The organism is Chryseobacterium sp. (assembly GCF_045629545.1).
Taxonomy (GTDB): domain Bacteria; phylum Bacteroidota; class Bacteroidia; order Flavobacteriales; family Weeksellaceae; genus Chryseobacterium.
On record NZ_JAZQRK010000033.1, the window covers coordinates 57,672 to 106,639 of the forward strand.

General features: G+C 33.3%; 47 protein-coding genes and 1 pseudogene (1 of these 48 only partly in view). 29 read left to right on the top strand and 19 right to left on the bottom strand.

The genetic code is table 11. The features are described 5' to 3' along the window. The 3 genes from ACKI42_RS08000 to ACKI42_RS08010 form a co-directional block, all read right to left on the bottom strand. Window positions 1-38: the 5' portion of a hypothetical protein gene (locus tag ACKI42_RS08000; protein WP_407404224.1), read on the bottom strand. Its footprint begins 544 nt before the window's first position; only the first 38 of its 582 coding nucleotides appear in the window; its start codon is at window positions 36-38; its stop codon lies beyond the left edge, outside the window. Window positions 39-196: 158 nt separating this feature from the next. Then, window positions 197-1,576, bottom strand: coding sequence for an RtcB family protein (locus tag ACKI42_RS08005; protein ID WP_407404226.1), 1,380 nt, complete (start codon window positions 1,574-1,576; stop codon window positions 197-199). Beyond that, on the bottom strand, window positions 1,573-1,779 hold the full coding sequence (locus tag ACKI42_RS08010) for a hypothetical protein (protein WP_407404228.1): 207 nt from the start codon (window positions 1,777-1,779) through the stop codon (window positions 1,573-1,575). Before ACKI42_RS08010 ends, ACKI42_RS08005 begins: the two co-directional genes overlap by 4 nt. A gap of 276 nt (window positions 1,780-2,055) precedes the next feature. Here ACKI42_RS08010 and ACKI42_RS08015 point away from each other — a divergent pair, with 276 nt between their 5' ends. The 8 genes from ACKI42_RS08015 to ACKI42_RS08050 all read left to right on the top strand — a co-directional run bounded on the left by ACKI42_RS08015 (window position 2,056) and on the right by ACKI42_RS08050 (window position 9,509). After that, window positions 2,056-2,385: a HopJ type III effector protein gene (locus ACKI42_RS08015; RefSeq protein ID WP_407404230.1), complete on the top strand. Its 330-nt coding sequence runs from the start codon at window positions 2,056-2,058 to the stop codon at window positions 2,383-2,385. 289 nt (window positions 2,386-2,674) lie between these two features. Then, on the top strand, window positions 2,675-3,709 hold the full coding sequence (locus ACKI42_RS08020) for a helix-turn-helix transcriptional regulator (protein ID WP_407404232.1): 1,035 nt from the start codon (window positions 2,675-2,677) through the stop codon (window positions 3,707-3,709). Between the two features lie 375 nt (window positions 3,710-4,084). Further along, on the top strand, window positions 4,085-4,648 hold the full coding sequence (locus ACKI42_RS08025) for a transporter (RefSeq protein ID WP_407404234.1): 564 nt from the start codon (window positions 4,085-4,087) through the stop codon (window positions 4,646-4,648). A gap of 113 nt (window positions 4,649-4,761) precedes the next feature. Then, on the top strand, window positions 4,762-5,811 hold the full coding sequence (locus ACKI42_RS08030) for a glucokinase (protein WP_407404236.1): 1,050 nt from the start codon (window positions 4,762-4,764) through the stop codon (window positions 5,809-5,811). 140 nt (window positions 5,812-5,951) lie between these two features. Next, entirely contained in the window at window positions 5,952-6,518 is a 567-nt protein-coding gene (locus tag ACKI42_RS08035; protein ID WP_407404238.1) for a YceI family protein, read from the top strand. Between the two features lie 77 nt (window positions 6,519-6,595). Beyond that, on the top strand, window positions 6,596-7,207 hold the full coding sequence (locus ACKI42_RS08040) for a YceI family protein (protein WP_407404240.1): 612 nt from the start codon (window positions 6,596-6,598) through the stop codon (window positions 7,205-7,207). A gap of 70 nt (window positions 7,208-7,277) precedes the next feature. After that, a complete protein-coding gene (locus tag ACKI42_RS08045) occupies window positions 7,278-7,919 on the top strand; it encodes an alpha/beta hydrolase (protein ID WP_407404242.1) in 642 nt (213 codons plus the stop codon). Between the two features lie 171 nt (window positions 7,920-8,090). Beyond that, window positions 8,091-9,509, top strand: a complete 1,419-nt coding sequence (locus ACKI42_RS08050; protein ID WP_407404244.1) for an L-serine ammonia-lyase — start codon at window positions 8,091-8,093, stop codon at window positions 9,507-9,509. Window positions 9,510-9,691: 182 nt separating this feature from the next. Here ACKI42_RS08050 and ACKI42_RS08055 read toward each other — a convergent pair whose 3' ends face one another. Beyond that, window positions 9,692-10,552: a prephenate dehydrogenase gene (locus ACKI42_RS08055; protein WP_407404316.1), complete on the bottom strand. Its 861-nt coding sequence runs from the start codon at window positions 10,550-10,552 to the stop codon at window positions 9,692-9,694. A gap of 327 nt (window positions 10,553-10,879) precedes the next feature. Between ACKI42_RS08055 and ACKI42_RS08060 the strand changes: the two genes are divergently transcribed. Then, window positions 10,880-12,994 (top strand): DNA topoisomerase 3, encoded by a 2,115-nt coding sequence (locus ACKI42_RS08060; RefSeq protein WP_407404246.1) that lies wholly within the window; start codon window positions 10,880-10,882, stop codon window positions 12,992-12,994. Window positions 12,995-12,996: 2 nt separating this feature from the next. On the opposite strand, the gene ACKI42_RS08065 is transcribed toward ACKI42_RS08060, so the two are convergent. Then, entirely contained in the window at window positions 12,997-14,304 is a 1,308-nt protein-coding gene (locus ACKI42_RS08065; RefSeq protein WP_407404248.1) for a helix-hairpin-helix domain-containing protein, read from the bottom strand. A gap of 95 nt (window positions 14,305-14,399) precedes the next feature. Beyond that, complete coding sequence (locus ACKI42_RS08070) at window positions 14,400-14,744, bottom strand: MerR family transcriptional regulator (RefSeq protein ID WP_407404250.1); 345 nt, start codon at window positions 14,742-14,744, stop codon at window positions 14,400-14,402. A gap of 83 nt (window positions 14,745-14,827) precedes the next feature. Between ACKI42_RS08070 and ACKI42_RS08075 the strand changes: the two genes are divergently transcribed. Continuing rightward, window positions 14,828-15,721, top strand: coding sequence for an SMP-30/gluconolactonase/LRE family protein (locus tag ACKI42_RS08075; protein ID WP_407404252.1), 894 nt, complete (start codon window positions 14,828-14,830; stop codon window positions 15,719-15,721). Between the two features lie 72 nt (window positions 15,722-15,793). Here the strand turns inward: ACKI42_RS08075 and ACKI42_RS08080 are convergent, their stop codons facing one another. Continuing rightward, window positions 15,794-17,101: a DEAD/DEAH box helicase gene (locus tag ACKI42_RS08080; protein WP_407404254.1), complete on the bottom strand. Its 1,308-nt coding sequence runs from the start codon at window positions 17,099-17,101 to the stop codon at window positions 15,794-15,796. 166 nt (window positions 17,102-17,267) lie between these two features. On the opposite strand from ACKI42_RS08080, the gene ACKI42_RS08085 reads away from it, so the two are divergent. After that, window positions 17,268-17,756: a DNA-deoxyinosine glycosylase gene (locus ACKI42_RS08085; RefSeq protein WP_407404256.1), complete on the top strand. Its 489-nt coding sequence runs from the start codon at window positions 17,268-17,270 to the stop codon at window positions 17,754-17,756. Here the strand turns inward: ACKI42_RS08085 and ACKI42_RS08090 are convergent. The 4 genes from ACKI42_RS08090 to ACKI42_RS08105 form a co-directional block, all read right to left on the bottom strand. Further along, window positions 17,753-18,781, bottom strand: a complete 1,029-nt coding sequence (locus tag ACKI42_RS08090; RefSeq protein ID WP_407404258.1) for a phosphotransferase — start codon at window positions 18,779-18,781, stop codon at window positions 17,753-17,755. The two genes, ACKI42_RS08085 and ACKI42_RS08090, sit on opposite strands and share 4 nt — an antisense overlap. Continuing rightward, entirely contained in the window at window positions 18,772-19,680 is a 909-nt protein-coding gene (locus ACKI42_RS08095; protein WP_407404260.1) for a sugar phosphate nucleotidyltransferase, read from the bottom strand. The genes ACKI42_RS08090 and ACKI42_RS08095 overlap by 10 nt, the downstream gene beginning before the upstream one ends. Next, window positions 19,670-21,061 carry a Gfo/Idh/MocA family protein gene (locus tag ACKI42_RS08100; protein WP_407404262.1) on the bottom strand — a complete coding sequence of 464 codons (1,392 nt, stop codon included), beginning with the start codon at window positions 21,059-21,061 and terminating at the stop codon, window positions 19,670-19,672. The genes ACKI42_RS08095 and ACKI42_RS08100 overlap by 11 nt, the downstream gene beginning before the upstream one ends. A 278-nt stretch (window positions 21,062-21,339) precedes the next feature. Next, entirely contained in the window at window positions 21,340-22,032 is a 693-nt protein-coding gene (locus tag ACKI42_RS08105; protein ID WP_407404264.1) for an AIM24 family protein, read from the bottom strand. 211 nt (window positions 22,033-22,243) lie between these two features. Here ACKI42_RS08105 and queA point away from each other — a divergent pair, with 211 nt between their 5' ends. Further along, window positions 22,244-23,293 (top strand): tRNA preQ1(34) S-adenosylmethionine ribosyltransferase-isomerase QueA, encoded by a 1,050-nt coding sequence (gene queA / locus ACKI42_RS08110; RefSeq protein WP_407404266.1) that lies wholly within the window; start codon window positions 22,244-22,246, stop codon window positions 23,291-23,293. Window positions 23,294-23,385: 92 nt separating this feature from the next. Here queA and ACKI42_RS08115 read toward each other — a convergent pair whose 3' ends face one another. Further along, window positions 23,386-24,921 (bottom strand): endonuclease, encoded by a 1,536-nt coding sequence (locus tag ACKI42_RS08115; RefSeq protein WP_407404268.1) that lies wholly within the window; start codon window positions 24,919-24,921, stop codon window positions 23,386-23,388. Window positions 24,922-25,439: 518 nt separating this feature from the next. On the opposite strand from ACKI42_RS08115, the gene ACKI42_RS08120 reads away from it, so the two are divergent. The 9 genes and pseudogenes from ACKI42_RS08120 to ACKI42_RS08160 all read left to right on the top strand — a co-directional run bounded on the left by ACKI42_RS08120 (window position 25,440) and on the right by ACKI42_RS08160 (window position 35,144). Continuing rightward, a complete protein-coding gene (locus tag ACKI42_RS08120; RefSeq protein ID WP_407404270.1) occupies window positions 25,440-25,601 on the top strand; it encodes a hypothetical protein in 162 nt (53 codons plus the stop codon). A 98-nt stretch (window positions 25,602-25,699) separates the two neighbouring features. Further along, complete coding sequence (locus ACKI42_RS08125) at window positions 25,700-26,416, top strand: DUF2071 domain-containing protein (protein WP_407404272.1); 717 nt, start codon at window positions 25,700-25,702, stop codon at window positions 26,414-26,416. Window positions 26,417-26,535: 119 nt separating this feature from the next. After that, window positions 26,536-26,736 (top strand): DUF4177 domain-containing protein, encoded by a 201-nt coding sequence (locus tag ACKI42_RS08130; RefSeq protein ID WP_407404274.1) that lies wholly within the window; start codon window positions 26,536-26,538, stop codon window positions 26,734-26,736. Continuing rightward, the gene (locus tag ACKI42_RS08135; RefSeq protein WP_407404276.1) at window positions 26,729-27,439 is read left to right on the top strand and encodes a DUF6090 family protein; all 711 of its coding nucleotides are present in this window, start codon (window positions 26,729-26,731) and stop codon (window positions 27,437-27,439) included. The genes ACKI42_RS08130 and ACKI42_RS08135 overlap by 8 nt, the downstream gene beginning before the upstream one ends. A 222-nt stretch (window positions 27,440-27,661) precedes the next feature. Then, on the top strand, window positions 27,662-30,157 hold the full coding sequence (locus tag ACKI42_RS08140; RefSeq protein WP_407404278.1) for an ATP-dependent Clp protease ATP-binding subunit: 2,496 nt from the start codon (window positions 27,662-27,664) through the stop codon (window positions 30,155-30,157). A gap of 57 nt (window positions 30,158-30,214) precedes the next feature. Then, window positions 30,215-31,069, top strand: a complete 855-nt coding sequence (locus tag ACKI42_RS08145; protein ID WP_407404280.1) for a lytic transglycosylase domain-containing protein — start codon at window positions 30,215-30,217, stop codon at window positions 31,067-31,069. 84 nt (window positions 31,070-31,153) lie between these two features. Beyond that, window positions 31,154-31,879, top strand: a pseudogene (gene lptB, locus ACKI42_RS08150) (LPS export ABC transporter ATP-binding protein); the annotation flags it as partial. Between the two features lie 502 nt (window positions 31,880-32,381). Next, entirely contained in the window at window positions 32,382-34,109 is a 1,728-nt protein-coding gene (locus tag ACKI42_RS08155; protein ID WP_407404282.1) for an ABC transporter ATP-binding protein, read from the top strand. Between the two features lie 78 nt (window positions 34,110-34,187). After that, complete coding sequence (locus tag ACKI42_RS08160; RefSeq protein WP_407404284.1) at window positions 34,188-35,144, top strand: helix-turn-helix transcriptional regulator; 957 nt, start codon at window positions 34,188-34,190, stop codon at window positions 35,142-35,144. 50 nt (window positions 35,145-35,194) lie between these two features. Here the strand turns inward: ACKI42_RS08160 and ACKI42_RS08165 are convergent, their stop codons facing one another. Continuing rightward, window positions 35,195-35,680 (bottom strand): DinB family protein, encoded by a 486-nt coding sequence (locus ACKI42_RS08165; protein WP_407404286.1) that lies wholly within the window; start codon window positions 35,678-35,680, stop codon window positions 35,195-35,197. Window positions 35,681-35,871: 191 nt separating this feature from the next. Between ACKI42_RS08165 and ACKI42_RS08170 the strand changes: the two genes are divergently transcribed. The 4 genes from ACKI42_RS08170 (at window position 35,872) to ACKI42_RS08185 (ending at window position 39,206) form a co-directional block, all read left to right on the top strand. Further along, a complete protein-coding gene (locus ACKI42_RS08170; RefSeq protein WP_407404288.1) occupies window positions 35,872-36,456 on the top strand; it encodes a hypothetical protein in 585 nt (194 codons plus the stop codon). Window positions 36,457-36,508: 52 nt separating this feature from the next. After that, entirely contained in the window at window positions 36,509-37,078 is a 570-nt protein-coding gene (locus ACKI42_RS08175; RefSeq protein ID WP_407404290.1) for a cob(I)yrinic acid a,c-diamide adenosyltransferase, read from the top strand. After that, on the top strand, window positions 37,068-37,697 hold the full coding sequence (locus tag ACKI42_RS08180; protein ID WP_407404292.1) for a thiamine diphosphokinase: 630 nt from the start codon (window positions 37,068-37,070) through the stop codon (window positions 37,695-37,697). Before ACKI42_RS08175 ends, ACKI42_RS08180 begins: the two co-directional genes overlap by 11 nt. A gap of 117 nt (window positions 37,698-37,814) precedes the next feature. Then, complete coding sequence (locus tag ACKI42_RS08185) at window positions 37,815-39,206, top strand: arginine decarboxylase (protein WP_407404294.1); 1,392 nt, start codon at window positions 37,815-37,817, stop codon at window positions 39,204-39,206. Window positions 39,207-39,319: 113 nt separating this feature from the next. On the opposite strand, the gene ACKI42_RS08190 is transcribed toward ACKI42_RS08185, so the two are convergent. From ACKI42_RS08190 to ACKI42_RS08200, 3 genes are read right to left on the bottom strand one after another with little or no spacing between them, the layout of a single operon-like run. Beyond that, window positions 39,320-39,982, bottom strand: coding sequence for an HAD family hydrolase (locus ACKI42_RS08190; protein WP_407404296.1), 663 nt, complete (start codon window positions 39,980-39,982; stop codon window positions 39,320-39,322). 52 nt (window positions 39,983-40,034) lie between these two features. Continuing rightward, on the bottom strand, window positions 40,035-40,616 hold the full coding sequence (locus ACKI42_RS08195; RefSeq protein WP_407404298.1) for a hypothetical protein: 582 nt from the start codon (window positions 40,614-40,616) through the stop codon (window positions 40,035-40,037). 4 nt (window positions 40,617-40,620) lie between these two features. Next, window positions 40,621-41,025: a PH domain-containing protein gene (locus tag ACKI42_RS08200; protein ID WP_407404300.1), complete on the bottom strand. Its 405-nt coding sequence runs from the start codon at window positions 41,023-41,025 to the stop codon at window positions 40,621-40,623. A 188-nt stretch (window positions 41,026-41,213) separates the two neighbouring features. Between ACKI42_RS08200 and ACKI42_RS08205 the strand changes: the two genes are divergently transcribed. Together ACKI42_RS08205 and ACKI42_RS08210 are read left to right on the top strand one after the other, a co-directional pair. Continuing rightward, window positions 41,214-42,056: a bifunctional helix-turn-helix domain-containing protein/methylated-DNA--[protein]-cysteine S-methyltransferase gene (locus ACKI42_RS08205; RefSeq protein ID WP_407404302.1), complete on the top strand. Its 843-nt coding sequence runs from the start codon at window positions 41,214-41,216 to the stop codon at window positions 42,054-42,056. A 23-nt stretch (window positions 42,057-42,079) separates the two neighbouring features. After that, on the top strand, window positions 42,080-42,706 hold the full coding sequence (locus ACKI42_RS08210; RefSeq protein WP_407404304.1) for an alpha-ketoglutarate-dependent dioxygenase AlkB family protein: 627 nt from the start codon (window positions 42,080-42,082) through the stop codon (window positions 42,704-42,706). A gap of 92 nt (window positions 42,707-42,798) precedes the next feature. On the opposite strand, the gene ACKI42_RS08215 is transcribed toward ACKI42_RS08210, so the two are convergent. Both ACKI42_RS08215 and ACKI42_RS08220 read right to left on the bottom strand, forming a co-directional pair. After that, on the bottom strand, window positions 42,799-43,218 hold the full coding sequence (locus tag ACKI42_RS08215) for an SH3 domain-containing protein (RefSeq protein ID WP_407404306.1): 420 nt from the start codon (window positions 43,216-43,218) through the stop codon (window positions 42,799-42,801). Window positions 43,219-43,229: 11 nt separating this feature from the next. After that, window positions 43,230-43,721, bottom strand: coding sequence for a BON domain-containing protein (locus ACKI42_RS08220; RefSeq protein WP_407404308.1), 492 nt, complete (start codon window positions 43,719-43,721; stop codon window positions 43,230-43,232). 211 nt (window positions 43,722-43,932) lie between these two features. Between ACKI42_RS08220 and ACKI42_RS08225 the strand changes: the two genes are divergently transcribed. Together ACKI42_RS08225 and ACKI42_RS08230 are read left to right on the top strand one after the other, a co-directional pair. After that, on the top strand, window positions 43,933-45,198 hold the full coding sequence (locus ACKI42_RS08225) for a dicarboxylate/amino acid:cation symporter (RefSeq protein ID WP_407404310.1): 1,266 nt from the start codon (window positions 43,933-43,935) through the stop codon (window positions 45,196-45,198). A 2-nt stretch (window positions 45,199-45,200) separates the two neighbouring features. Next, on the top strand, window positions 45,201-45,917 hold the full coding sequence (locus ACKI42_RS08230) for a phytanoyl-CoA dioxygenase family protein (protein ID WP_407404312.1): 717 nt from the start codon (window positions 45,201-45,203) through the stop codon (window positions 45,915-45,917). Between the two features lie 74 nt (window positions 45,918-45,991). Here the strand turns inward: ACKI42_RS08230 and ACKI42_RS08235 are convergent, their stop codons facing one another. Next, complete coding sequence (locus tag ACKI42_RS08235; protein ID WP_407404314.1) at window positions 45,992-48,790, bottom strand: GH92 family glycosyl hydrolase; 2,799 nt, start codon at window positions 48,788-48,790, stop codon at window positions 45,992-45,994. Window positions 48,791-48,968 lie beyond the last annotated feature (178 nt).

Below are 48,968 nucleotides of genomic sequence, written 5' to 3' on the forward strand. Positions count from 1 at the left end.
AAAACTAAAAAAGCTTTAAAAATGATTTTTTTTGACATCCTATGCGTTTTAAAGAAAGCAAGTTATAAAAAAGAATTCTCAGCTTGCATTAATAAAAGAAAATCTCCCTAATTTCAGGGAGATTCTTATTGCTTTTTACAGTATTGAGGTATAGCGATATCATTTTATTATCTGATAATAATATCTTGATTATCTTCTATTTTCTAAATTTTTTCTTTTTCTTCCAAGGCGCATTTTTTTGCACATCTCCTGCCATAATACAACCGTGAGGAAGCACTTCGTCTATCACTTCGCACAATCCAAATTCTTCAATTTGAGCGCGTACATTTTTTGCATTTTTATAAGCGGTAGGCAATTCAGAAATATCAATTTCATTAGAGTAAAACCTGATATCTAATCCTGCTGTTTCTTCGGCAAAAACTTCTTCTGTTGTTTTATGTGCTAAAGATCTCTTATGCTGTGATCTAGAGAAATTTCTCCCTGCACCGTGAGGAGCGAAACCTAAATTTCTTTCGTTTGTAGCACCACTTACAATCAATACAGGTTCTGCCATATTCAGAGGGATGAGTCGTGGACCTGTGATGTCCGGAAGAAATTTGTCGTCTAGAGGCGTCGCTCCTTTCGCATGGTAGAATAAATCTCCATCTCTGAATACGAAATTATGTTCGTTCCAATATCGGTCTAGTTTTTCGACATTCATTTTTTCTAAAGTCGCATTATGAATCGCTTCATGGTTTTCTTTCGTCCAAGCTCTTATCAATTGCAAAGCTTCCCAATATTGCTGTCCTTCTTCGGTTTCGAAAGGAATCCACGCGTTTTCTTTCAATGTATCTGGCGATAACTCTTGTCGGAAACGGTTGGCTACTTTCATTCCTTTATCGTATAAAGCCGCTCCAGGTGCTCTAGAACCATGGTGAGTAACCATCATTGTATTTCCTGTATTTTTAGAAATCCCAACAAATAAGAAATGATTTCCATCTCCCTGAGTTCCCATATGCGAACGAGCAATGCTTATTAATCGCTCGTCATTCAAGAAAAAATTTTCTCTAAAAGCATCCATTAATTCTTGAGACATCGGGATTTGTTCTCCTCTTTCTCTTCCACCATACCCGAAATGCGTAATCGAATGGGCAGCATCCAAAACATCTTTAGGATCCACCTTTCCGAAATCCGTCAACATCACCGAACAACAAATATCTGCAGAATGAAATCCTGGATGTATGGCATTTTTTGCTACCACCAATCCACCGACCGGAATATGACCTTCTGGGCCTGTAGGACAGGCATCGGGCATCACAGCACCAGAAACTAGAGTAGGCGTTTTCATCAACTTTTTCATAGTTTTTAATACTTTATCTACATTATCAATCTCAGCTTCGTGTTCTGCACGGAGGTTAACTACAAAATCTATCGGATTTTCATGCAAAGGAATTGGATCTGGACTTCTATATTGCTCCAAATAATTTTCCATTTCTTCTTGGGATAAGTCGTTTTCGTTGATGTACTCTAAAGCTTCGGCAAACCATTTTTTCGGGGCGTATCCTAAAGCAATCAATTCATTTCCTGTAATTTTCATATCGTTTGTTTTTTTTGCTGCTTTTTTTGGGCAGCTTTTCCGCCTTCTGCTCTCACTCTTTTTTCGGAAGCAGAGCGGAGCCGAAGCTTCGGCTCCGCTCTGCTTCCGAAAAAAGGAGTTCCGCTCCAGTCGGGCTGCAATTTTTCAGTTTCAAACTCCTTTTTGTCAGTTTGATAATGCAAAGTAATCGCCTTATTGCGCAATCTTTTTGCGTAGTAAAAAAATATTTTTTATTTTTAAGGGAAATTGGTATTTACATTTTTTAACACCAAAATAATTTAAAGATATTTCGTGGTCGCAGAGCTTTCGAAATTCTGTGGTTTCCAATAAAGAAGAATTAAAAATTTCCAATTTTTCGTAATATTAATGGTATTGCAATGGATGTAAGAACTATTCTTAATTGAACGTTGGATTTAAATAAGGACGATATTAAAAGGTAAAAACTTGGTGGTAGAACCTAATAATAAATAATAGAAACAATGATAGAACAAGTAAAAAACAACCCAGAAGAAATAGAATTTAAAAATGTAATTGCATTTATAGACGAGCATTATGACTTTACGCCTACACGATTCAAGAATGGAGACATTATAAATGAAGCTAATCAAAATAATGGTTCTTGCAAAGTTTTTAGTTTCGGGAAGCATCAAGGCATGTCTGAAGAGGAAGTGTTGCATCTTTTTGGTGAATTTTACAGAGATGACGTTTTGATAAACCCTGATGGAAATGATCATCAAAACATCAGAAACTTTATGAAAACAGGTTGGGAAGGCATTGCTTTCGAAGGCGATGCGTTGAAGAAAAAGTAAATTAGTTCTTGGGAATTGGTATTAGAAATTGGAGTACCGTAGAAGAGGGATATGGACATTTTTTTCAAGATAATATATAACTCGTCATCTATTGAGTCTTTCTAATAATTCTGCTGCGTGAGGACGGAATGCATTGTTGGAGCTCGTTTTTCTTTGTGTAGAAGCAAAGAAAAACAGCGACTGCATGGAGGCCGACCTTTATCTTTGAGCAAGGAAACAAGCGCAGGCAAAGAGAAAGGGCACGCCCCAAAAAACACACACATTATTATTTAGATCAAAAAAAACAAGTATGTCGTCCAATAAAAATGCTTTAATACGTTATAAAACACTAGATAAATGTCTGAAAAATAAGTATAAAAAATATACTTTGGAAGATCTGATGGACGAATGTTCGGAAGCGCTTTTCGAGTATGAAGGAAAAGAATCTTTTGTAAGTAAGCGTACCATACAATTGGATTTGCAAAATATGCGAAGCGAAAAATTTGGGTATGAGGCGCCTATTGAGGTTTTCGAGAGGAAATATTATCGTTATAGCGATCCCGAATATAGTATACATAACATTCAGGTAACAGAAAATGATCTGAAAGCCATGACCAATGCAGTGCAGATTCTTAAACAATTTAAAGATTTTTCAATGTTTAAAGAGCTTAATGGTGTAATTCAAAAATTGGAAGATTCTATTCATTCTACGCACCAAAAATCGATAATTCATTTGGATAAAAATGAACGTTTGAAAGGGTTGGAGTATATTGATGTGCTGTATCAAGCTATCATGAATAAAAAGGTTCTGAAGATTTTGTATAAGAGTTTTACGGCTCGTGAAGCCAATGTAATGCTAGTGCATCCGCAATTGCTGAAAGAGTATAACAACCGTTGGTTTTTGATCTGCTGGCACAAAAAGAAAATGTACAATCTTGCTTTGGATAGGATAGAGGGGATAGAAATAGATGATAATGGAGTGTATTATGATAAAGAGTTTGATGCAGATCGGTATTTTGGGGAGGTAGTCGGGGCGACCGTTTCTGAAAATCAGAGACCTCAAAATGTTGTATTTTTTGTAACTAAACGTCATGCTCCTTATGTAGCAACAAAGCCTTTTCATCATTCTCAAGTTGTTGTAAAAGAAGAGGAAGAGGGAACGACATTTAAAATATGTGTACAGTTAAATTTTGAATTGGAAAGGATGATTTTAGGGATGGGAGAATTTGTAACGGTTCTAAAACCCAATATTTTGGTGAGGAGAATTGCTCGAAGTATAAGGATAGCTCATGAAAATTATAATAATATTGGTAATGAGTACTCTTCTCATCATAGATTGGCTTAAAAATTGTAAATTCAAATAAAATTTTAAACAATGAAATCAAGATTATTAAAAACCGTATTGACACTTTTAGCTCCAGTTGTGATTGAATATATCATCAAAAAACTGACAAATAAAACGCAGGCTAATCCCACTCAGCCCACAAAGAAACTTACTAACTAAAAAATGGCAACCTTACATTATGTAAGGTTTTTTTATGCCAGACATTTATTTTAACAAATACTTAGAGTAATTAAACAATTATTTAATTTTTTTTGTTTGTAAAATACTGATTAATAGTATTTAATGATTTAATATGTCAAAAAACATATGCCAAACATAGGTCTTTGGCATGGTTTTGATGCATTATAGTCTTGAAAAATATATAAAATCAGAGTTATGAAAATGTTTAAACAAGTCCTTTTGGGAGCTGGTATTTTAGCAGCAGGTTTAGTTAGTGCGCAGAGTACTCAGATGACTAATATGCTTAAAGTAGGTGCTACAGTAGGCGTAGCAGTGCCTTCAGATAATGTATCAGCAGCAATAGGTGTAGATGTAGCGTACCAATATCTTGTGACACCGGGCTTTGGATTAGGAGTTGCAACAGGATACACACATTATTTTGAAAAGGATAATAATGGTTACGACAATAATAGTGTTGGAGTAGTACCCGTAGCTGCTGTATTAAGATTTTATCCTAAAAAAACAGGTTTCTATATTGGAACTGACTTAGGTTATGGATTTTTAGTAGGTGATAATAAAGTAGCAGCTAATGCTAATGTAGAGAGACCAGATGGAGGTTTCTACATCAAACCAGAAGTTGGATACCATAACAGAGATTGGAATTTCTTCTTACAATATCAGAAAGTATTTACAGGAAGTACTGGAGATATGGTTAACCAAGACTACAATGTGGGAAGCATCGGAGCAGGATTTTCTTACAATATCCCATTAGGTAAATAATCTTTAAAAGTATAAACAGTTATTAATTAAACCTTTTCAATTTTTTGAAAAGGTTTTTTTTTATCTTGTCTATTTTACCGAAACAATTATTATATTTGATAAAATTTGTGATTATGAATCTAAATCCTAAATTCCCACTTTATTTACCAGGGGTAAAAAATAGTAGCAATAATAATATCTCCATTATTGGAGCAGACATTAGTGAAGATACAACCTTATTGGGATACTATATTTCAAATAATGGAAGCATTGAAACTAGAATTCATAAAAGGTATAATACTTCTGATTATGCAGATTTCTCTGAAATTCTAACACAATTTATAAAAGAAGAAAATCTAGAGAATGTAAAAAGATTAGGGATTTCTGTTCCAGGTCCAGTACTTAATGGTAAAAGCAATCCTATAAGACTAAAATGGGCATTGGATGTACAGGATTTCAAGAGGGATTTTGGTTTTGAGCAAGTGGATCTTTTAAATGACCAAGAAGCCTCTGCATATGGTATTGCCTTATTGCAAGATTCTGATATCGAGGCCATTCATACAAGCGGCCATTTAGAAAAAGGGAATGTAGCTTTCATAGCTCCCGGTACGGGATTAGGTGAGGCAGGATATTTCTATGATGGAGAATATTTGAGGCCATTTGCAACAGAAGGAGGCCATTCTGAATTTTCACCAAGAACAATGGTAGAAGTAGAATTTTATCAATTCCTAAATAACATTTATGGGATAGTAAGTTGGGAAAATGTGATATCTAAAACGGGATTATTCAACATTTATCGTTTTTTGAGGGATGTAAAAAGACATCCTGAACCAGAATGGTTAGCAAATCGTTTGGCAAATGGTAATTTCACTGAGGAGATTTTCCGTGCAGCAATGGATAGAGATGTTCTTATATGTAAAATTACTTTAGATACATTTATAGAATTTTTGGCTAGAGAATCTAATAATCTTACTCTTAAACTAAAAGCTACTGGAGGACTACTAATTGGTGGAGAAATAGCAAACACCATAAGAAAATATATAGATAAAGATAAGTTTTACGAAAAGTTTAAAATTAGCGATAAAATGGAGGATATGTTAAAAAATATTCCAATCTACGTTATCAATTCAGAAACATCTAGCGTAAATGGAGTAGCACTCTACACGGCTTATTTTAAAGATTAGTGAAAAGCTCCAAAATTGATTTGGAGCTTTTTTATATTTAACACATCTAAAAAATTTTTTTTAATAGAAAATGTGATTATCCTTCAATATAAGATAATTATATTTGTATTATTAAAAATTATATATTAAAAATTTCAAACATGAAAAAGTTGGTTTTAGTAGCGTTGTTAGCAAGTGGATTGGCGTTCGGGCAGTCCAAAAAAGTACATTCATCAGATGTACATTGGTGGGGATACAAAGTGGCTAAATCTGAAGCAAGCTCTCATAATGGTACAGTAAACGTAAAGTCGGGAGATATGATAATGAAAGGGAATGAACTGGTAGGAGGATCCTTCATTTTGGATATGACATCCATCAACGCTACTGATATTTCGGGAGAAGGGCAAGGGAAACTAAATGGACATCTTAAAAATGGAGATTTTTTCGAGGTTGAAAAATTTCCTACGGCAACCTTTAAAATAACTTCGGTAAAGAAAAATAACGATAAAGTATACAGCCGTACAATTACAGGAAACCTTACAGTAAAAGGCAAAACAGATGTTGTTTCTTTCCCAGCGAAGGTGACTTACAACAATGGTGTAGTAACTATGGAATCTAATAAATTTTCATTTGATAGACAAAAATTTAATGTAGCCTACAAATCTTCAATGAAGGATGTTTTTGTGAAAGATGATATAGATATGACCGTTAAAGTATCAGCTAAATAATTTAATCAAAAAAAAGTATAAAAAGTGCAGAAATTCTGCACTTTTTTTTACTTTTGTTACATTGTAAATAAAAAAGAATGAAAAGACTATTATTATTTGTGATGATGTGTGCAAGCATATCATTTGCTTTTGCTCAAAAAAAAGGCGATAAGATTTCAAAAGTGGTTACTTCAGAGATCAAATGGTGGGGGCACAAAGTAGTAAAAACCAAAGCATCATCACACTATGGAACCTTAAAATTGAAAAGTGGTAAATTCACTTTTGATAAAACAGTTTTGGTGGATGGTGAATTTGTACTAGATATGAGAAGCCTTACAGTGGATGATCTATCAGGTGACGACCAAGTGAAACTTACAAATGAGCTAAAAGGAACCAACTTTTTTGAAGTAAAAAAATTTCCTACTGCAAAATTTCATTTAAAGAAAATTATTCCCCTTGCTAATAGCGAATACAATTCTACCATTATTGGTGATATCACAATAAAAGGTTTTAGAAAAACAATTTCTTTCCCTGCGAATGCGCACATCACGCAGTTTACCGTAGAAATAGAATCTTCTAAATTCTCTATTAATAGAAAAGATTTCAAAATCGTATACCAAAATTCTTTAAAGGATTACTTCATCAAAGACGAAATGGAAATTCAGTTTAAGCTTTCTACTCAAAAAATAGACAACGAGAGACCATTGTAGGTTTTGAAGTTTATATAAATAATAGAGGTCAACTTTTCATTAAGTTGTCCTTTTTTTATAAATTAGTCTTATGAAAATATATGTAGTAAGTGGATTGGGTGCAGATTTCAAAGTCTTAGAAAAGCTAAAATTTCCACCACAACATCAAGTTGTTTTTATCGATTGGCTGATTCCCAAAAAGGATGAAATATTTTCGGCATATATTGGCAGAATGGCTGAGAAAATAGATGATAAAGAACCTTTTTATCTGCTTGGATATTCTTTCGGTGGAATTGTTGTACAAGAGATCAATGCTATCAAACGAGCACAGAAAATAGTAATCTTGGGAAGTATAAAATCTGACGCAGAGAAGTCTCGATTGATAAAAGCGGGTAGACTCACAAGAATTCCGAAGATCTTGCCATTGGCATTTTTTAGCGATAAAACTACAGCTTACTATTCGGTGGTTAGGAAGTTTTTCGACCCTAAAAATCCTAGGATCAATTCCTTTTTTAGAGTAAGAGATCCTTATTATTTGAAATGGTCTATGGAGAGAATTACAGAATGGAAATTTCAAGAAAACCCTGATGTAATACAGATTTTGGCAGATAGAGATATTGTTTTTCCTATCAAGAATTCAAAACCCAATTACGTTATCAAAGATGGAAGCCATCTTTTCCCTGCTACCAAACACAAGGAAGTTTCAGAATTATTGCATGAGATTTTTGTTTAAAATAATTACGCTTTCTTTTATCAACATCATCTTAACCATTAGCTTAAAAAAACAAATAATAGAGAATTTATCTATAATATAATTTTAGATAATCGGGTAAACCTTTATCATCATTTGATTTTCTAATCATTTAACGTGTATATTTGCTATTCATGAAAAGGAAAATTTATTATGGAATCTATATCAGTTTTTGAGATTATAAAAATAGGCATTGGTCCTTCTAGTTCTCACACAATGGGCCCGTGGAATGCTGCAACCTCATTTATTAATTTAGTAAAAAGAGAAAAATCTATAGTCGATGTGCAGGAAGTTTTTGTAGAGTTTTTTGGTTCTCTTGCAAAGACTGGTATAGGGCACGGAACTGATATTGCAAGTATGCTCGGGCTAAATGGTGAAAATTTTAAAACTATTAATACTTCTACAATTGATGAAAAGGTACTGAAGATTAAGCAAACTGAAATCATCAATTTTGGTGGAGAAAAAGAAATTCCTTTTATATATGGGCATCACCTGATACTTAACACTTCGCGTTCTTTGGATTTCCATCCCAATGGTATGATTTTTAGAGCTGTATTTGCAGACGGAACAGAGATTTCGCAAGATTACTATTCTGTGGGGGGAGGCTTCATTGCTACACAAGAAAAAAACTCTATTGAGAAAGACTGTGTTCGTACTTTGTACCCATGTCATCATGGTTCTGATATTACCAAATACTGCGAGAAATTTGGTTTCCAAAAATTTTCAGATTTAATATTAGTTAACGAAGAAAGTTGGAGAACACAGGAAGAAACGCGAGCCGAAGCGCTTAATATTTGGCATCACATAAAGGAGTGTATCTACAAAGGCGTTAATAAGGAAGGTATTTTACCTGGTGGACTGAATGTAACGCGAAGAGCGGCTGGTATCAATAGAAAATTGCTTGGCGACAAGATTTATAAAAACAAGGAAGAATGGTTTCAGCAAGTAGCGGATGCCGAAGAAAACTTTACCAATATCAACAAATGGATTGCCTGTTTTGCACTTGCAGTGAATGAGGAAAATGCGAGTTTCGGAAGAATTATAACGGCGCCAACTAATGGTGCGAGTGGGGTAATACCTGCAGTTCTAATGTATTCTCAGGCTTTTACATCACACACTAGTGAGGATGATATTGTAAGATTCTTGTTGGTGGCTGGTGAAATTGGAACTTTGTTTAAAAAGAATGCTACTATTTCTGCCGCAATGGGTGGTTGTCAGGCTGAAATTGGCGTATCTTCTGCAATGGCGGCGGCAGGTCTTACCGAAATCTTGGGTGGAAGTATTGGTCAGGTTCTGATGGCTGCTGAAATTGCGATGGAGCATCATCTAGGACTAACCTGTGATCCGATAAAAGGTTTGGTTCAAATTCCATGTATCGAAAGAAATACAATGGGAGCGATGAAAGCCATTACCGCAGCCAATATTGCATTGGAAAGTGATCCTTCTAAAGCAAAAGTGAGTCTGGACGAAGTGATACAAACGATGTGGGAAACTGCATTATCTATGAACGATCGTTTCAAAGAAACCTCAGAAGGTGGATTGGCAATTGCCGTAAACGTCCCCGAATGTTAATTTTTTTTTAGTTTAAAATAAATAAAATGCGCAGAGCTTAAAAACTTCTGCCTTGAAGTTACTCAACGAGAAGCCTCTCGTTACCCAACAACAAGCTTCTCATCAATAGATAAGAAGGCATCCTTACAAATCTAATACTGCGTTAGGATGGTAAGGATGCTTTCTTTTTTTGTTAAAAGTGTTTATTTATCAAGGATTGCTCGGATTTTATTGGCATTGCTGATCAATTCTTCCAAGTACTGAAAATCATTTTGTTCTAAAGCCGTTTTAAATTTAGACAACTGAGAAATATGTTCGTTCAGAACATCCAAAACATTGTCTTTGTTTTGTTGAAAAATAGGAACCCACATTTCGGGATGTGATTTAGCCAATCTTACCGTACTAGAAAAACCCGTACTCGCCAATTGAAAAATGGTTTCTTCTTCTTTTTCCTTTTCCAAAACTGTATTGGCAAGTGCATACGAAGTAATATGTGAGATATGAGAAATATAGGCTGTATGCAGATCGTGGGCTTGTGCATCCATATAAATAAGGTGCATATCTAATGATTCAGCAAGGTTTTTAACTAGTTCTAATGCATCTTTTGCAGAATCCTCAGCATCGCATATTACCGCGGCTTTCCCTTTGAAACTTTCTGCTATTGCAGATTTAGGACCATTGTTTTCGGTTCCCCACATGGGATGAAAAGCCACAAAACGGTTTCTCTTAGGATGATTTTCTACAATTTCTACAATGCCAGATTTGGTAGAACCCACGTCCATTACAGTTTGAGTATTTGATATTTTATCTAAAATTTGAGGCAATATTTTCCTTGTAGCATCCACTGGTATAGCAATAATAATAAAATCTAAATTTTTAAAGCCTTTATCCAAAGTAGATTTTTCATCAATGATTTTTAAAGATAGTGCATCAGCTAGATTTTGCTCATTTAGATCTATTCCGACTACTTTATTTACAATTTGTTTTTGTTTTAATTTCAGGGCTATCGATCCACCGATAAGTCCTACCCCTATAATACCTATATTCATTTCTTTAATTTTTATTAAACAAAAAAACCTCGCCGATGGGCGAGGTTTTTTGAAGTTATTTCACAAGAATCTCTATCCCAAACTGGAAATCAAAATTCTATAATATGTTGCGTTATTTGTAATCACCAAACGAAGATAGGAATTTTATCTTTAAAATAAATTTTAAATAAATGATTTTTAATTTTATAAATTTAAGTATAATCAAATTGCAATTTTTAGGTTTAAAAAACTCCTCAGAAGGAGATCGAATTACAACATTTGCCAAATATTTTTCTGAATCTGCTCGTGTAAAGTGGAAAAAAAAACGGAAATTTGTGCCCCCTTTAATAATCCCGAATACTCATGAAACTTTGTATTGCCGAAAAACCTAGTGTTGCTAGAGATATTGCCAAAGTATTAGGCGCAACTACCCCTAAACAAGGCTATATGGAAGGCAATGGATATTGCGTGACATGGACTTTTGGACACCTTTGTACTCTAAAAGAACCACACGACTATGCTCCAGAACTCAAATCTTGGAACCTTATTTTTCTTCCCATTATACCGAAGAATTTTGGCATAAAACTGATTACTAATCCTGGAGTTGAAAATCAGTTTAGAGTAATTGAAAAGCTGGTTGCAGAATGTGATGAAGTAATCAATTGTGGGGATGCTGGACAAGAAGGAGAGTTGATACAACGTTGGGTTTTACAAAAAGCAAAATGCGATAAACCCGTGCAAAGATTATGGATTTCATCCCTTACTGAAGAAGCCATAAAGGAAGGATTTAATTCTCTAAAACCTGCTGAAGATTACAAAAATCTATATTTAGCAGGAAATGCCAGAGCGATAGGAGATTGGCTGTTGGGTATTAATGCAACTCGACTTTTTACTAAGAAGTTTGGTGGTAACAAAGCTGTGTTATCCATTGGCAGAGTGCAAACACCTACTTTAGCGATGTTGGTACAACGCCAGAAAGAGATCGATGCCTTTAGTACGGAAGATTATTGGGAACTAAAAACGAAATACCGTGATGTAATTTTCAATGCAGCAATAGATCGTTTAAAAACATTGGATAGAGCCGAAAAAGGTTTAGAATATCTGAAGGTTAATCCATTCGAGATTGTTTCATTTGAAAAAAAAGAAGGAAAAGAGAAGAATCCAAGATTATTTGATCTTACCGGTTTGCAAGTAGAAGCGAATAAGAAATTCGGTTATTCTGCAGAAAATACTTTAAAGTATATTCAGAATTTGTACGAGAAAAAGCATGTGACTTATCCTCGCGTTGATACTACCTACTTATCTGAAAGTTTATATCCAAAAATAGAAGGAATTCTTAGAAAAATGACTCCTTATCATGATCTGATAGAGCCTTTGTTAGGAGAACCAATTCCTAAATCTAAAGCTGTTTTTGATGATGCAAAAGTGACCGATCACCATGCCATAATTCCTACGGAAATTATACCTACACAAGGGTTGCCTTATGAGGAAAAAACAATTTATGACCTTATTGCAAAACGTTTTATAGCTGTTTTCTACCCAGAATGTAAAATCTCGAACACTTTGGTTGAAGCTAAGGTAGGTACAATTCCTTTTAAAACAAGTGGAAAACAAATTTTAGAAGCAGGTTGGAGAGCAGTTTATGCTAAAGATAACACAGAAGAAACTACCGAAAAAGAAAAGGAAGAAGAACAGACAATTCCGGAATTTACAGTGGGAGAGACAGGTCCGCACGATCCCATGATCCATCAAGGTAAAACTTCTCCTCCAAAACCATACACAGAGGCTACTTTGTTACGTGCAATGGAAACCGCAGGAAAGCAGGTGGATGATGAAGAACTAAGAGAAATGCTAAAAAATAACGGGATTGGAAGACCTTCTACGAGAGCTAATATTATAGAAACACTTTTCAAAAGAAAATATATAGAGAGAAAAAGAAAAAACCTTATCGCCACACAAACAGGAATTCAACTGATCGATACCATTGAAGATGAAGTGCTGAAAAGTCCCGAACTTACAGGTGAATGGGAACTGAAACTGAGGAAAATTGAAAGTGGAGAATATGAAGCCAATCTTTTTAAAGAAGAACTGATAAAAATGGTGACCGATCTTACCAAAAAAGTGATAGAAGGTAAGGCTAAAGTGTTTACCATTCAAGAAGAAGTAGAGTTGAAGGAGAAGAAAAAATCTGAACCTGCGCCGAAGAAAGAATTGGCAGCGTGGGAAGACATTAAATGCCCGAAATGCAAAAGCCAAAACCTTATTAAAGGGAAGACGGCGATTGGATGCTCGGATTATAAAAACTGTAACTTCAAAATTACGTTTGAAATTTTTGGTAAAAAGTTATCAGAAAAACAATTGATGGATTTGGTTGTGAAAAATAAAACTTCCAAACTTAAAGGCTTTACCACACATCCCGAAAATCTTACAGAAGGTGTAGTAACTCTCTCTCCAGAATTTACCATCGCATTGGCTTAATATTATTTAAGGTACAAACGCATTTTCGCTTCATAGTCTGGCTTTACTTTTAGGTTTTTCCAAATTTTTTGATCGTTGGGATAACTTACTCTTAAATAAATGATTTTATCCGCAGAATATTTAAAATAAGGATGGTTTTTTAGCCATTCTTCTGGTGCATCTACCAAGGTGTATTTTTCAACTTTGGATGCGTCTAATGGTGCGATAGCAAGCAACTTTTGCATCAATTCTTTATCGATATTATAGGTATCTAGAATTTGATTTCTTGTGGCAAATCCACCCAATTTTTTCCTAAAACCAACCATAGAACCAGCAGCTCTTTCATCAAAGCCAAATTCTATCAATTGTTTGAAGGTAATGGTATTAAGATCTGTTTTTGAAAAGTCGGTTTGTTCTTGTTTTGCAATTGTTTTATTTGGAGTATTAGTCTGAATCATGGTAGCTGGATTGAGCTGAATGTAAGGTTTTATTTCCTCAAATTTTTGCTCAGAAATCACGAAACACTTTTTTATATCATCTAACGTCTTAAAACTACCTTTAAGATTTCTATCTCTATAATTTACGATGGCTTGCGCTTGTTTTTCAGAAAATCCCAACTTCATCCAATCTTGTAATTGATAGATATTAGGATCGAAATTGCTGTGTTGAATTCCTGTTTTAACTGTTTTGTTTTGAGCTTGATAAGAATTAAAATTGCTAGGTTTTTTTTCTGGTAATTGGAGATAAGGAGCTAGTTTTCTATAGTTTTCATCATTGATAATGAAGCATTCTTTAAATTTTTCTTTGCTTACAAAACTTCCACCCAAATAGTTTCTATATTTAATAATAGCTGCGGCTTGTTTGTCGCTAAATCCCATCGCTTGCCAATCTGATTCTGATAAAACATCAGGATTAAATTTTCCGTTAATCTTCAGCTCTTTTTTAGCAAATTTGGAGAAAGAATTGGTGTTGCTTTTCGCGTCTTTATTGTCTTCTGGAAGAAGAATATAGGATTCTAATTGAGCGAATTTTTCTGGGGTGATTGCATAGCATTTTTTCAATTGTTTTTTAGAAACAAAATTGCCACCAACTACTTTTTTATAATTGAGGATTGTAGCGATTTCCTTTTCAGTAAATCCCAATTTCGACCATTGATTCTCATCAAGATCATTAGGATTAAACTCATAAAGTGGTATTAACTCTTTATTTTCAGAAACAAACTTTACGTTTGGTATTTGATCGTCAGAGGAACTGGTGTACTTCTGAAAACCATACAATACAACCAAGAGCAATCCTAAAAATGCCAATTTTTGGTAATAATTCTTTCTCATCTTAAAGTAAAATTAATAATTAAATTTAACTTTAATAATGCTTTTAATGAATATTTTAAGGTTTATGTAATTTTAAAACGAATAAAGCAATGATTTTAAGAATAATCCTTTTCTACCAAAGAATCTTTTAGTTTTAGTAATTCAGCCTTCACAAATTCCAAACGATCGATTAGCGAAATGGTTTCAGAGATTTTACTATTGGTAGTTAGCGCAATGCGTGCACCATCCAAGGTATATCCTTTTTCCTTCACGAGATGATAGATCATTTTTAGGTTTTCTATATCTTCGGGAGTGAAATATCGGTTGCCCTTCTTATTTTTTTTTGGTTTAATAATGGGGAATTCTTGCTCCCAATATCTTATTAAAGAAGCATTTACATCGAAAGCCTTTGCGACTTCTCCTATAGAATAATACAGTTTGTCGGGTAAGTTTGTCTTCATTTTAATAATAAGGGAAAATTCAAAGATAATTATTTTTTAGGCTAAATAGCAACTCGTAAATTGCAGATTATATATAATGAATAATGAATAAGAAAACAAAACTAGCTTTTTGGGCAATATTAATGCTGTTTGTAGGCTGCAAATCTGTAAAAAATGCTTCTGTTTTTTATGCCAACGAAAATCCCAAATTAGTTTCTGATGAATTTACTTTTACAGAAGGTCCGTCTGCTGATAAATCTGGGAATGTGTATTTCACAGACCAACCCAATGATAAAATTTATATTTGGAATTGGAATTCCAATAAAATAACCGAATTCCTAGGTAAAACTGGAAGAGCCAATGGAACTTTTTTTGATGCTGATGACAACCTAATTACTTGCTCTGATGAAATTGGAGAAATTTGGAAAATAGGAAAAGATAAAAAAATACAAATTTTATCTAAAGGATTCGAAGGAAAAAGATTGAACGGACCAAATGATCTTTGGATAGATGCAAAAGGCGGAATCTATTTTACAGATCCTTTATACGAAAGAGACTATTGGAAAAATTTTAAACAAGAAATACCCGAAAAGAATTTGTACTACAGAAATAATTCAGGAAGCATTACCAAATTGGAAACCTTTGTGCAGCCCAATGGGATTATTGGAAGTATAAAACTAAATAAGTTGTACGTGTCTGATATTGATGCGAAAAAAACATATGTTTATGATATTTTGGGTGAAGGAAAACTATCTGATAAGAAATTATTTTGCGAAATGGGTTCTGATGGTATGACGTTAGACGCTAGTGGTAATTTGTACCTTACTGGAGAAGGCGTTACGGTTTTTAATTCAAAAGGAGAAAAAATAAAGCACATTGCAATTCCAGAAGCTTGGACGAGCAATGTTACTTTCGGAGGGAAGAATAACGATATATTATTTATCACAGCTTCAAAATCTGTTTATACCTTGAAAACTCAAACAAAAGGGATAAAATAGTTTGTTTTAAATATAAAAAAAGGTCACAAATTCAATTTTGTGACCTTTTGTATTCATGTGTAATCTTGGAAATTAGTAAGCTACTTCCATTTTTACTTTTTTGCCTTTTAGTTTTTCAGTGCTTAATTTCTGAAGAAGTTTTTCAACCTTTTTTCTAGAAATTGCCACATACGAAGTTGTATCTTTTACTTCAATCAAACCAATATCTTCTTTTTCAAGTTCGCCTTTCTTTATCAAGTATCCTACAATATCTACTTTGTTTACTTTATCTTTTTTACCTGCACTAATGTAAACGGTCTGCCATGGAGAATTTTCTGGTACTGTAGAGAATTCTTTCACTTCCTCTGTTGGCGTTTCTTTGCTGATGAATGGGAAATCTTCTTCCTCCGTCATCACAAGATAAACAAATCCTTTAGCGTTCATTCTTGCTGTTCTTCCGTTTCTGTGGATGAATGCGTCTTCTTTGTAAGGCAATTGATAATGTACAATAGATTCTACTTCAGGCACATCTAGACCTCTAGCTGCCAAATCTGTAGTAATTAAAATTCTTGCACTATCATTTCTGAATTTTTGCAAAGCTCTTTCTCTCTCATCTTGTTCCATACCACCGTGGAAGGTTTCTCTGTCTATTCCTTTGTCTCTCAAAAGATCAGAAATACGGTCTACAGCTTCTCTGTGATTACAGAAAATAAGTGTTCTTTTGTTTCCGATTTTGCAAATAAGGTGAAATAAGGTTTCCAATTTTTCCTCAGCAATCGTCATTACTCTTCTCAGTTGGATATCTGGTTTGCTTTCTGCCAATTTCAAGAAATCGATTACTTTTTCCTTGCGCAATCCTGCAAATTCTGGGATTTCGTCCATTGCTGTTGCAGAAGTAAGAATTCTTTGGGTAAGATTATTGGTTTTTCCAATAATGAATTCCATATCCTTATGGAAACCAAATTCCAAAGCTTTATCAAATTCGTCCAATACCAAAGTTTTGATCGTGTAAGGATCTATATTTTTATTTTTCAGGTGATAAACAACTCTTCCAGGCGTTCCAATAAGAACAGCAGGCGCTTGCGTAAAGTTATTAAGTTCTACTTTTTTATCGTGTCCACCATAGCACACAGAAACTTTAAAATCGGTCCCCATTGCTTTGAAAACTTGCTCTATTTGTAATGCTAATTCTCTTGCAGGTACTAATATTAATGCTTGTATTCCTGTAGCATCTTTTTTCAGATTTCTAAGGATAGGCATCAAGAAAGCCAATGTTTTCCCAGATCCAGTAGGAGAAAGTAAAACAACATCGGTATTATTTTTGGTCGCTGTATATGTGGATTGTTGCATCTGATTCAGTTCCTGAATCTTCAGTTTTTGTAAAATTGATTCTAATTCCATTTTGCAAAGGTAAAAGAAAACTTGCTGAGTAGAAATTATTACCCAAAATTTAATATAAATTGCTTCTAAAATGGTAAATTGGATCTTTTGATGTTCATTTTAAAACAAATTGAGAATTTTTATCTTGATTTAAATTAAAAAATAGCTTCAAGAAATTGTTTAAACTATGAATGATAGAATTTCTTCCTTCAATCCAATTATTGATGAACAATCTAAAATTTTAATTCTGGGTTCTGTTCCTGGTGTGAAATCTTTGGAGCAACAAGAATATTATGCGCATCCACAAAACAAATTTTGGACAATTATTTTTGAGTTGCTTGATGCGGAATTTACTTTAAACTATGATTTAAAATTAAATATTTTAAAACAAAATAAAATTGCACTTTGGGATGTTATCGATTCTTGCGAAAGAAAGGGCAGTCTAGATTCTGAAATAAAAAATGAAGAAATAAACGATATAAAATCTCTTCTAGAAATGCATCCAAATATAAAGGCTATCTTTTGTAATGGCGGCAAATCTTACAAGGAGTTGGTGAAAATTCTCGGTAAAAACTATTTAATTCCCATTTTTCTTTTGCCTTCTACAAGTCCCTTACACACCATTTCTTATGAAAAAAAGCTGAATAGTTGGCAAATCATTTCGAAACATCTTTAATCTAAATATTGAGACATACTTTGTAATAATTGTAACTGATTTTGAGTTCGATCTAAATTATGTTCTGGATATTGAATAGAATAATAGGTGCTTCCATTCAAATAATCAGTCAAAAATCGAACGGCTTGGATGTACACCACAACTTTTGCTGCATAATCTAAATTGTCTAGCTCCAAAGTAGATAGGTTGTCTTGCAAGTAAAAGAGAAATCCTTTTTTTACGGCCTTATAAATTTCAGAATTAAAATTGTTAGAGTTCGTAGCTTCGTCTTCATTTTTTGTATTACAATAAGATCGTACCATATCTCCAAAATCGTACAAAATGGTAGAAATCATTAGAGTATCTAAATCTATCACCGCTAAAGCTTCATTGTTTTTATTAAAAAGGATGTTGCTGATTTTTGGATCGGCATGGATGACTCTTTTCGGAAGTTGGTTTTCATTTTCAAGTTTAATCCATTTTAGTGGAAGATTTTCGAATAGATTTACAATTTGAATTTCTTTTTGTGCCTTGATTTTTAATTCATCAGTCGTGTTTTCTAAAGCAATTTTGTAATCATGCATTCTTTTTTCAAAATTGATAAAATTTGGAATGATTTCTTCTAAAGAAGGCAATTCTTTACAATTAATTTGAGCTAAAAAGTGACTAAATGTTTTTGCAGCTTCGTAAGCAATTGCAACATTAGAAACCTTAGAAAATGTTACGCTATCTTCAATATAACTCAACATTCTCCAGGGATTGAAATTTTCATCATATACCAAATATTCTTTCTCAATAGATGGAATTAAGTTTACAATTTCGTACAAATATCCACTAGATTCTAGTAAACAATTGATGTGCAAATGATTTAGAATTAAAGAATTTGGGTTTTTAAGAACTTGTTTATTGATTTTTTGAAGAATATATTTTTTTTGTGTATCTAAGTTTTCTACACAAAATGTAGAATTAATTAATCCATTGGTAATCGGTGAAATTTTGTACGCATCTTCGCCAAAAAACTGCTCTACAATGCATTCTACTTCCATAAATCTTCGGGGTAATTTTTTTCTTGAATTTGTGTTTCCAAATAATTTTTCATGATGTTTTTATCATCAGCATACGTCATTCCCATCCATTGTGAAGGCGATTTTTTCAATAAAACGTTTACTTTTTTCTCATTAATCATTCTTTGTACTGCAGAAGGAATATAAAATTCTTGAGTAGAAGCAGGTTTAGATTGCAAAAATTCTTCAAAATAAAGTTCCAAATTTTCGAAAATACTTGGATGAAATACAAAATAGTTCATTGAAACCAGCGTTTCTGGATCTACTTCAATGGTTTTGTCGTTTTCTGAATAAACAATTTTCTGACCTTCGGTTCTGATGGAAGTTTGTTCTTTAATATGCAACAAATTATCGACTTCATCAAAACTGCAAATTCCACGAGCTACCGTTCCATTTTCACTTAAAGTTGTATTTAAAGGATACGCAATGAGTTCATATTGGTTTTCGGAAATTTGACCTTCATTTATTTGTTCAGAGGCCAATTTATAAATTTCTTTACCATAAAAATCATCAGCATTAATGATAACAAAAGGTTCTTGAATCGTATTTTTTGCACACAAAATAGCATGCGCAGTTCCCCATGGTTTTTGCCTTTCAGAAATATCAAAATCTTTAAGTAAAAAATCTTTAATATCTTGATAAACAAAGACCAAATCAAAATTCTTTTTTTCAGAAATTTCTTTTAATCTAGTAATATAACTTTCAGGAATAAAACGATTAATTATTACTACAATTTTTGTAAAACCAGCTTCTAAAGCATCAAAGATTGAATATTCCAAGATAGGGGAACCATTATCCATAATACCATCAACTTGTTTTAAACCTTTGTATCTACTTCCTAAACCTCCAGCTAATATCAGTAACGTTTTTTTATAATTCATCTGTCATTCCAAATACAGGTTTGCGTGTTTTCCATTTTCCTTTTGTAAAGTCAGGTATTTCTACTACTTGTCCACCATTTGCGATAGATTGCTCGCTGAGTGGCGTGATAGAATACCATGTTGCAAGATCGTAAACATCCATCGGAAATTCTATATTTTTTTTGATACATTCTATAAAAGTATTCATCACAAAGAAATCCATTCCTCCGTGTCCTGCTCCTTCTGCTTTGTTTTCAAATCTTTTCCACATAGGATGGTCGTTATCCTTCAACCACTTTTCGCTATTGTCCCATTTGTGAGTATGATTCATTATTTTTTCAAAATAAATTTGACCCTGATCTAGACCACCAGAACCGAAATCTTGCCAAATTCCTTCTGTACCTTGAACTCTAAAACCCAAATCATAAGGTCTTTGCAGACTTGTGTCGTGTGTAAGAAGTATTGTTTCGCCATTTTCGCACGCAATCTGAGTTGTCACAATATCTCCTTGATTAAATTTTACTTTTGCGTTGGGATGATTTTCTCCTCCTTTTGCGTGTTCTACAATATATTTGTGTAATCCCAAAGATTTTGACGAGAAAGACGAAAGCCTTGTCAGTCTGTTTCCTCTATTGATATCCATCGTCATGGCAACTGGTCCCAAACCATGAGTAGGGTAGAGTTCACCATTTCTTTTTACATAATGTTCGGTTCTCCATTTTGCTTCACTGAAACCTTTTTCGCCGAATTCTGCACCAGAGTTGTAAGGTGTAACACCATCGTTAAATAAAACACCTCTTAGATCATGTTGGTAACCGCCTCTTCCGTGTACAATTTCGCCAAACATACCTTTTCTTACCATATTCAGAACAGCCATGATGTCTCTTCGGTAACAAACATTTTCCATCATAAAAATTGGAACTTTTGTTTCTTCATAAACCTTTACAAATTCCCAACAATCTTCTAGTTTAATAGCTCCAGAAACTTCCATACCCACAATTTTCTTTGCACGCATTGCTTCTACGCCTTGTGTAAGATGCCATTCCCAAGGTGTTGCTATAATTACTGCATCTATATTTTTTTGTTTTAAAAGATTTCTATAATCAAATTCTCCGTTTGAGAATTCCTGAGCTGCAGGTTTGTTATTGGCTTGTAATATCTTTTGTGAAGCTGCAAGCATCGTTTTATTGGGATCAGCAAAAGCAATTACTTCTACATCATCTCGTTTAGCGAGCAATTTTATGTGTTCTTGCCCTCGTAGTCCAACTCCAATAAATCCAACTCTTATTCTTTTATCTTTTTTAAAACCTTCTGAATAGGCAAATAATGAATTTGGTAAAACTAATGCTCCAAAACCTGCTAAGGCTGCTGTTTTTATGAAACTTCTTCTGGAATTATTCATTTAAAATTAATTTTAATTAAAGATTTTAAAATTAGGGAAAATTTCCGTAGATTAAACCAATATGAAATAATTAAGATTTGTTTAATCTTCAACCTAAAATTTAGGATTAAAAATCAGCAGTGAAAAAACGATTTTGCAGCTTCAAAGTGTAATATAGATTGGCAATTCAGCTTAAATCCAAAAAGGATTAATCCAATTACAAAAGATCACAACAATTTTGAGAATTAAAATACAAAAGCAAAAAAAAATAATTCCTTGCTTTTATATTGTTAGATTATTTATTGTGCAGTTACATACACTTCCTCATAAGGTTGTATAAGAACCCAACCGTTACCAGAAAACTTCATCTGAAATTCTTCTCCACTTCCTCTACCTAGCAAGCTTTTGAATGATACATTGGTTTTCAATTCTGGGCTTAGATTACCAGACCAAGCAACTGTAGCATTGGGATCTGTGAAAACAGGAGCGTCGGGAGTCACCATTAGCGTCAAAGGATCACCATGCGTAGTGATTGCAATATGCCCTGTTCCCGAAAGTTTCACTTGAAATAAACCACCTGAGATCATTCCAGCAATACTTTTAAGCATTTTAATATCACTATTGATGGTGTATTCGTGAGCCAAAACATCATTTCCGTTTACGAAAAGTGTTTCGTTATTCAAATAAAGAATTCTTACTTTTTTACCCGAATCAGCAACATATAATTTCCCGGTACCTTCTGCTTTCATCAGTTTAGAACCTTCTCCGCTAAGCGTCTTTTTTAGTAAGTTGCCCAAACCTCCAGATAGCATACCTTGTCTTTCGAAATTGATGTTTCCTACATAGCCAACCATGCTTCCCGTTTTTGTCCAAACTTTTTGGTTGTTTAGGTTGATTTCCAAAAGTGCAGGTTTTTCAAGTTCGAAGTAATCTCTTTCTAGAGGATTTTCTTTGGTTTGCTTTACAAATTCATCTAGTGAATATTTGCTCATAATTGTGATTTTTTTGTGAACACTAAGATAGTATTTTAGTTTAAATTTAGACCAAATTAAACACTTATTTAAAAAATAACCTCCGCAAAGTGCTTCTGGCAGGCGGTTGTGAAATAAAGACTTGACAAAGGGGTATCGAATGTTGTATATTTGCAAATAGAAAATTACATTAAGTATATTTTCATATAATTTTTAAACCGTAATTTAAAAAATGAAGACATCAGATTTTAACTTTGATCTACCTGAGGAACTTTTAGCAGAACACCCATCAGAGCATAGAGACGAAGCAAGATTGATGGTTTTGGATAGAAAAACTGAAACTATTGAGCACAAATTGTTTAAAGATGTAGTAGACTATTTTGATGAAAAAGATTTGTTCATCTTCAATAATACTAAAGTTTTCCCAGCGCGTCTTTACGGAAATAAAGAAAAAACAGGCGCTAAAATTGAAGTTTTCTTGCTAAGAGAACTAGATAAAGAAACTCGAGTTTGGGATGTATTGGTAGATCCAGCAAGAAAAATAAGAATTGGTAACAAGTTATTCTTCACAGAAGATGAGTCTTTGGTAGCTGAGGTTATTGATAATACTACTTCTAGAGGTAGAACTTTGAGATTTTTATTTGATGGTTCTTACGAAGAATTTAGAACTAAACTAAAGGAATTAGGGGAAACTCCACTTCCAAAATATATCAAGAGAGAAGTAGAACCAGAAGATGCAGAAAGATACCAAACAATCTATGCTAAGGTAGAAGGAGCTGTAGCTGCGCCTACTGCAGGATTGCACTTTTCTAGACACTTGATGAAGAGACTAGAGATTAAAGGGATTGATTTTGCTGAGGTAACTCTACATGTTGGTTTAGGAACATTCAACCCAATTGAAGTAGAAGATCTTTCTAAGCACAAAATGGAATCTGAAGAAATTTTTATTGATGAAACCAATGCTGAAATCATCAACAAAGCAGTACAAGAAAATAGAAGAGTCTGTGCAGTAGGAACTACTACTATGAGAGCTATAGAAACTTCTGTTTCTTCTAACAGAAAAATTTCAGAATTCAGTGGTTGGACAAACAAATTTATTTATCCTCCTCACGATTTTGGTGTTGCTAATGCGATGATTACCAATTTCCACACTCCAAAATCTACATTATTAATGATGATTGCGGCGTTTGCTGGTAAAGATTTCATTATGCGTGCATACGAAGAAGCGATAAAAGAAAAATATAAATTCTACTCTTACGGAGATGCTATGTTGATTTTATAATCGAATTTGCTCTATAGTAATAAATAAATTTAACATAAGAAATCCCGTTCAAATTATTTTGAACGGGATTTCTTTTTGTGTTGAATCAAGATTTATTTTACAATGAATTTTAGATTTGTTTTGTCTAAAATTAATAAATAAACACCTTGAGTTAGATTTTTAGTTTTAATAGAATTCCCTTGTTTGAAAGGAGCATCAATGGTCTGCATTAATTTTCCATTAAGGTTATAGATCTCTGCTTTGTTGATTTTGCTTACATCTCCACTTACGAAGATTTCTTGTCCAGAAATTGGGTTTGGAGAGATTTTCAAAGCATTATTTGCTAATTCTGCACTTACTGTTGGCTGAATCATTCTTGCGCCAGAAGTAGAATAGCAAGTCCATTTCAAGTCATCAATAGCAACTCTATTACTAGTAGAATTATTTACTAAGCTTACTGTTACATTTCCTGCAACGTTAATATTGTCTATTGTTGTAGTAGTTGCAGTTGAGCTATACGGAATAGTTCCTACAGTAGTCCCATTCACTTTTACTGCGAAAGTCCCATTTGTTCCCGTAAATTTCATTTGTGTCGTTACCGTCAGAGAGCTAATTCCATTAGTGGTACTTCCAGCCGAAAGAGTTCCATTTCTAAGAGTAATTGCCTTTCCGTTGATGGTTTGGTCGGTTCTAGCATCCGTAGCAGACCAAGAAATACCATTAGATGACCAAGTTCTAGCTGTGTAAGAAGCGTTAGATGCTGGGATAGAATCGAAGGTTTCTGTTACACAATTGGTACCAGGATTAGGTGTTGGAGTACTAGGATTAGGAGTAGTAGCGGTGTCGCCACCCCAAATTTGACCCACATAGCTCGGATTATCTATAAATGGATTTCTGTTGCCTTGGAAAGTATAAGATGCGTTATTTCGAAGGATCTCTGCTGTAGAAACTGGATCTTGTTTATGCCAAGCCAAAAGTACATTGAGTTCCCAAGTTTGTAATCCTGGAAATGCAGTGCTTCCCAACATATTTCCAGAAGAAAATGTAGAAAGTTTACTCTGATATCTTGTTACGAAATAGAAAATCATTCTTGCAACATCACCTTTAAATTCATCTATTGGTTCGAAAACTGTTCCAGCGTATCCAGAAGAGGCAGAATTACCCAACTTAGATCCATTTTTAGACGTAAAAGTAGCAGTCCCAACTTTTCCAAATGGATAATTGCTTCTCATTCCGTTTACTTTTCCGTCTGTCGCTCTGATGAAGTGGATATCTGAAACCATTGGTGCAGATTGGCTAAATAAACTTTGTGGTACAATATGCTCTCTATTGTAACAATTACCTTCTACAGAATAAGTTCCACATTGATTGGTTACAAGTGTATATTTGTAGGGATCCGTAGAACTAGGATTTTCGGAGTATATGTCCATGATAGATCCGTCGTTCTCAAATGTTTTATCAATATCCGTGGTCTTGTAAGCTGTCCAAAGTCCGCTATAGCCTTTGTCTTGATGACCATTGGTGATAATAGTGCTCAATGCTGATTTTAGGGCTGCTCCCGTAAGCCCATTTGCTGAAGAGTAATATCCTGCAGGCGCCTGAGCATGGGCGATACCAGCGATGGATAAAAAGAAAATAATTTTTTTCATGTACAATAATTTTATGCAAGATTACCACATTTTGTCGAATATAAAATGAGTTTTATATTAAATTTTTGTGATCTATTCTTAACGTATTTATCCTTACAATATTATAATAAGTAGCGATTATTTTATAATTGAACAATACGTATAAAATTTTTAATTTTGGGTTAAAATTCAAGATGAAAAAGATAATTTTATTCCCATTTTTAGCATGTATTGTGCTTAATTTTACTTCTTGTCAGCAAGAAAAACAAAAAACTGAAATCAAATAAACTATTCAAAAGGTAGAAGAACCTCAAAAAAATATTGTAGTACAGAATGTTTCTGTCGCAGTTTCTGAAATCGGCGTAGGTTGCATCACAGAATATTATAGAAAGGGAAGTAGTGGCCGTGATCTTATTTTTGTACAAGCAGGCTCTAAGAAAGACAATGGATGGAATAATTTTGTTAAAATAGACGGTAAAAGGGTTGTTTTTTATCAAAAATATGAAGCAACAAAATATGAGAGTGATGACGAATTTTCTATGCATCTCGAGAATGCAGAATATGAAATAAATATCAAAGCAAAAGTAGGAGAAGTAAGTACAGAGGCAGATTCTGCAGGAGCAACTGGACAAATGAAAGTTTTAAACAAAAAAACAAAAGCAGAAACTACGATAGAATTTGAAGGTGGAAGTGCTTGCTAGAAATTAAAGTTCACTACTAAAAAGTAAATTGGATAAAGGAACGTCTGTAGTAAAAATTGAAATGTTTTTCACCCGAACTTTCACTCTAAAAATAAACAATGAAAATCCCAACCATGCACGGTATTATCGAGAGAAGAATTCTTGTTAATTATACCGCTGACCCTACCGTTGTTCAATCTTTATTACCTTTTCCTTTTCGCCCAAAGATTTATAAAGGAAAATCTATTGTGGGAATCTGTTTGATTCGATTAAAAGATATAAAACCTAAAGGATTTCCTAGTGTTGTAGGCGTAAACTCGGAAAATGCAGCACATAGAATCGCTGTAGAATGGGACGAAAATGGGATTACAAAAGAGGGAGTCTTTATCCCCAGACGAGATACCAATCTTTGGCTGAATTCTTTGGTTGGAGGAAGGATATTTCCTGGTAAGCATTATTATGCAAAATTTGAAGTTGAAGAAAGTTCTACAGATTATCATCTTGCTTATACAAGTTCAGATTCTACCACTTTGGAACTGGATGCGAAGCTTTCTTCAGATTTTAATAAAAACTCAATGTTTGGAAGTTTAGAAAATGTATCAAATTTCTTTGAAAATGGTTCTGTAGGCTATTCTTCAAATGGAAATTGTTTTGAAGGATTACAATTGAACGCTTATAGTTGGGAAGTTCAACCTTTGGAAATCCATCGTATAAAATCTAGTTTTTTTGAGAATACATCTGTTTTTCCAGAAGGATCTATACAATTGGATAATGCTATTTTGATGCAAAATATAGAACACGAATGGAGTGCTTTACCTGAAATTATGGGTGAATAAATTTTTCGGTTTATAATATTCTTATTTTTATGGTTTAGTTCGAAAATAATGAAATGAATTTTACTATTTTATTAAAAAGTGTATATTTGAGAAATATAACTAATTTAAATTGAACGCAAATGAAAGATTACAAAGTAGAAACACTTATTTTTTACACAAAAATTACCTTAGACCCAGATCACATCGCAAAAAAATCTCAAGAAGATATTCAAAACAAATTAGATGAGTATTCTAAAAACGGTTATCATTTAGTAACTACCAATTCTACCAATTTTGGATTGGCGATTTATGTGTATTTATTTTTCGAAAAGGATGCTTAAAAAAATAAGCTTTGATATTTTAAAAAAATATTTTTCAGAGTTTGCTTTAATTTTCATCAGTGTTGTACTCGCTTTTGCATTGACAGAGTGGAGTTCTAACCAAGGAGATAAAGTTTCTCAGAAAACAATATTGAGAGAAATAAATAATGGTTTGAAGTCTGATCTAATCGATTTGCAAAATAATTATAATGGGCATAAAATAAGTGTATCAAGTATCAATTACTTCGCAAATTGGTCTAAAGGTTCAGTAAAGAGGAATGATTCTTTAGCGTTACATTATTTAGCACTATTTAGAAATTATTCGCCCATAATTAATAAAACAGGATACGAATCTATGAAGTCTAGTGGACTAAAAACGATTACAAACGATAGTTTAAGATTTAAAATTATTGAACTTTATGATTTTAATTACAAAATAATAGAGAAATTAGAAGATGGAGCGCCTGAATTACAGGATTTTCAAAATTATTTTAAACCTATAAATGATGTAATTTATCCTAATTTGATCTTTAGTAATCAAGGTCAAATAGTAGATATAAAACCTTCGGATAATCTAACAGAGAAAAACAGACAAGAACTTCTAAGCTATTTTTGGAGGATGAAAAATAATAGAGTGCTTAAGATATTGCGATACAAAGAAGTTTTAAATAAATTGAAACTACTAGAAAAATCCATCATTCAAGAATTGAAAAATTTGGATTAAATCAACTCTTTTTCTTTAACTTTATTTAAATACAACCTCTTCAAAAGAAATTTTGGGGAGGTTTTTTAATTCCGAACACATTGCTTTAAAGTAATCCTATTAATCACTATAATTGGCGTAAAATATATTATATTAAACAAATTTAGTGTTTAAAATTTTAATAATAAGTTAAAAAGTTATATTTTAGATTCACCAAATTAACATATTTATAGTAAAACACAAATGGGAATATTAGTAACCAACGAAACCGTAAAACAGCTTTTCCATATTGCACAATCTATTGCAAGAGAAAATTATAATGCCACGTATAGTGGTCCGCACATTCTTCAGGCGCTAATGCATAAAGATATTGGCCTCACCGAATTTTTAAAAAGTATAGACAAAGATCCTGGCTATTTTTATGAATGGGCAGATGTACGTTTGGAAGATTTTCCCAAAACAACTCACCTTCCTGACGTGGTTGGAGAAGGAGAATTTGTAGATCGAATTTTGGAAGAAGCGGATGATATTAGGCTAAAATTGGGCTTAGACGAAATTACACCAATCTGTATTCTTACAGCAATTGTAAAACCTCAAGTAGCATTTACACTCCAGCAGCTGAAATCTTTGCCCTTGCGTGAGCACGAGATTTTCAATTTGTATAGAAAGGAAACACCTTATGGTGCAGCAGAACAATCTGAAATTTCTTCTTTATTTTCTAACGGATCAGATTATGCTGACACTTCATTTCCTTCCATCAAAAGCTATTGCATCGATAGAACTGCGCAGGCACGAGATGGCAAAATAGAAAATATCATAGGTAGAGATAAAGAACTTCGCATGTTGGTAGAAATTCTTTGTAGAAGAACAAAACCTAATGTGATTATTATTGGAGAGCCTGGCGTTGGGAAAACAGCATTGGTAGAAGGTTTTGCTACAGAAATAACTAAGGGAAATGTACCAGAAATGTTGAAAAATGGGACACTATTAGAGTTGGATACTGGAGCACTTTTGGCAGGGACATCCTATAAAGGTGAGATTGAAGATCGTCTAAAAAAAGTAATTAATGAATGTAAAAAAATAGAGAAAGCTATTTTATTTATTGATGAAATTCATACACTTTTAGATCCAAAAGGAAGCATAGGAAATGTAGCCAATCTATTAAAACCAGAATTGGCAAGAGGAGAAATTACCGTAATTGGTGCTACTACGCAAGAAGAATACAGAAAAATAATAGAGCCAGAACAGGCATTCAATAGACGTTTTGAAGTACTTACGGTTCTTGAACCTGATGAGCAAACGTGTGTAAAGATGATAGATGTCCTTTTGGATGGTTATAAAAAACACCACGGCATTGAGGTTGAGAAAAGAGCACTTCCAGAATGTGTACGTTTGGCAAAAAGATATGCTAAAGGTAAAAAACTTCCAGATGCAGCAATAGATTTGTTGGATAGAACAATGGCAGCTATAAAGATGCTAGACGAACTTTCTGAGAAAGAACTAGAAAGTTGGAAATTGATTTATGAAGCTATTTTGGAAGAAGAATTTTTAGATCCAAAAGATAAGGCAGATGAATTGATTTGGAATTACAACCTACTTAGAGATAAAATAAGTCCAATATTATGGGGTTCTCTTAATGAGCAACCACAAATCGACAATTCTATGCCTGTAGAGCATATTCAAAAAATTATTGAAGATACTTATACAGAATTACTACAACATGCAGCTGTAAAAAGAGAGAAAGTAGATCGATTAGAATTGGCAGCTGTAATGGCAGCAAAAACCAATATTCCAATTGGTAAAATACAAGCGCAAGAAAAAGAAAAACTACTGAATATGGAGTCTTTACTTCTGAACAGAGTAGTAGGGCAAGATCACGCGTTAAAAGTTTTATCTGATGCAATTGTTGAAAACCGAAGTGGATTGAATAAACCAGGGCAACCTATTGGTTCTTTCTTTTTATTAGGTCCTACAGGGACAGGGAAAACCGAATTGGCAAAGTCGATGGCAGAATTACTTTTCAATGACGAAAAAGCAATGGTAAGATTTGATATGTCAGAATTTAAAGAAGAACATTCTGCGGCATTATTGTATGGTGCGCCTCCTGGATATGTAGGATATGAAGAAGGGGGAATGTTGGTTAATAAGATCCGTCAGCAACCCTATACGGTAGTTTTATTTGATGAAATTGAAAAAGCACATCACTCTGTTTTTGATGTATTCTTACAAATTATGGATGAAGGAAAAGTTCATGATAAATTGGGTAAAGAAGGAGACTTCAGCAATGCTATTATCTTATTTACCTCGAATATTGGAAGTGAAGAGATTGTAAAACAATTTGAAGAAGGCAAAATACCAGAATCTTCTTTGCTGATGCAGATTATGTCTAATTCGGGAAGATTTCGACCAGAATTTTTAGCAAGAATTACAGAAATTATTCCTTTTGCACCTATTACAGAATCTATTGCTGAACGTATATTTAATATTCAATTAAAATCATTACACAAGTCATTACATCGCCTTGGGATGGCACTTGCCATTACGGATGAAGCGGTGAGAGAATTGGCGTTAGGCGGATTTAGTAGTAAGTACGGTGCCAGACAAATTTCTGGAGTCATACGTTCTCAATTGGCAAGACCGATCTCCAAAATGATTGTAAGGGAGGAAGTGAAAGTTGGGCAAACACTACATGTAGATTGGAACAAAGAAGAAAACAAAATAAGTTGGGTTGTGAAATAGCAACCTCCAAAAGTAGGTGTCTTACATAAACTCCTACTTTTTTATACTACACAAATAATGAAAATTTCGAAAACAAAAACGGCTATAGTGTTGCTATTTTTTGCTTATAGCCAATGGACACAGGCGCAATATCTGTCTGCATCCGACACTTCAGAGAGCAGTGTGAAAAGATATACAGATATCATCAACAATTATCGTGAGCAAGTGAAGTTTATAGAATATACTTTAGCAAAAAAAGGTGTTCCTAGACATATGAGAAATTTGGCTTTAATAGAATCTCATTTCAATAAAAATACTACTTCTAGCGCCGGAGCGGTTGGGGTTTGGCAATTTATGCCTGCACATGCCAATCAGTACGGATTATCTACAAGCGATAGAAACGATATCTACAAAAGTACACAAGTGGCCGCAGTGTCTCTGTCAAATTTGTACAGAAAATATAATAATTGGGTAACTGTTGTGGCAGCATACAATTGTGGAGAAGGAAATATAGCAAAAGCAATGCAAGCTGCTAACTCTAGCCAATATCATATCTATTCTCCTTATCTTCCCAATGAAACCATTAATCATGTTCAGAAATATCTAAATGCTTGTTATGCAACTGGAGAATTACCTAGTGTTATAGCAGATTATAATAATTCTAGGATGAAGACTATCTTTATAAAGGGAAACGGGGGCAATCAAAATGAAGACGCACTTACAGAAACTGAAATTAATGCAAGCTTCAACCTCAGAATAATCGCTGAAGAAATTGGGTTGGATTTTTCTCAACTTCTATCATGGAATCCAGGGATTGAAGAAAAATTGGCTAATGACGGAGAAAGTAAATTATATCTTTCTACAGATAAAATGCCCGATTTTTTATACAAAAAAAGCAAAATTTTAGTAAGATCAATCAATCAAGCACCTTAATGCTAATAATCAAGCAATAAGAATTCTCATTTATAAAAATGGATCACAACTTTAAAATTCAAAAAAAACTTTATCTTTGCTTTTATGATTTTACGTGGAGAAAATTTAATCAAAGAATACGGTCCGAAAAAAGTTGTAAAAGGAGTTTCTGTAGAAGTGAAACAAGGAGAAATTGTTGGACTACTAGGCCCCAATGGCGCTGGTAAAACAACTTCTTTTTATATGATTGTTGGTCTGGTTAAACCTACTTCAGGTAAAATATTTCTAGATAAGCAAGAGATTACATCAGATGCAATGTATCGTAGAGCGCAAAAAGGTATTGGATATCTTGCACAGGAAGCCTCAATATTCAGAAAGTTGTCTGTGGAAGACAATATTATGGGGGTTCTGGAGCTTACGAAATTATCAAAGCGAGATCAAAAAATAAAATGCGATGAGTTAATAGAAGAATTTTCTCTTCAGCATGTTAGAAAAAACCGTGGAGATTTATTATCCGGTGGAGAACGTCGTAGAACAGAAATTGCAAGATGCTTGGCTACAAGTCCGAATTTTATCCTGTTGGACGAGCCATTCGCTGGGGTAGATCCTATTGCAGTGGAAGATATTCAGAAGATTGTTAGAAGTTTGGTAGACAAAAATATTGGTATCTTAATTACGGATCACAATGTACAGCAAACTTTGGCAATCACCAACAAGACCTATATTATGTTTGAAGGCAAAATCTTGAAAGAAGGTTTACCAGAAGACTTGGCCAATGATCCTCAAGTGAGAGAGGCGTATCTTGGGGAGAATTTCGTGTATCAAAGTATTTTTGATAAGCCAAGTAAGAAAAAATATGCGTATAATATTTGGGCTGGAAATTTTGATTCCAAATTTCAATTTCAAAATTTTGTAGACGAAAACTTCAAAGGATATGATGATTTGAAGATACTTTATGGCTTCGAGGATATTAGTTTTGCGTCGTTAGCTAATTCTGAAGTGGAATATATTTTCAATGAAATTGTAGATAAAAATGCAAATAATTCTTTTGTTTTTCAGAAGAAGGAATTAAATTCACTTTATACATTAGATACTGCTCAATCTCAATCTCAAAAAGCAAGTCGTCCAGAGTTGCATTATTTGACTACTTACGGTTTTGAAAATTAAAATCTATGTTAATCTAGGTTAAAAGAAATAAATTAAACGTACCTTTTCATTAGGATTTGGTACGTTTTTCGTTAATAGGTAAGGCATGGCAAACCCTTTCAATAGAACAATTACGTTATATAGTATCTATAAACAATTAGTCCCATTTATCAAGCCTTATAGGGTCATGATTTATGTTACACTATTACTTACATTTTTAGGTGCATTGGCAGCTCAGGTAAACCCGTTGGTACTGAAATATACTGTAGATGAGGTTACAAAATTGACGCATCTTCCAGATCCGATGGCAAAAGGTGTTCATATTCTAGTGCTTATTTCTATTATACTTTTGGGTAAAGAATTGTTGAACATTTTCATTAATTTTGGTCAGAAATTTTATGGCGAAAAAATCAGAATTAATGTAAGTTCGGTTTTAGCACAAACTGCAATTGATAAAATTTTAAGGTATCGTGTTGCTTATTTCAATGATGAAAACCACGAATCTGGAAAATTACAAATAAGAATAGACCGAGGAATAGAAAGTTTAACCAAGTTGGTGCAAAACTTCTTCATCGATATACTACCCCTATTTTCTAATGCCATCATTGCTTTGGTCATCATGTACACTCAAAACATATATGTGGGATTGGTATCAACCATAATCGTTCCTATCTTCTTTTATATAAGTTCTTTACAAGCTAAAAAATTGGGTGGTGTAAGAAGAGCTTTGAGAAACCAAAGAGAACAAAAAACTTCAGGTTTGCTCAATTTAATTAACTCTATCATGGTGATTAAGAGTTTTGTGAGAGAAAAATTCGAAGGCAAAAAACAATATGATCTTCAGATGCAACTGATGGAAAGTCAGCTTTTCACTAGAAAAACCAATTTCATCTATGATGGATTAAAAACTTTTATCGAGCAATTTGGAGTTGTCGTAATTATTCTGTTAACTGTATATTTGGTTCTAGATCAGCAGATGACTATCGGAGCAATTATGTTGCATATTCTATTATTTAATAATGTTTCAGCACCTATTCGGCAGTTGCACCGTATTTATGACGATATGAATGATGCGATGATCTACGCTGAAGGTTATTTTGATATTCTGAATGCAGATGAGGAAACAGAACAAAATGGAACTTTTGTAGAGCAAAAAATTAAGGGTAATTTTGAGCTTAAAAATGTTAATTTTTCTTATCCAAATGGTACAAAAGCATTGAATGACGTTTCCATGACTATCGAAAATGGAAAAACGACTGCACTTGTAGGATTAAGTGGTGCAGGAAAGTCTACTATAATTAATCTTTTGTGTAAATTTTACCTACCAAATTCAGGTGATATCAGTTTGGATAACGTCAATTTATCTCAATATGATAACTCTTTCTTAAGACATGATTTGGGATTGGTATTGCAAAAAAACCATATTTTCCAAGGAAGTATAGAAGATAACATTAGATATGGAAATATGAATGCAAGTTTCGAAGAAATAGAAGAAGCGGCAAAAAAAGCCTATTTACATGATCAGATCGTGGATCTCCCAGAAAAATATAAGCATGATGCAACCCAGCTTTCTGGTGGACAACAACAAAGGATTGCGATTGCGAGATTATTCTTGAAAAACCCTCCAATTATTTTCTTGGATGAGCCTACTGCGAGTTTGGATGCAATTGCTACCGAACAAATAAAAAATTCTTTGGATGCCATTAAAGAAGGAAGAACGGTGGTAATAATTTCTCACTCTTTATCTCAAATTTTAGATTCGGATAAAATCTATGTGATGAAAAAAGGACAAGTTGTAGAAAGTGGAACGCACGATCAATTGTATGTACAAGATGGAGTTTACAGAGAGATTTTCAATGCGTCAGCGAGAAGTTTAAACCTCGATCGATTGGTGAATACTTACAGAGATAAATAAAATTTATTGAGTAATAAAAACAGTTTTGGAAAATTTTTAAACATTGATTTGCGTTAAAGCAAAATTAATTAACTATAGATGAATGATCATCACATAAAAAAGCTAGACCGAGTAACAGCTATTCTCACCCAACTACAATCGAAACCCATTGTGAGGGCTCAAGATTTGGCAAATAAATTTCAAGTAAGTATAAGAACGATTTATCGTGATGTCAAAACTTTAGAAAATGCTGGAATTCCAATTGTGGGTGAAGCGGGTAGTGGCTATTACTTGATGGAAGGTTATAAACTTCCTCCTATCATGTTTACAAAAGAAGAGGTTTTGAGTTTTATTACGGCAGAAAAATTAATGCAAAAATTTTTACATCAAAGTCTTGGCATTCATTATCAGAATGCAATGATTAAATTACGTTCAGTATTGAAATACTCAGACAAAAGCTTAATAGAAAATATTGAAAATCAAATTGATGTTTATAATGATTGTAATGATTCTGAGACTGAGAATATCAGAAATATTATACCTATAATTTTAGAAAGTATTGCAGAAAAGAAACAGTTAAAAATAGAATATAAAACTGCAGATTCTATAATTTCTTCAAGAATTATTGAAGTAGTTGGTGTTTTCTATGAATTCAATTATTGGTATATGATGGCTTTTTGTATTTTAAGAAATGATTTTAGACAATTTCGAGTAGATAGAATATTCCAAATTATTAAAACAGAAAATTCTTTTTCTAATGAATATGGGCAGATAAATGATTATAAAAAAAATTCTTACGGAGAAAAAGTTAAAGTAAGAATTTTGATAGAAAAAAAGGCAGTTAGCTTTATGCAAAACTCGAAAAAATATTATGGTTGGGTTGAGGAATTTGATAGGGAAAATGAAGTAGAAATGATTTTTGAGACAGCATGGATTGATGAAGGTTTTCCTCGTTGGCTAGTTACTTTTGCAGATTATGTAACAGTGTTGGAACCAGAATCACTCAAATTTTCATTTAAAATTTTACTGAATAAAATAATTCAAAAACATCAATAAAACCCAACATTTACGTTGGGTTTTTGTATGTAATTGACTAAAAAAAACTCTTAAAACCTTTCCCAAAAGAATGGAGGCTGAATTCCTAAAGCCCTCAAGTAGATAAATCCTTGAGCACGATGATGTATTTCATTATCAATGAAGTATAAAATGTTTTCATATATAGGAAATTCAAACTCTCCAAACAAATTGAATGTCTCTTGAAAACGTTCTTCAGATATTTGTTTAAAATAATCATTGATTACCAAGGTTTCTTCGTCCCATTTTTTAAGAATTTCTACTTTTGTAGTAGGATTAAAACTAGACTCGTCATATTTTTCAATACTGTTTTCTACAATACTTTTCAGAGAAGGACCAGCAATGGAAATAAGTTCTACGATCATCTTAGAGAATGATCTCATACCAGCTATCGAAAAATCAAATAATTCCTTTTCTGGGAATGCTTCAAGGGTTCTGCGCGTTAGATTTCTGTGTCCTTGCCAGTGCTCTAATAATTGTTCTGTCGTCATAAACTGCTTTGTACTTGTTGTGCTCATAATATTTTGTATTAACTTGTTTTGTTGATTCAAAAATAAATTAAAGTTGTGACAACAGTTTGTCAGTAGAAATCTGCTTTTTGTAAAATTGATAGAAAATGCAGATATTAAAATTAGTTAAAATACCAATTATAGTATTAGATTAAGATAGGGAGTCCGATTAATAATTGTAAATTGTCTCAAATTTACTTATGAAGAAGATTATTTTGCCATTTTTCTCTATTTTATTATTAATATCTTGTAATAAAATTGAAGAAAAAATAGATCAAACGGTTCAGGAAACAACAGAGAAAATTCAGCAACGAGCTCAGAAAGCAGTAGAAGAGACCGTAAAAAAGACCGTAAATGAATCTATAAATTCTCTTACTAATACTGAAGATGTTCAGTTTAATCAAGTTTTTCCGAGTACTGGAGAGGTTATAGTTTCAGAAGAAAAAGGTAAGAAGTTTAAGTTTCCAAATGGTTCAGAAGGTTTTATTTTTAAATATAAAGCAGATAAAAGTGTTCTCATTCCTTTTTTAGAAAGACAAGCTACAACTGATGAGACTCAATCTGATAAAGTAGCTCGAAAGATTGATGGACAAAATATAATTGATAAAATCAGTTTTATAGAAAAATTTCTTCCAGAAAACATGGTTGATTCTAGCTTTTTAGATAATATTAGAAATAATAAAAGTATTGAATACTATAAATTGAAAAGATATCCTTATTCTAGCACTTTGATCTATAATCCCGTGAGTAAAACTGTTTTGCAATATGTGGAGATAAGTAAATAGCAGAGTAGAAAATTTAATTTTATGATAAAAGAAAATGCAGTAATTTAGGGGTATGAAAATATATACAAAAACAGGCGACAAAGGGGAAACTGCTTTGTATGGCGGAACTAGAGTTTCCAAATCTAGCGCTAGAGTAGAAAGCTATGGCAATATAGATGAGCTTAATTCTTTTATTGGGATTGCAAAAAGCCATATTAGAGACGGAGAAGTTTTAGCTCAGCTAAAAAAAATTCAATTCGATTTGTTTACTGTTGGTTCTGAAGCTGCTACGCCAGTGGATAAATTGATATTGGCGAATGGAAAATCTAGATTACCACTTATTATCACTGATACTGAAATTGTGGAATTAGAAAATTGGATGGATGCCTTCGACGAAAAAATTGTTCCATTGCAATATTTTATTCTTCCTGGTGGTGGACAAGCTGCAACTTTTCTTCATGCATCAAGAACAATTTGTAGAAGAGCCGAAAGATCAATGGTTTTTCTAAATGAGACCGAAGCAGTGCGCCCAGAACTGATAAAATACCTTAATAGACTTTCAGATTATCTATTTGTATTAGCAAGATATATCTCAAAAATAAATAACGAGCCAGAAGAATATTGGATTCCGAATGAAAAATAAAGTTCTTTTATTTCTCAACGGAGAACCTCCAAAAACATTTCCTAATCTTTCAGATTATAGTTTGATTGCTTGTACCGATGGCGCTTTTCATTATCTCAAAAGGTATGGGTTCCCGATGGATCAATTAGATTTTATCTCTGGCGATTTCGATTCTCATTCGGGTTCTGACGATGAGCTGTATAAAGAGAAATTTATTCATACACCAGATCAGGACAAAACAGATTTTTGTAAAAGCTTGGAGATTATTGCTGATAAAGGGTTTACGAATATTCATGTTTTGGGAGCCAGTGGAGGAGAGCAGGATCATTTTTTGGGAAATTTGTCGGTTGCTTATTCATTTAAAGATAGATTGCAAATAAGATTCTTTGATGCCCATTCTGAGTATTTCTTTATTCCTAAAAATTTTGTCTTGAATAACGTCAATCAGAAGATGATTTCGTTGTATCCGTTTCCGATTGCTGAAAATGTATCTACGAGTGGTCTGAATTGGAGTTTGAAGAATGAAAGCCTTGGCATCACCACAAAAATTGGTACCCGAAACTTTGCTGTGGCGGATGAGGTGTCTATTTTTTACGAAAAAGGTGATATTCTGGTGTTTGTAGGCGCGAAATATTTGTAGATTTTATATAAAAAGTATCAAATCAATAATGTGATAAAACTTTAAATTTTAATAAGATTTAAATCCAAAAAATCAATCTTTTTTAGCAATTTTGCATTCTTAAAATATTTACAGAAAATGAAAATAAAATATTCTGAACTTATTGATCAAACATTATATTTTCCTACAGAAGAATTTAATGTTTCTGAAAATAATTTGCTTTTTCATGACATTCCATTAATGGAGGTGATTGAAAAGTTTGGAACACCCTTAAAGTTTAATTATTTACCAAAAATATCAACCAATATTCAGCGTGCAAAAGCGTGGTTTAAGGAAGCGATAGAACTTCACGATTATAAAAAAGGATACAAATACTGCTATTGCACCAAATCTAGCCATTTTGCTTTCGTTTTGGAAGAAGCTCTAAAGAACGATATTTCACTAGAAACATCTTCTGCTTACGATATGGATATTGTTAAATCTTTATACGATAAAGGTAAAGTAGACAAAAGTATTGAAGTTATTTGTAATGGTTTCAAGACTGATGATTATCTAATGAAAATATCAGACCTTATCAATAGTGGATTCGATAATATCACACCGATATTAGATAACTATCGCGAGCTAGATAAGCTTACAGAAAGTATAGATACTACTTTTAATATTGGGATAAGAATTGCTTCAGAAGAGGAACCAAAATTCGAATTTTATACATCTAGGTTGGGTATAGGATACAAAGATATTATCCCTTACTACAGCCAGAAAATTGCAGAGCATCCCAATGCTAGATTGAAGATGCTTCACTTCTTCATCAACACTGGAATTAAGGATACAGCTTACTACTGGAATGAATTGTACAAATGTCTTCGTGTGTATGCAAGATTGAAAAAAATTGCCCCAGAGGTAGATTCTCTTAACATTGGTGGTGGTTTCCCCATCAAAACTTCTCTAAACTTCGATTACGATTATCAATATATGGTGAACGAAATTGTTTCGCAAATAAAAAAATTCTGTGAGGAAGAAGGAGTAGATGAACCGAACATTTATACAGAATTTGGTAGTTTTACTGTAGGTGAAAGCGGTGGACATCTCTATAAGATCATTTCTCAAAAACGCCAGAACGATAGAGAAAGATGGAATATGATAGATTCTTCATTCATGACTACTTTGCCAGATACTTGGGCAATTTCTCGTCACTTTATTATGCTTCCGCTGAACCGTTGGGATGATACGTATGAGAGAGTGTTCTTGGGTGGACTGACGTGTGATTCGGATGATTATTATAATTCTGAGCAACATACCAACGCCATCTATCTTCCAGTATTTACGGATACAAAACCTTTGTATATTGGTTTCTTCAATACAGGTGCTTACCAAGAAACCATCAGTGGATATGGCGGAGTACATCACTGTTTGATGCCGCAGCCAAAACATATTCTAATTGATAAAGATGATGAAGGGAATTTTGTGTATACTTTATTCAAAGAAGAACAAAGACCAGAAGATGTTCTAAAATTATTAGGATATTAATTCTTCTCCAAAAATATAACAAATTAGCTCTCAATTTTGGGAGCTATTTTTTTGTTAAATATAAATGGCACAAATAGAAAAACCTTCCGAGTAGAAAGGCTTTGTTTGCTATTTTATTTAAAATGATTTTTAATTTCATCTAAATACAATTCAGAATAATCTGAAACAATGATATTTGCCAAAGAATAATCTTGGTTGTGCGTATGTTCGCTTTTGTATGCCGCACAGAAGATGTTTGCACTGTGAGCCGCAACAATACCATTGGTAGAATCTTCTATCACCATACAGTTTTCTATAGATTCGTTTGCCATTTTCGCAGCCAATTGGAAGATTTCTGGATGAGGTTTAGATTCTTGAAGATCGGCGCCGCTTATTTTACCTTTAAAATAATTTCCAATCCCGAATTTTTCAAAAACCATATCAATGGTTTTCATACTTGCAGAAGAAGCCAAAATAAGCGTAATATTATTTTCATGATAATGCTCAATCAATTTTCTTACACCTGGTATTAGATCAAACTCTGTATCATTATCAAAATAATCTTTAAAATAATCTCTCTTAATATCCGTAAGTTCTTGGTGATTACTTTCTAAAGAATACTTTTCTATCAATGTATTGCATGTTTTTTTTGTAGAATATCCTGTAAAAGAGCTATATAATTCTTCTGAAACAGGGATGTTTAGATCATTAAACATAGAGAAATAGGCTTTTCTGTGGAGAGGCTCTGTATCTACTATTACACCATCCATATCAAAAAGAACTGCTTTTAAAGACATATTTATATTTTTTGCAAAGGTAAGAAAACTAAAAATTGGGTAGCGTATAGATTTACATTTGGCTGATAAAGATTTTAGAAACTACTTCTGCAACTACTATCGCAACACCAAGACTCAAAAAATGTTGCCATTTTTTTGGATGAGCAGCTTGTTTGAAACCGCTTACGATAATTACAATGCTGTATGCTAATAACAGTAAAGAAATCAAATTAAAAAGTATTGTAGTTACCATCTCGGTGGTTGAAAGTTGTAGATTGGGTAGTGAAGAGAGATTTTCTGTCACTTTATCTTGAACTTCTTTTAGTATGGGTACGTTACTTAGAGCCGCAATGAAGTAGATGGGTAATCTGTACAAAAATGAAGTGTTCAATATGTCAATCATTTTAGCACTTGGATTGATGATTTTAGCTAGTATAAATAGTGATGTACATAATACAATAACATTCATAGCATTGGATGCAAAAGCCCTTAGATACGTAATTTTTGGGTAAGTATGTACATCTAAAATACCATCATAAATCATTTTGAAATGCCAAGAAACAAAACAACCCAGTAAGAACGTTACAACTCCTACCAGCATTAATGTTTTTGACGAAATTTTTGAGAAAGGATTGAAAATTAAAGTCCAATTCATATTTTTATTCTTTAAATGAAATTGTTGGGTTTATGGTAAGCAATTCGGTCTTTAGCTCATTGAAATCTTTGGGTGTAATAATTAACGTATTATTAATTTCTGTAATTTTTATGCGTCCAAATATCGTAGGAGCAGCAGAGGCACTAGGATCGTTCGTCTTTTTTACGGTTGTAATATTATTAATATTTATTTTTACCGTAGGTGCAATACCCGATTTTATAACAAGAAAATGAGATTCTATATAATATCGAATACTGAATAAAATATAATTAAAAAATAAAGTAAAAGGAATTATAATGAGTGCTAACATGAGAAACTCATCTCCAATAGATAGAAAAATAGTAACTAACATAATGATGTTAAAAGGCAAAATGATTTCCCATCCTGTTTTTACAGCAATTTTTTTCATTAATACTGATTTTTTTTGTGTTGATCTTTTTCTATCTGCAAGATAAGAAAATTAAGATAGCTCCACGATTATTAAGGCTTTTGAATGAAAACTAAATCTTTGTTTTTGTTAAATAATACGAAATTTAACACGATTCAGATTTTTTCACTACCTATTTTTTCAGAAATTTGAAGAATAAATACATTGCTATGTCTACTCAAAATCAGATAGATTATTATCGCATTGCCAAAGCAATAGCCTACCTTCAGGACAACTTTATGCATCAGCCAAATTTGGAAGATATTGCTCAGGAAGTAGGCATGAGTAAAGCTCATTTTCAAAAATTATTTTCAGAATGGGCAGGTACAAGTCCTAAGAAATTTCTGCAATTTTTAAGTTTAAAACACGCAAAAAAGATTCTGAATCAGAAAAATTCAACAATATTAGACGCAACTTTAGAAACTGGATTATCGAGTACAAGTAGATTGCATGATTTGTTTGTTTCTATAGAAGGAATGTCACCTGCTGAGTATAAAAATGGAGGGAAAAACCTAACAATAAATTATCAATTTGCTGAAACAATTTTCGGAAATGTGATGATAGCATCTACAGAAAAAGGAATTTGTTATTTAGCTTTTGAAGATTTTAAAGAAAAAACATTATTAGAACTTAAAAATAAATTTCCAAATGCGATTTTTTTTGAAAAAATTGTGGAGATGCAAAACGATGCTTTATCCATTTTTAATAAAGAAAAAAATACCATTCCGAATATTAAACTTCATCTTAAAGGAACCAATTTTCAATTAAAAGTTTGGGAAAGTTTACTGAAAATCCCGATGGGAAATCTTTCTACTTACGGAATTTTGGCAGAAAATATAGGAAATCCGAGAGCATCAAGAGCAGTAGGCACGGCAATTGGAGGTAATCCTGTAGCGTTTCTTATTCCATGTCATCGTGTAATACAATCTAACGGAATGATTGGTGGATATAGATGGGGAAGCGATAGAAAACAAATCATGATTAGTTGGGAAAGTGCTCAACTTGGGGTATAAATATTTTACTTAAAACTAAATAGATGAGTTTATTTGATGAGAATTTAGAATTCCCAATACAAATTTTGCCAAAAGATGGTGAGGTGAATTATTATGGGAAAATTTTTTCCTTGAAGGAATCTACAAGCTTTTATCAGTATCTGTTGAATCAAATTCCTTGGGAAAATGATGAATCGATGATTTTTGGGAAGTTAATTATTACAAAAAGAAAAGTAGCTTGGTTTGGGGACGAAAATTTTGAATATACCTACTCAAAAAGGTCAAAATATGCACTATCTTGGACACAAGGATTATTAGAATTGAAAAATAGATGCGAAGAGAAAATAGGCGAAACCTTCAATTCTTGCTTACTCAATCTTTATCATGATGGGAGCGAGGGAATGGCGTACCACAGCGACGACGAAAAGGATTTAAAAAAATATGGGGCTATTGCATCATTAACGTTTGGTGCCGAGAGGAAGTTTTTATTTAAACATAAATCAACGAAAGAAAAAGTAGAAATACTCTTGGAAAACGGAAGTTTACTCGTAATGAAAGGAGCAACACAAGAAAATTGGGTTCATCGGCTGCCTCCCACAACAAAAAGTAAAGCTCCAAGAATTAATTTAACGTTTAGAACAATTGTAGGAAAACAGGTAGGAGTTATATAAAATAAAAATTTAAACCTAGTATTTAAATACAAAACAAAGGACATTCAAAAAAGAATGTCCTTTGTTTTAACACATTTTTTATCTGAAGAAGATTACGCTTTCAAATATCTTGCATAAGCATAGCCTTCTTGTCCGTCAGCAGTTTTTATTTTCCACCAATCATCAGAGGTTTGCTCTACCAAGGTTACAGAAGAACCTTTAGCTGCTTTTCCTACGATAGCAGCATCTGTAGAAGGCTCTTGTCTGATATTTAGGTTAGAATCTTCTGTTGCTACAGATAAGTTAGCACCAGCAGCAAGGCCAGAAACTTGTACATCGATATTGATGTCTGTAGCAGAATACGTAGAATCTATTGCACCTAGAGCATTCCAAACAGCATCTTTAGTTGCTGTAGAAGCGGCATTACCTTTTACATATAAAATTCCATCTTGCTCTTGAACTTGAAGATTAGAAACACCTGCAGATTGAGCTGCAGAAACTACGCTTGCGTATTTATCTTGTAATGTACTCATTGTATTCTAAATTATTTTACAGCGATATTATTAGTATATTTTCCTACTTTTAATGCATCCACAGATTCCTTAATTTTTCTAGCTTGTGTAGAAGAAGCAGTACCTGTAAGCGTCAATTCATTGTTAATTACTTCTACATTTACTGTAGGGAAATCCTTCAATGCATCTTTCACTTTTTGCTGAACAGCTGGATCTACAGCTGAATTTGTAGTTACTGCTGGTGCAGTTTCTATTGGAGCAGCAATAGTTGCCATATCATGTACTTCTTTCACTCCCGTGATCGCTTTTAGTTGGGCTACCATTGCATCTTTTTCTTGCTGTGTTGCAAAAGTACCACTAAGATGGGCTACACCTTCTTTTACTTCTACAGAAGCACTTGGGTTTGCAGTAACAATAGTAGTAGCAGATTTTTGCAGATCCGCGTCAGATATTTTCTTTTTACACGAAATAGCTCCGAATGATACTGCTAATGCTAAAGCAGACATTGCAATTGTTTTTTTCATAGTCAATTTAATTTAATGTTTTAATTATACTCAAATGTAATAATAAAATCTATACCAATTATCTAAATAATAAATAAAAATAATTGATTTATTATTCAAAGCTTTAAAAGTGTGTAAGTTATTTTTTTATTTAATTAAATTTTAAGAGAATTAACAAAATTTTTAACCTCAATTGAAAAACCGTTATATTTGCGAATATTCAACTTAAGATATGAAAGGACAAAACAAACTATTTTTAGCCATCATTATCGCGCTTATTATTGGTGTAGGTATTGGCGGCATCGTTCATTTGCGATACCCAGAAAGCGCTGAACCTTTTTCTAAAAATATAAAACTTCTAGGGACGATTTTTATAAGATTGGTACAGATGATTATTGCGCCATTGGTGTTTACCACATTGGTGGTAGGTATTGCCAAGATGAGTGATATGAAAATGATCGGTAGAGTAGGTTCTAAAGCCATGCTTTGGTTTATCTCTGCATCCTTGGTTTCTCTTTGCATAGGGCTTATCTTAGTCAATTGGTTAGAGCCTGGTCATGTTACCAAACTTCCTATTCAAGATTTGTCTTCTGCTGAAGATTTGGTGAAATCTAGCAAAGGTTTTTCTATGGAGGATTTTGTAAAACATATTATTCCTAAAAGTATTTTTGAGGCATTTGCTACCAATGAAGTACTTCAAATAGTAGTTTTTTCCATTATGTTTGGGATAGCTTTAGCCAATATGGGAGAGCAATATACGCAACCAGTTATCAAATTTTTTGATGTTATAGCGCACGCCATCCTAAAAATGGTAGGATACATTATGTGGTTTGCCCCTCTTGGAGTTTTGGGATCTATTGCAGCGGTAGTAGCAACCAATGGTTTTCAAATATTCTTAGTGTATGCGGTTTATCTAAGAGATTTTTTCTTTGCACTCGCTGTCTTATGGTTGGTATTACTATTGGTAGGTTACTTTATCTTAGGGAATCGTTTATTCGAGTTATTAAGAAGAATAAAAGCACCATTACTAATTGCATTCTCTACAACAAGCTCAGAAGCGGTTTTCCCAAAATTGGTAGAAGAGTTGGAAAGATTCGGATGTAATAGCAGAGTGGTTTCATTTATTTTGCCATTAGGATATTCTTTCAACCTTGATGGAAGTATGATGTATATGACATTTGCTGCCGTATTTATTGCTCAAATCTACGGAATAGAGATGAGTGTCGGACAGCAGATTACCATGTTGTTGGTACTTATGCTTACCTCCAAAGGGATTGCAGGTGTGCCAAGAGCTTCCTTGGTAATTATAGTTGCTACCTGCTCTATGTTTGGGATTCCGCCAGAAGGGATTGCTCTTATTTTGCCGATAGACCATTTCTGCGATATGGGAAGAAGTATGACCAATGTATTGGGTAACGCTCTTGCTACCTCAGCAGTTTCCAAATGGGAAGGCGATCTAGGCGATGGAACTGAAGAAATGAAAAATATAATTGAATAAAAGTGAACTATCACAAACATCATAAGACTATTGCTGATAAAGGTTATACCATTATCAGCAATGTTTTTTCTAAGGAAGAAGTAGATCATCTAATTGCTATTATTTCTTCTATAGATACGTCCAAAGAAACGTTTAGAAAGTCGAAAGATCTATTTGCCATTAGACAGTTTTTAAAAGAAATTCCAGAGGTTAATTCTTTTATTTTTAATGAAAATTTAAAATCTATTATTAAAAACCTCTTTGGATCTGATTATTTTGTGGTGAAAAGCATTTATTTTGATAAGCCTGAAACTTCAAATTGGTATGTTTCTTATCATCAAGATTTAACGATTTCTGTCAACGAAAAGAAAGAAATTCCGAATTTTGGACCTTGGACTAACAAGCAAAACCAGTTTGCTGTACAACCACCAACGGACGTTTTGGAAAATATTTTTACCATTAGAATTCATTTGGATGATACTGATGAGCAAAATGGCGCGTTAAAAGTGGTTCCTCAATCTCATGCTAAAGGAATTTATAGACCAGAAAATATAGATTGGAGGATAGAAACTGAAGATTTTTGTAAGGTAGAAAAAGGCGGAATAATGATTATGAAACCTCTTTTGCTTCATGGCTCTAATAGATCTGTGAGTGGGAAAAGGAGAAGAGTAATCCATATAGAATTTTCGGATAAAGAATTACCCGAAGATTTGAAATGGTCTGAACAGTTATTAATTTAATAAAAAAAAGAAAACCTCTCTTTTCATCAAGGGGAGGTTTTCTCATGGCTAAATTATTAACTTAAAATCTTCAACTATTGAATGTGTATTTCGTCAATAAAAATAAACGAATCTCCGCCTGCGCCTTGATGCCACGGTGGTAATTTGCCATAAGGATAAGCAATTACTTTTACGAATCTAGCCTCTGTGGGAAGCAGATCTGCCGCGAATTTTATAGTTTGTACTGTTTCGTTTTTTGCATCTAATGTATTGGTAATGGTTTTTAATAAAATATAATTTTTCCCATCAATTGAGGCAAAATATTCTACTTTTTGGGGCATTAAAATCCAAGATCTAGAATCTTGAAGAAAGGAAGAAGATATCTGGTTGATGCTTTGAGGTGATTTCATATCTACAATGGCCTCGAAAATTTGTCCCTGATAACCTTGCCAGTCTCCTTTTCTCCAATTTTCTGTACCATACAAGCCATCAATGAGGGCAAGGTTTCCTCCAGCCGTATATTGTGCATTCGCATCTGCTTTCACTGTGATTTCCCAATGATTGGGCCTTCTATGGAAGTCTGCTGTGTTGATTGAGCTTTTTTTTCCTTTACGCGTGGCGTATGCAGAAACGTGAGTTGTCTTGCTGATGGTAAAAGGTTTTTTGTACTTCTTGAAGATTTTGGGCTTATTATCAATCTCTTCATCAGTGGAGTAGAATATTTTATCTCCATTGTTAAGCGGTGTGATGGTTACTTCAGATTTAAACTCAAATAATCGGTCTGCTTCAATTATAGGTGCGGCTATTTGCTCTGCATATTTTATATCTTTAAAAATAGGGGCATCTTCGAATCCTAAATTTTTCAGCTCATAAGCTGGAGTGTTTTTAGTAATAGTTTTTTTTGAACCATCTTCAAAATTAATTTTAATCTCATCAAAATACGGGGTTACAGTTTCCCATTCAGTTTTTCCTGGAGTTACGGCATACAATCCCATAGAACTCAGTACATACCACGCACTCATTTGTCCACAATCTTCATTACCAATCAGTCCATCGGGTGTATTTTTGTAGAAATTATCTAGAATATAAGTTATTTTTTCTTCTGCTTTTTGAGGTTTTCCAACGGTATTGTATAAATACGCGATATGGTGACTTGGTTCGTTTCCATGCGCATATTGGCCAATAAGTCCTGTGATGTCTACTTGTTCTCTGCCCGTTGTTTTATCTGAAGCTAAGAATATATCATCCAAAAATTGTTCGAAATTTTCCTTTCCTCCATGCGCAGAAATTAATCCTGGAATATCCTGAGGTACGAAATAAGAATAGTGCCAAGAATTGCCTTCTGTGTAATGGTTGTTCACTTCACTTGGATCGAAAGGGTGGTACCAACTTCCATTTTTTCTGGCTTGCATAAAACCATTTTTAGGGTTGTAAAGGTTTTTCCAGTTCTGAGAACGATTCATAAAGTAAGCGTAATCCTCCTTTTTATTAAGCATTTTCGCCATTTGGGCAATACACCAATCGTCGTAGGCGTATTCTAATGTTTTAGAAACACTTTCATGCTCATCATCTATGCTTATATAATTTTTCTTTTTGTACGCATCTAGCCCGAAAATATCTAGAATTGCCGAATTTTTAGAAGCCAGATATGCTATTTCGTAATCAAAACCATTGATACCCTTTGCCATGGCATCTGCAATTACGGAGACTGCATGATATCCAATCATACACTCAGTTTCGTTAGAAGCCAATTCCCAGACAGGTAATTTTCCACCTTGTTCGTATTGTGCAATGAAGGTATTGATAAAATCTGAAGTTCTTTTTTTATCCAAAAGTGTCATCAATGGATGTGCGGCTCGGAAGGTATCCCAAAGCGAGAATACAGAATAGTAATCATAGCCTCTTGCCATATGAAGTTGATTGTCTCTGCCTCTATAAGTTCCGTCAACATCCAAATTGATATTGGGTTGCGTCATTACATGATATAAAGCCGTATAGAAAATAGCTAATTTATCGTTGTTATTTGGTTTTATTTCAATTTTAGAAAGTTCATTATTCCAATAATTGGCAGCTTGTTTTCTTACGGTTTCAAAATCTTTAGAACTCCCTTCCGCAATCATGTTTTTTTGCGCTCCAGAGAACCCTGTTGGCGACAGTGCTACTTTTATGGATATCGTTTCACCTTTTTTTACATTTGAACTGAATGCAACCGCCAATTGGGTTCCGGAAAGATGAGTTGCAAGTGTGTTTCCATTAGCCTCTTTTTTTGATAATTTCATTGGCTTAGAAAACTCAATTCTAGCGTACACATATTGGTTTTTTGCCCATGCTTCACTTCTTCTTAAGACTTCTATTGTTTTAGAATCGATAATTTTTACTTCTCCTTCTAGTAATTTGTCACGATGGTTTAGATCTAAAATTATATTGGCATTCCCAGCTTTATTGAAGGTATATTCATGAAATCCCACTCTTTTTGTAGCAGTAAGTTTTACATCTATATTGTATTTATCTAGTTTTACAGAATAAAATCCAGCAGTTGCTTTTTCGTTTTTATGAGAAAATTGAGAAGAATAATCTTTATTATTAAAGCTTACATTTCCCATTGTAGGCATCAGCATAATATCTCCATAGTCTGAAACTCCTGTTCCTTTTAGATGAGTATGAGAAAATCCGTAGATGATAGAATCTGAATAATGATAGCCACTGCATCCGTCCCAACTTCCGTCTATGCGTGTGTCTGGAGAAAGCTGTACCATCCCAAAAGGCACAGTGGCACCTGGGAACGTATGTCCGTGTCCACCTGTCCCTATAAAAGGGTTGACGTATTGCACATAATTTTGCGCACAAAGGGGATAGGTCGCTAAGTTTATTAAGATGAATAGTAATTTTTTCATGTGTTTGGTCGAAATAAAAGAATGCCTAAAATACTACAAACCTGAGTTCGATTGTAAATTTAGAATAAATAGCTTGTGATAAAAGGCAAAAATTAGTATCTTTAAGTTTCTGACATTTAATGATTTAACTAAGATTTGCCTTATGATTTGTTTTGATAAAATTACGGATATTTATTCA

Excerpts from the sequence above, each read along its gene's own strand:
- ACKI42_RS08005 (WP_407404226.1), bottom strand. The coding sequence starts at position 1,576 with ATGAAAATTACAGGAAATGAATTGATTGCTTTAGGATACGCCCCGAAA.
- ACKI42_RS08015 (WP_407404230.1), top strand. The coding sequence starts at position 2,056 with ATGATAGAACAAGTAAAAAACAACCCAGAAGAAATAGAATTTAAAAAT.
- ACKI42_RS08020 (WP_407404232.1), top strand. The coding sequence starts at position 2,675 with ATGTCGTCCAATAAAAATGCTTTAATACGTTATAAAACACTAGATAAA.
- ACKI42_RS08025 (WP_407404234.1), top strand. The coding sequence starts at position 4,085 with ATGAAAATGTTTAAACAAGTCCTTTTGGGAGCTGGTATTTTAGCAGCA.
- ACKI42_RS08030 (WP_407404236.1), top strand. The coding sequence starts at position 4,762 with ATGAATCTAAATCCTAAATTCCCACTTTATTTACCAGGGGTAAAAAAT.
- ACKI42_RS08035 (WP_407404238.1), top strand. The coding sequence starts at position 5,952 with ATGAAAAAGTTGGTTTTAGTAGCGTTGTTAGCAAGTGGATTGGCGTTC.
- ACKI42_RS08040 (WP_407404240.1), top strand. The coding sequence starts at position 6,596 with ATGAAAAGACTATTATTATTTGTGATGATGTGTGCAAGCATATCATTT.
- ACKI42_RS08045 (WP_407404242.1), top strand. The coding sequence starts at position 7,278 with ATGAAAATATATGTAGTAAGTGGATTGGGTGCAGATTTCAAAGTCTTA.
- ACKI42_RS08050 (WP_407404244.1), top strand. The coding sequence starts at position 8,091 with ATGGAATCTATATCAGTTTTTGAGATTATAAAAATAGGCATTGGTCCT.
- ACKI42_RS08060 (WP_407404246.1), top strand. The coding sequence starts at position 10,880 with ATGAAACTTTGTATTGCCGAAAAACCTAGTGTTGCTAGAGATATTGCC.
- ACKI42_RS08065 (WP_407404248.1), bottom strand. The coding sequence starts at position 14,304 with ATGAGAAAGAATTATTACCAAAAATTGGCATTTTTAGGATTGCTCTTG.
- ACKI42_RS08070 (WP_407404250.1), bottom strand. The coding sequence starts at position 14,744 with ATGAAGACAAACTTACCCGACAAACTGTATTATTCTATAGGAGAAGTC.
- ACKI42_RS08075 (WP_407404252.1), top strand. The coding sequence starts at position 14,828 with ATGAATAAGAAAACAAAACTAGCTTTTTGGGCAATATTAATGCTGTTT.
- ACKI42_RS08080 (WP_407404254.1), bottom strand. The coding sequence starts at position 17,101 with ATGGAATTAGAATCAATTTTACAAAAACTGAAGATTCAGGAACTGAAT.
- ACKI42_RS08085 (WP_407404256.1), top strand. The coding sequence starts at position 17,268 with ATGAATGATAGAATTTCTTCCTTCAATCCAATTATTGATGAACAATCT.
- ACKI42_RS08090 (WP_407404258.1), bottom strand. The coding sequence starts at position 18,781 with ATGGAAGTAGAATGCATTGTAGAGCAGTTTTTTGGCGAAGATGCGTAC.
- ACKI42_RS08095 (WP_407404260.1), bottom strand. The coding sequence starts at position 19,680 with ATGAATTATAAAAAAACGTTACTGATATTAGCTGGAGGTTTAGGAAGT.
- ACKI42_RS08100 (WP_407404262.1), bottom strand. The coding sequence starts at position 21,061 with ATGAATAATTCCAGAAGAAGTTTCATAAAAACAGCAGCCTTAGCAGGT.
- ACKI42_RS08105 (WP_407404264.1), bottom strand. The coding sequence starts at position 22,032 with ATGAGCAAATATTCACTAGATGAATTTGTAAAGCAAACCAAAGAAAAT.
- queA (WP_407404266.1), top strand. The coding sequence starts at position 22,244 with ATGAAGACATCAGATTTTAACTTTGATCTACCTGAGGAACTTTTAGCA.
- ACKI42_RS08115 (WP_407404268.1), bottom strand. The coding sequence starts at position 24,921 with ATGAAAAAAATTATTTTCTTTTTATCCATCGCTGGTATCGCCCATGCT.
- ACKI42_RS08120 (WP_407404270.1), top strand. The coding sequence starts at position 25,440 with ATGCATCTCGAGAATGCAGAATATGAAATAAATATCAAAGCAAAAGTA.
- ACKI42_RS08125 (WP_407404272.1), top strand. The coding sequence starts at position 25,700 with ATGAAAATCCCAACCATGCACGGTATTATCGAGAGAAGAATTCTTGTT.
- ACKI42_RS08130 (WP_407404274.1), top strand. The coding sequence starts at position 26,536 with ATGAAAGATTACAAAGTAGAAACACTTATTTTTTACACAAAAATTACC.
- ACKI42_RS08135 (WP_407404276.1), top strand. The coding sequence starts at position 26,729 with ATGCTTAAAAAAATAAGCTTTGATATTTTAAAAAAATATTTTTCAGAG.
- ACKI42_RS08140 (WP_407404278.1), top strand. The coding sequence starts at position 27,662 with ATGGGAATATTAGTAACCAACGAAACCGTAAAACAGCTTTTCCATATT.
- ACKI42_RS08145 (WP_407404280.1), top strand. The coding sequence starts at position 30,215 with ATGAAAATTTCGAAAACAAAAACGGCTATAGTGTTGCTATTTTTTGCT.
- ACKI42_RS08155 (WP_407404282.1), top strand. The coding sequence starts at position 32,382 with ATGATTTATGTTACACTATTACTTACATTTTTAGGTGCATTGGCAGCT.
- ACKI42_RS08160 (WP_407404284.1), top strand. The coding sequence starts at position 34,188 with ATGAATGATCATCACATAAAAAAGCTAGACCGAGTAACAGCTATTCTC.
- ACKI42_RS08165 (WP_407404286.1), bottom strand. The coding sequence starts at position 35,680 with ATGAGCACAACAAGTACAAAGCAGTTTATGACGACAGAACAATTATTA.
- ACKI42_RS08170 (WP_407404288.1), top strand. The coding sequence starts at position 35,872 with ATGAAGAAGATTATTTTGCCATTTTTCTCTATTTTATTATTAATATCT.
- ACKI42_RS08175 (WP_407404290.1), top strand. The coding sequence starts at position 36,509 with ATGAAAATATATACAAAAACAGGCGACAAAGGGGAAACTGCTTTGTAT.
- ACKI42_RS08180 (WP_407404292.1), top strand. The coding sequence starts at position 37,068 with ATGAAAAATAAAGTTCTTTTATTTCTCAACGGAGAACCTCCAAAAACA.
- ACKI42_RS08185 (WP_407404294.1), top strand. The coding sequence starts at position 37,815 with ATGAAAATAAAATATTCTGAACTTATTGATCAAACATTATATTTTCCT.
- ACKI42_RS08190 (WP_407404296.1), bottom strand. The coding sequence starts at position 39,982 with ATGTCTTTAAAAGCAGTTCTTTTTGATATGGATGGTGTAATAGTAGAT.
- ACKI42_RS08195 (WP_407404298.1), bottom strand. The coding sequence starts at position 40,616 with ATGAATTGGACTTTAATTTTCAATCCTTTCTCAAAAATTTCGTCAAAA.
- ACKI42_RS08200 (WP_407404300.1), bottom strand. The coding sequence starts at position 41,025 with ATGAAAAAAATTGCTGTAAAAACAGGATGGGAAATCATTTTGCCTTTT.
- ACKI42_RS08205 (WP_407404302.1), top strand. The coding sequence starts at position 41,214 with ATGTCTACTCAAAATCAGATAGATTATTATCGCATTGCCAAAGCAATA.
- ACKI42_RS08210 (WP_407404304.1), top strand. The coding sequence starts at position 42,080 with ATGAGTTTATTTGATGAGAATTTAGAATTCCCAATACAAATTTTGCCA.
- ACKI42_RS08215 (WP_407404306.1), bottom strand. The coding sequence starts at position 43,218 with ATGAGTACATTACAAGATAAATACGCAAGCGTAGTTTCTGCAGCTCAA.
- ACKI42_RS08220 (WP_407404308.1), bottom strand. The coding sequence starts at position 43,721 with ATGAAAAAAACAATTGCAATGTCTGCTTTAGCATTAGCAGTATCATTC.
- ACKI42_RS08225 (WP_407404310.1), top strand. The coding sequence starts at position 43,933 with ATGAAAGGACAAAACAAACTATTTTTAGCCATCATTATCGCGCTTATT.
- ACKI42_RS08235 (WP_407404314.1), bottom strand. The coding sequence starts at position 48,790 with ATGAAAAAATTACTATTCATCTTAATAAACTTAGCGACCTATCCCCTT.